General features: G+C 43.6%; 44 protein-coding genes and 2 pseudogenes. 18 read left to right on the forward strand and 28 right to left on the reverse strand.

Annotated features, from left to right (window positions below):
- Window positions 1-914: 914 nt before the first annotated feature.
- From F6K57_RS16270 to F6K57_RS16280, 3 genes are all read left to right on the forward strand, one after another.
- Window positions 915-1,811 carry a transposase gene (locus tag F6K57_RS16270; protein ID WP_293069245.1) on the forward strand — a complete coding sequence of 299 codons (897 nt, stop codon included), beginning with the start codon at window positions 915-917 and terminating at the stop codon, window positions 1,809-1,811.
- A 46-nt stretch (window positions 1,812-1,857) separates the two neighbouring features.
- Window positions 1,858-2,577, forward strand: a complete 720-nt coding sequence (locus F6K57_RS16275) for a transposase (RefSeq protein WP_293069246.1) — start codon at window positions 1,858-1,860, stop codon at window positions 2,575-2,577.
- A 155-nt stretch (window positions 2,578-2,732) separates the two neighbouring features.
- Entirely contained in the window at window positions 2,733-2,855 is a 123-nt protein-coding gene (locus F6K57_RS16280) for a hypothetical protein (RefSeq protein WP_293062760.1), read from the forward strand.
- Between the two features lie 79 nt (window positions 2,856-2,934).
- Here the strand turns inward: F6K57_RS16280 and F6K57_RS16285 are convergent, their stop codons facing one another.
- Both F6K57_RS16285 and F6K57_RS16290 read right to left on the reverse strand, forming a co-directional pair.
- Window positions 2,935-3,999, reverse strand: a complete 1,065-nt coding sequence (locus tag F6K57_RS16285; protein ID WP_293069247.1) for an IS630 family transposase — start codon at window positions 3,997-3,999, stop codon at window positions 2,935-2,937.
- Between the two features lie 711 nt (window positions 4,000-4,710).
- Entirely contained in the window at window positions 4,711-5,493 is a 783-nt protein-coding gene (locus F6K57_RS16290) for a class I SAM-dependent methyltransferase (RefSeq protein WP_293069248.1), read from the reverse strand.
- Between the two features lie 109 nt (window positions 5,494-5,602).
- Here F6K57_RS16290 and F6K57_RS16295 point away from each other — a divergent pair, with 109 nt between their 5' ends.
- Together F6K57_RS16295 and F6K57_RS16300 are read left to right on the forward strand one after the other, a co-directional pair.
- On the forward strand, window positions 5,603-6,004 hold the full coding sequence (locus tag F6K57_RS16295; RefSeq protein WP_293046285.1) for a pre-16S rRNA-processing nuclease YqgF: 402 nt from the start codon (window positions 5,603-5,605) through the stop codon (window positions 6,002-6,004).
- Between the two features lie 107 nt (window positions 6,005-6,111).
- Window positions 6,112-6,297: a hypothetical protein gene (locus tag F6K57_RS16300; RefSeq protein ID WP_293069249.1), complete on the forward strand. Its 186-nt coding sequence runs from the start codon at window positions 6,112-6,114 to the stop codon at window positions 6,295-6,297.
- A gap of 6 nt (window positions 6,298-6,303) precedes the next feature.
- Here the strand turns inward: F6K57_RS16300 and F6K57_RS16305 are convergent, their stop codons facing one another.
- Together F6K57_RS16305 and F6K57_RS16310 are read right to left on the reverse strand one after the other, a co-directional pair.
- The gene (locus tag F6K57_RS16305) at window positions 6,304-6,567 is read right to left on the reverse strand and encodes a DUF3146 family protein (RefSeq protein ID WP_075896297.1); all 264 of its coding nucleotides are present in this window, start codon (window positions 6,565-6,567) and stop codon (window positions 6,304-6,306) included.
- 401 nt (window positions 6,568-6,968) lie between these two features.
- A complete protein-coding gene (locus F6K57_RS16310; protein WP_293069250.1) occupies window positions 6,969-7,091 on the reverse strand; it encodes a hypothetical protein in 123 nt (40 codons plus the stop codon).
- Window positions 7,092-7,384: 293 nt separating this feature from the next.
- On the opposite strand from F6K57_RS16310, the pseudogene F6K57_RS16315 reads away from it, so the two are divergent.
- Window positions 7,385-7,597 (forward strand): annotated as a pseudogene (locus F6K57_RS16315) (RNA-guided endonuclease TnpB family protein); the annotation flags it as partial.
- 767 nt (window positions 7,598-8,364) lie between these two features.
- Here the strand turns inward: F6K57_RS16315 and F6K57_RS16320 are convergent.
- Window positions 8,365-9,486, reverse strand: a complete 1,122-nt coding sequence (locus F6K57_RS16320) for an RNA polymerase sigma factor, RpoD/SigA family (protein ID WP_293047778.1) — start codon at window positions 9,484-9,486, stop codon at window positions 8,365-8,367.
- Window positions 9,487-9,955: 469 nt separating this feature from the next.
- Between F6K57_RS16320 and priA the strand changes: the two genes are divergently transcribed.
- From priA to F6K57_RS16345, 5 genes are all read left to right on the forward strand, one after another.
- A complete protein-coding gene (priA, locus tag F6K57_RS16325) occupies window positions 9,956-12,541 on the forward strand; it encodes a primosomal protein N' (protein ID WP_293069251.1) in 2,586 nt (861 codons plus the stop codon).
- A 395-nt stretch (window positions 12,542-12,936) separates the two neighbouring features.
- A complete protein-coding gene (locus F6K57_RS16330; RefSeq protein WP_293069252.1) occupies window positions 12,937-13,509 on the forward strand; it encodes a hypothetical protein in 573 nt (190 codons plus the stop codon).
- A 237-nt stretch (window positions 13,510-13,746) separates the two neighbouring features.
- Entirely contained in the window at window positions 13,747-14,367 is a 621-nt protein-coding gene (locus tag F6K57_RS16335) for a DUF6088 family protein (RefSeq protein ID WP_293069253.1), read from the forward strand.
- Window positions 14,367-15,410: a nucleotidyl transferase AbiEii/AbiGii toxin family protein gene (locus F6K57_RS16340; RefSeq protein WP_075895865.1), complete on the forward strand. Its 1,044-nt coding sequence runs from the start codon at window positions 14,367-14,369 to the stop codon at window positions 15,408-15,410. Before F6K57_RS16335 ends, F6K57_RS16340 begins: the two co-directional genes overlap by 1 nt.
- Before the next feature lie 241 nt (window positions 15,411-15,651).
- Entirely contained in the window at window positions 15,652-17,145 is a 1,494-nt protein-coding gene (locus tag F6K57_RS16345) for an SUMF1/EgtB/PvdO family nonheme iron enzyme (RefSeq protein WP_293069254.1), read from the forward strand.
- A gap of 80 nt (window positions 17,146-17,225) precedes the next feature.
- Here F6K57_RS16345 and F6K57_RS16350 read toward each other — a convergent pair whose 3' ends face one another.
- From F6K57_RS16350 to F6K57_RS16390, 9 genes and pseudogenes are all read right to left on the reverse strand, one after another.
- Window positions 17,226-18,116 (reverse strand): FtsK/SpoIIIE domain-containing protein, encoded by an 891-nt coding sequence (locus F6K57_RS16350; protein WP_293069255.1) that lies wholly within the window; start codon window positions 18,114-18,116, stop codon window positions 17,226-17,228.
- Window positions 18,098-19,384, reverse strand: a pseudogene (locus F6K57_RS16355) (transposase). The gene F6K57_RS16350 and the pseudogene F6K57_RS16355 overlap by 19 nt, the downstream one beginning before the upstream one ends.
- Window positions 19,385-19,513: 129 nt before the next feature.
- Window positions 19,514-21,346, reverse strand: a complete 1,833-nt coding sequence (locus F6K57_RS16360) for a DNA translocase FtsK (protein ID WP_293069256.1) — start codon at window positions 21,344-21,346, stop codon at window positions 19,514-19,516.
- Window positions 21,337-21,513 carry a hypothetical protein gene (locus F6K57_RS16365; protein WP_293069258.1) on the reverse strand — a complete coding sequence of 59 codons (177 nt, stop codon included), beginning with the start codon at window positions 21,511-21,513 and terminating at the stop codon, window positions 21,337-21,339. The genes F6K57_RS16360 and F6K57_RS16365 overlap by 10 nt, the downstream gene beginning before the upstream one ends.
- A gap of 214 nt (window positions 21,514-21,727) precedes the next feature.
- Window positions 21,728-23,743: an AAA family ATPase gene (locus F6K57_RS16370; protein ID WP_293069260.1), complete on the reverse strand. Its 2,016-nt coding sequence runs from the start codon at window positions 23,741-23,743 to the stop codon at window positions 21,728-21,730.
- A 108-nt stretch (window positions 23,744-23,851) separates the two neighbouring features.
- Window positions 23,852-24,733 (reverse strand): hypothetical protein, encoded by an 882-nt coding sequence (locus F6K57_RS16375; protein ID WP_293046396.1) that lies wholly within the window; start codon window positions 24,731-24,733, stop codon window positions 23,852-23,854.
- Between the two features lie 1,114 nt (window positions 24,734-25,847).
- On the reverse strand, window positions 25,848-26,495 hold the full coding sequence (locus tag F6K57_RS16380) for a response regulator transcription factor (protein ID WP_293022019.1): 648 nt from the start codon (window positions 26,493-26,495) through the stop codon (window positions 25,848-25,850).
- A gap of 267 nt (window positions 26,496-26,762) precedes the next feature.
- Complete coding sequence (locus F6K57_RS16385; protein ID WP_364303174.1) at window positions 26,763-27,371, reverse strand: sensor histidine kinase; 609 nt, start codon at window positions 27,369-27,371, stop codon at window positions 26,763-26,765.
- A gap of 3 nt (window positions 27,372-27,374) precedes the next feature.
- Window positions 27,375-28,001: a hypothetical protein gene (locus F6K57_RS16390; protein ID WP_293069262.1), complete on the reverse strand. Its 627-nt coding sequence runs from the start codon at window positions 27,999-28,001 to the stop codon at window positions 27,375-27,377.
- A 222-nt stretch (window positions 28,002-28,223) separates the two neighbouring features.
- On the opposite strand from F6K57_RS16390, the gene F6K57_RS16395 reads away from it, so the two are divergent.
- Window positions 28,224-28,628: a Spy/CpxP family protein refolding chaperone gene (locus F6K57_RS16395; protein WP_293022017.1), complete on the forward strand. Its 405-nt coding sequence runs from the start codon at window positions 28,224-28,226 to the stop codon at window positions 28,626-28,628.
- A gap of 165 nt (window positions 28,629-28,793) precedes the next feature.
- On the opposite strand, the gene F6K57_RS16400 is transcribed toward F6K57_RS16395, so the two are convergent.
- Window positions 28,794-29,105, reverse strand: a complete 312-nt coding sequence (locus tag F6K57_RS16400; protein WP_293042693.1) for a helix-turn-helix domain-containing protein — start codon at window positions 29,103-29,105, stop codon at window positions 28,794-28,796.
- Window positions 29,102-29,692 (reverse strand): hypothetical protein, encoded by a 591-nt coding sequence (locus F6K57_RS16405; protein WP_293069265.1) that lies wholly within the window; start codon window positions 29,690-29,692, stop codon window positions 29,102-29,104. Before F6K57_RS16405 ends, F6K57_RS16400 begins: the two co-directional genes overlap by 4 nt.
- A gap of 645 nt (window positions 29,693-30,337) precedes the next feature.
- Between F6K57_RS16405 and F6K57_RS16410 the strand changes: the two genes are divergently transcribed.
- Both F6K57_RS16410 and F6K57_RS16415 read left to right on the forward strand, forming a co-directional pair.
- Window positions 30,338-30,754, forward strand: coding sequence for a helix-turn-helix domain-containing protein (locus F6K57_RS16410; protein WP_070390764.1), 417 nt, complete (start codon window positions 30,338-30,340; stop codon window positions 30,752-30,754).
- Window positions 30,755-30,830: 76 nt separating this feature from the next.
- Window positions 30,831-31,544 (forward strand): DUF2259 domain-containing protein, encoded by a 714-nt coding sequence (locus F6K57_RS16415; protein WP_293042686.1) that lies wholly within the window; start codon window positions 30,831-30,833, stop codon window positions 31,542-31,544.
- Window positions 31,545-31,804: 260 nt separating this feature from the next.
- Here the strand turns inward: F6K57_RS16415 and F6K57_RS16420 are convergent, their stop codons facing one another.
- From F6K57_RS16420 to F6K57_RS16445, 6 genes are all read right to left on the reverse strand, one after another.
- Window positions 31,805-32,020 (reverse strand): hypothetical protein, encoded by a 216-nt coding sequence (locus tag F6K57_RS16420; RefSeq protein WP_293069268.1) that lies wholly within the window; start codon window positions 32,018-32,020, stop codon window positions 31,805-31,807.
- Entirely contained in the window at window positions 32,001-33,845 is a 1,845-nt protein-coding gene (locus F6K57_RS16425; protein ID WP_293069270.1) for a pentapeptide repeat-containing protein, read from the reverse strand. The genes F6K57_RS16420 and F6K57_RS16425 overlap by 20 nt, the downstream gene beginning before the upstream one ends.
- Window positions 33,846-33,882: 37 nt before the next feature.
- On the reverse strand, window positions 33,883-34,764 hold the full coding sequence (locus tag F6K57_RS16430; protein WP_293069272.1) for a TetR family transcriptional regulator: 882 nt from the start codon (window positions 34,762-34,764) through the stop codon (window positions 33,883-33,885).
- Between the two features lie 540 nt (window positions 34,765-35,304).
- A complete protein-coding gene (locus F6K57_RS16435; RefSeq protein WP_293069274.1) occupies window positions 35,305-36,288 on the reverse strand; it encodes an MraY family glycosyltransferase in 984 nt (327 codons plus the stop codon).
- 226 nt (window positions 36,289-36,514) lie between these two features.
- Window positions 36,515-36,751 carry a regulatory protein SipA gene (sipA, locus tag F6K57_RS16440; protein ID WP_008182949.1) on the reverse strand — a complete coding sequence of 79 codons (237 nt, stop codon included), beginning with the start codon at window positions 36,749-36,751 and terminating at the stop codon, window positions 36,515-36,517.
- 434 nt (window positions 36,752-37,185) lie between these two features.
- Window positions 37,186-38,244, reverse strand: coding sequence for a sirohydrochlorin chelatase (locus tag F6K57_RS16445; protein WP_293069276.1), 1,059 nt, complete (start codon window positions 38,242-38,244; stop codon window positions 37,186-37,188).
- 256 nt (window positions 38,245-38,500) lie between these two features.
- Between F6K57_RS16445 and F6K57_RS16450 the strand changes: the two genes are divergently transcribed.
- Together F6K57_RS16450 and F6K57_RS16455 are read left to right on the forward strand one after the other, a co-directional pair.
- Window positions 38,501-39,130, forward strand: a complete 630-nt coding sequence (locus F6K57_RS16450) for a Crp/Fnr family transcriptional regulator (protein ID WP_293069278.1) — start codon at window positions 38,501-38,503, stop codon at window positions 39,128-39,130.
- 199 nt (window positions 39,131-39,329) lie between these two features.
- Entirely contained in the window at window positions 39,330-39,941 is a 612-nt protein-coding gene (locus tag F6K57_RS16455; RefSeq protein WP_293022029.1) for an alpha/beta hydrolase, read from the forward strand.
- Window positions 39,942-40,019: 78 nt separating this feature from the next.
- Here F6K57_RS16455 and F6K57_RS16460 read toward each other — a convergent pair whose 3' ends face one another.
- Window positions 40,020-42,233: a DUF1565 domain-containing protein gene (locus tag F6K57_RS16460; RefSeq protein WP_293069280.1), complete on the reverse strand. Its 2,214-nt coding sequence runs from the start codon at window positions 42,231-42,233 to the stop codon at window positions 40,020-40,022.
- A 205-nt stretch (window positions 42,234-42,438) separates the two neighbouring features.
- On the opposite strand from F6K57_RS16460, the gene F6K57_RS16465 reads away from it, so the two are divergent.
- Entirely contained in the window at window positions 42,439-43,521 is a 1,083-nt protein-coding gene (locus F6K57_RS16465) for a thiamine phosphate synthase (protein ID WP_293039545.1), read from the forward strand.
- 86 nt (window positions 43,522-43,607) lie between these two features.
- Window positions 43,608-43,832: a sulfur carrier protein ThiS gene (gene thiS / locus F6K57_RS16470; protein WP_075895832.1), complete on the forward strand. Its 225-nt coding sequence runs from the start codon at window positions 43,608-43,610 to the stop codon at window positions 43,830-43,832.
- Between the two features lie 95 nt (window positions 43,833-43,927).
- Here the strand turns inward: thiS and F6K57_RS16475 are convergent, their stop codons facing one another.
- From F6K57_RS16475 to F6K57_RS16495, 5 genes are all read right to left on the reverse strand, one after another.
- A complete protein-coding gene (locus tag F6K57_RS16475) occupies window positions 43,928-45,115 on the reverse strand; it encodes a class I SAM-dependent methyltransferase (RefSeq protein ID WP_293069282.1) in 1,188 nt (395 codons plus the stop codon).
- Window positions 45,116-45,218: 103 nt separating this feature from the next.
- Window positions 45,219-46,427 carry an L-2-hydroxyglutarate oxidase gene (gene lhgO / locus F6K57_RS16480; RefSeq protein ID WP_293069284.1) on the reverse strand — a complete coding sequence of 403 codons (1,209 nt, stop codon included), beginning with the start codon at window positions 46,425-46,427 and terminating at the stop codon, window positions 45,219-45,221.
- Window positions 46,428-47,003: 576 nt separating this feature from the next.
- Window positions 47,004-48,233 (reverse strand): class I SAM-dependent methyltransferase, encoded by a 1,230-nt coding sequence (locus F6K57_RS16485; RefSeq protein WP_293069286.1) that lies wholly within the window; start codon window positions 48,231-48,233, stop codon window positions 47,004-47,006.
- Between the two features lie 43 nt (window positions 48,234-48,276).
- Window positions 48,277-49,506, reverse strand: a complete 1,230-nt coding sequence (locus F6K57_RS16490) for a class I SAM-dependent methyltransferase (protein WP_293069288.1) — start codon at window positions 49,504-49,506, stop codon at window positions 48,277-48,279.
- A 227-nt stretch (window positions 49,507-49,733) separates the two neighbouring features.
- A partial coding sequence (locus tag F6K57_RS16495) for an NAD-dependent epimerase/dehydratase family protein (protein WP_293069290.1) occupies window positions 49,734-50,437 on the reverse strand: 704 nt, incomplete at its 5' end.

A 50,437-nucleotide genomic window follows, 5' to 3' on the forward strand; every position in this document is an offset into this window, starting at 1 on the left:
CTATAGCTCGCAATTTTACACTCAATTTATACCGTGACCACATGTTTGACAACATGGCACAAGCTCAACGACTATGTTCTTTTGGTCTAGATACGCTTAAGCAACTTTTTAGAATGAAATAGCCCTGGGGTAGTGGCTATGTCTTACTAGCTGGCCAAGACAAAGTCAACCTAAAATATCGTGGTATTTCTTATGGCATTGCTGATTCTGGGTATGATTCCGGTGCTGATTCTGGGTATGATTCCGGTTCCGGTCGCCCCCCAATTTGGGAAGGAACAAAACTCTTAAAGTCCCCGGTAGTGAATCAGCAAAGTGTGGGATAAGCAAGGGAGTCATTCCAACTCCAAGGGGCGATCGCTAATCGCTAACAGGTGCATCTCATTAAAGCTAACTACTCAGAGCAAAAAGTAGAGCTTGTTGAGAAAGATGTAAATGGGAGCAGGTCAATTTTGTAAGAACACTTGAACTACAAACCCTTGAACTACAGTGTTTTCGGGGCTTCAGTACCAGTCATGAGTTTTTAGTACATTTGTTCTACGAATTTGACCTGCTCCCGATGTAAATCACAAGCCCCATCAAGTTAATGGTATATGTATATTGCAAGCCGTTGTAGACAGCGACCAGCAAAAATTAGGGCTTGAAAAGATTGAGATAAATTACAACCCCTTGAAGTATTAAGTAGATGGCAATCCAGGCGGATCGCGACCAATCGTCAGGTGGGCAGTGCCTACCAACGGGCTTTGTCAGCTGATTTGATCCGTATTAAGCACTGCCCACCTGACAGGAACTAGTCATAAACCAGTGATTAATCGTAGTAATAAACGTAACTTCTCAATTACCCCTGCACCCCCTGTGAAGGGATCTATGTTGGCAGTCCCCTTGCCAAAAGTACGTAAATCTGGTCTAACAGAGATATGACTGAAATTCCTGTGCTGGCCACTCTCGACGAAACAACCGACCTCCCAGAGGAGGAGCGTCTGCGCTTGTTTGTGCAACAGCAGCAAGCAATAATAGGGTTGTTGGCGGAGCAAAATCAAGCATTAGAGAAACAGGTAAAACAGTTAACCGAACGCATCAGTCAATTAGAAGAAGAGTTACGGCAGAAAAAGAAACTGAGCAAGAAGCCCCAGTTAAAAGCGAGTAAACTAAACCAAGGCATTGAGTCTCAGCAACAGAGTAGCAAACGACCTGGTTCAGCCAAACGCAGTAAAAAACAAGGGTTCGTGGTCAATGAAGAACGCAAAATAGAGCTAGAGGAGTTGCCAGAGGGAGCAAGATTCAATGGGTATCGGGAATATGACGTCCAAGAACTATGTATAAAGCGCAACAATATTCGATTTTTGTTGGCAGAGTACGTTTTAGAGGATGGGAGTGTTATTTGTGCCCAGTTGCCGCCAGAGTATAGCTTGACGGGTCATTATGGTCCGGAGTTGGTGGGTTATATATTGCATGAACACTACCAAAATCGAGTGCCGCAACCGTTGATATATCAACAGCTAAAGGATTGGGGAATCGATATTTCAGTCGGCCAAGTCAATCGAATATTAACCGAAAAACTAGAGGAGTTTCATCAGGAACAAGCCTCAGTGTTAGAAACAGGCTTGGGCTACTCAAACTACATTCACACGGATGATACCGGAGCCCGCCAGGGAGGTAAGAATGGGTATTGCACAGTGATTGGCAATGAGTGGTTTAGTTACTTTGCTAGTACTCTGAGCAAGAGTCGGAGCAACTTTTTGGAGCAACTCCACGGCAATAAACCAAGCTATGTACGTGGGGGAGTGTTCCCGCAAGTATTTACAGAGCTATAAATTAGGGAAAAAGCAATGGAAGGTCTTGGAGTTTGACTCCAAAGTCTTGGCCAATAGCACCCAAGCCTGGAATCAATATTTGGATTCTATCGGTATAGTCACGCCTTTGGCGGTTCGGTTGGTCACAGAAGCTGCCCTGCTGGGAGGTTTGATTGAGGGGGGAGTTAGTCAGAAGTTGGTGATTCTTTCCGATGGTGCAGGCCAGTTTAATCTCCTGGTCCATGCCTTGTGCTGGGTTCATGCTGAACGAGCCATCCGGAAATTAGAGGGGAGCACTGCTGTGTTTCGCCAGAACATTGAAGAAGTCCAAACCCTCTTGTGGGACTATTACCAAGAGCTAAAAACCTACCCAAAGACTCCCAGTGACCAGTACAAGAAGTACTTATGGGCTCGCTTTGATGAGGTTTTTGGTCGGTGCTATTTGCAACACCCCACCCTCAATAACACCTTGATGGGATTTAGGAAAAACAAGAAACAGCTTCTGAGGGTTCTTGATGATCCGGATATTCCACTCCACAACAATGCAGCCGAGTCTGACATCCGAGAATTTGTCACCCGTCGAAAAATTAGTGGTGGCACTCGCAATGATGTTGGACGAAAAGCCAGAGATACGATGGTAGGTTTGAAAAAGACTTGTCGCAAGCTAGGGGTTTGCTTCTGGGACTATCTATTGTCTCGGTTACGAGGTGACCACAGCATTCCCTCTTTACCAGAACTGATTAAACACAAATCCATGGAGCACTTACAGGTTGGTAACCCAGTCTGAAGCATTCCCAATTCAACTTGTAATCAGCACTTATTGAGAACTTGCTAATAAACCAGTGATTAATCGTAGGGTGGGCAGTGCCTACCAACGGGCTTTGTCAGCTGATCTGATCGGTATTAAGCACTGCCCACCTGACATGAACTAGTAATAAACCAGTGATTAATCGTAAGGTGGGCAGTGCCTACCAAGGTGCTTTGTCAGCTGATTTGATCTGTATTAAGCACTGCCCACCCTACATGAACTTCTCTGTTCCCTGTTCCCTGTTCCCTATTCCCTAAAACCCAAAAATTTGTACCTGACCGAATTGAAAACCGCTGTCAATTCATCCTAATATCATGTCGGTTTAAATGCACATAATTAAGCGACCTCGTCCGTGAGGAGCCAGTCATAGAAGGTTAACCCCCGAATCAACTCTTGTTGTTGGAGTAGCCTCTGACAGCGTTGATAGACCAACTCCTCAACTTCAGCCATCGAGTCAAAGGCTTGATTTACTAATGGCTCATTCACTAACGGCCATAATCGTTCAGCAGGTTGCAACTCTGGAGAATAAGGAGGCAGGTGCAGTAAGTGAATGCCTTCGGGTACCTTCAGCTTGTCAGTAGTATGCCAACCCGCTTGGTCGAGAGGTAAAATCACCCGCTTATTTTTGCCAAGTTTGAAGTGCTCAGCAAAGTCCTTGAGCACCCGATTAAACAACTCGGTGTTGACATAGGGTAAAAGCCACCAGTAGGTTTCTCCGCTGTGAGGTTGGACAAATGCATATAACCATAGCCACTCTCGCTTCCAGTTAACCCGAGCAATGGCTGTTTCCCCCAACTCGACCCAGACTCGTCGCATCACCGGTTGTAAGCCAATGCGGTGCTCATCTTGACACCAAATTTCGACGTCGGCGTCGTGATATTGCATCTGTACTCGATTCACCTCGTCCCTCAACTTTTTTTTCCAAACTTCTTGCTCGTGTTCATCACTGTGTTGATGCTGAGGGCGAGGAACTCGCAGCCGAAACTCCATCTGTTTGAGATATTTCCACCCCTGCTGCCGACTCACAGGCTTTCCCAGAACCTGACTCAGGTAGTCCGCCACTTTGCGTCCATTCCACAATCCACCATCGGGGGCTACCCCTCGAATCGCTTGCAGCAGATGGGCTTGTTGAACATCATCAAGTTTGGGTAAGGCACCTCGATTATGGCGCCGTAAATCCCCTAATGCCTCATTACCCAAGTGGTTGTAACTGCGAACCAACTCATAAATCCAGCTACGGCTGTAACCTGTTACAGCCGCCACCTCGTCGCTCTTGTTGCCTTTGGCTAATAACCAAAGGATTTGGTAATGTGAGCGTTCCGTTACCGTTTTGGCTTGGCGATAACCTTGCTCCAATTCATCAATAGTTAGGTGGGGGCTAATAGTAAGGCGTTTAGGCATTAGTAAAACATAGTAGATGCTACCTTCTATATTATGTGCATTTAAGCTGACATGATATAAGGATTAGAAGGGTAATTAAAAGGCGATCGCTTACAGCTCGTAGCGATCGCCTTTTGGTATTTGTTACTAAAGTTTGACAAAGTTTATAACAATCAATACTTTGAGGTTAATAATTTGTATTTTGGGCAGATGATCAAGGAATTTTTGCTTTGCTGAATTGAAGTATGAATGCGCGATCATTTGATTTTGATAAAGCCCTCTAAATCCACCAAATTTGGGGGGCTAGGAGGGCAAAATCATACCATCATTAAGCAACGCCAATAATCTCATGGCTGGACAATAGGGTAAGCGATTACCCTATTGTGTGAATCCACAGGTGTATTAAAATAAATCAGTTTCCTTTGAAAAAAACTCCTATAGAAAAAGATTTCGAGGAAATGAATTCGAGGTAAAACCTCTTCTAGCACTTCAAAACAAAATATCCCAACTTATCAACTATGTATACTATGATCGCCATCATAATTTCCTGGTGTGGGATATGGGGGTTACTTTGGGACATACCTATTCAACCTTTTTGGCGATCACTAATGACAATCTTTCTAGGCTTATTCCTACTCTATATTGATGATTTGAAATTGGACGAACTAAACTAGACTAACTAAGTAGTAGGACACAATTAGAAATGCTATACTGAGAATTATTAATCACAACTCAGCACTCAGGTTGAGCTAGGTAAACCTTGGTACGATACGTCAAGTAAACTAAACCTTTGTGATCACACCAACTGTTGTACAATTCCTGCAAATCAGAGATAAGTTTCTGGTGAGCTAATCCTTCCCGTGGGATATAGGAGACACTCTTAGCACGACCAATCAGACCATCTTTATCTAAGGCTTGCTGATAAGAAAAGGTGTAGGAACAGACCTTAGGAAACAATGGACTAGCGAGCAAGGGGTCTACCGAACACATACGGGACTCAGCCGGATGATGATTGGAGGCGATTTGCACTAGATGAGTATAGCCTTGGGTAAAATCATCTTGACGGTTGCGGTCATTCCAGACCACAGCTAATTGTCCAGTAGGCTTCAGGATACGGCGAAACTCTAGCAAACTTGGCTCTGGATCAAACCAATGGAAGGATTGAAAGCAAGCCACTAAGTCAATGGATGCATCAGGTAAGTTGGTCTGTTGAGCAGTTCCATCCCGGAATTCAACCAATGGATGGCTGGTAGCAGCTTGTCTCATCTGAGTATTGGGTTCGATGGCAATAACTCGAACTCCCCGTTGAGCTAGTAGCCGAGAGGAAATTCCTGTTCCTGCACCAATATCCGCAGCTACCAGTTGCCCTCTGTTCTCAAGTCCTTCCAGAATCTTGTCGATAGCTGCAGCTGGGTAACTGGGTCGGTATTTCGCATAATCTGCCACCAGTTCAGAAAATCGACTCTCTGGGTTCATCTGGTGTAATGGTGTTGTCTCAAGGTTCGTTTCGGTCATGATTAATACCAATCAGGATTTAGGCAATCACTGTACTTGTAGGGTAGGGTACTAGTTGTGTGGCCAGATTAGCAATTTTGACAAAGATTTACATAATCCGTGCATTGAGATGATTTTAGGCTTCGATCCAGGACGAGATAAATGTGGTGTAGCAGTAATGGAAAAAGAGGGTCAGCTGCTAACCCATGAGGTAGTCGCTTCAGGAAATGCGATCGCAAAACTCCAGCAACTGTGTCAACAATTCCCCATTGAAACCATTGTGATGGGAGACCAAACTACTGCCAAGAGATGGAAACGGAAAATCCAGGAGGAATTACCAGCATCAGTACCTATTGTCCTGGTAGATGAGCGCTACAGTAGTTTAGAAGCTCGCCCACGCTACTGGCAAATGTATCCTCCCAAAGGGTTCCAACGCCTTATCCCCCAAGGAATGCGCCAACCTCCTCGACCCATTGATGATATTGTGGCAATTTTGTTAATCGAGCGCTATATAATCAAAAGCAAAAGCTAAAAGGCATATCGTCTTCTTTCTTTGGGAATTACCTATTGAAAGCATGCTCAAGCCTCTTCTAATTTTCCCCTATTATCCCTTCTGAGACTATAGCATTTCTCATAGTAATGAGGTACAAATTTTTCCCATTCTCTACTCCCTACTCCCTACTCCCTACTCCCTACTCCCTACTCCCTACTCCCTACTCCCTACTCCCTACTCCCTACTCCCTACTCCCTACTCCCTATTCCCTACTCCCTACTCCCTACTCCCTACTCCCTACTCCCCAGAACAAAAGTACCTCAACGACTTGATAAATGCTATAGCTCAGCTCGAATGGTAAAAGCATAGTTTCCTCCTGGTTCGAGCTGGTAATCCCACTGTTCTAAAAATCGGCCAAGGGGTTCCTGAATCAAGGCACGGCCCAAAGAGGGGGTGACTAACAGCTGACTGACCCGAAAATGCCACTTAAACTCCCATTCATAGTCTGCGGCTTGGACTTCCCCTTCAATCTTGCCCTGTTGCCAGCAGTGCCGCGTAATTCTGACGTAGGCAGTGGTTTCAGGCAAACCCTTTGCACTCACAATGGTAAAAAATCCTAATCTGCTTTAAAGACATAGGTTAGCAGACCTGTTGGCAGATAAGTCAATAGGGATCAACCCGAATGTGATAGCAGTGTGGGTGGTTGATGACCAAGGAACCCAGGGGGTGCATGTCAGTTTTGTTAATCCCTGATTCAGATCCCCCGTTTCCCTTAATAAGGGGGACTTTTCAATCTAATTCCCCCCTTTTTTAAGGGCAGGGCTGTTTCAAAGAAAAATAAGTTAACGAGAAAAGGAGATAGGGGGATAGGGGGATAGGGGGATAGGGAAATAGCTCAAAATTTTCCGAAAAATCCCCAAATTTAGTCATTAAAATCTGACTAATTAGCCGGCTTCAATCAACTCAAATGACTAACAATTCGTGATTCGGCTTTTGAGTATGGTTAGATAAATTTGGCCAAAATCACGACTATTCGCGCTCCTTTTCTCCCCATCTCCCCATCTCCCCATCTCCCCATCTCCCCATCTCCCCATCTCCCCATCTCCCCATCTCCCCATCTCCCCATCTATTTTTGGCCAGAATGAAACAGCCCTACTTTTTTAAGGGGGGTTAGGGGGGATCTATGTACCTAATTACAAAGTTGACATGCTCCCAACCCAGGTGCTGATGGATGCTTTTTACGAGAAATTAACAAAAGCCGAAAGCCCCCTCTTTTTAAAGCGGGGATGAAGGCGAAATAGCTACTTTAGTCGCCGTTAATAAAAATATTATACCAAAGTCCGAAAATCTGATCTTATTTGATTTAGAATAAGATCAGGATATGAAAAGGTCTAAAGCGCTCCGCGTGACCTACGGTCAATGATTGTTTTAGAGTTCAAAGCATACGGCAAACAAAAACAATATTTTGCGATAGATGAAGCCATTTGCACGGCTCAATTTATTCGTAACAAATGTCTTCGCTATTGGATGGACAATAAGGGAGTCAATAAGGCTAATTTAAGCGCACTTTGTGCAATTTTAGCTAAGGATTTTCCGTTTGCTAATGAATTAAACTCTATGGCTCGACAAGCTGAAGGGGTGACGAAATAGCCTGAACAGCTTTAAATGTAAAGTTTTCACCATTTTGTGGTAAAAAAAAGATAGGTCTATTTTTTTCAACAAGACCTACCTATTGACAATCTTGCCTACATCCAAAACCACTTAAAAAGTCAACTTAATAGAGCCGAATACCTGTTCCGATACTTTTTAGCTACCAAAATCTACTTTGCAGATTTTAGCCCACTAATGCAAGCTGCTCTCGCAGCCAGGGGGTATCTCCCAAGGCCAAGATAGGTTTTGTTCCGCTCTTGGCGCATAAATCTGTGTTTAATAGAAAACGCAACCACTATCATGGTTTGCTTTGGTTTTCGGCTTCAATTCAAGGAACCAGAATGTTTTCTTTGACACTAGATTCATAATCAAAGTCTAACATATTTTTGGAGATACTGCAAGATATTTGTATAAAATCGTCAACAGTGGCTAGCCTTCTAATTCTGCTTAGTCTCCTACAGACAATTAAGGCTCTTCCGTACTTGTTATGCTAAATCAACACTTTGGCCAACGGCCTCAGTCCCTGCTCCCTTTCAAGCAAAAGACTATGTCCTAAACCATGCTTCCCTTGCTATAGTTTAATGCAACCTCGTTGAATTGACACTCCCCGCGTCTAATGACCGGGGAGTGTCTAATTGACCAGAGATTATTTAGCCAGAGATTATTTGGTAACTAATTAACCGGAATTACCTGATTTCGACATCACCAAATTTATCCAGCAGTCACGAGCTGACCTAAGACCTGCTGCACTAGGTCAACCAGTCTCTAAGCCGTCGAGCCACTTGCGGACGGCGTAGCTTACGCATGGCCTTGCTTTGAATCTGACGCACCCGTTCCCGAGAGAGATTGAACATGCCTCCTACTTCTTCTAGGGTGTAGGGTTCACTGCTGGCTAAACCATAGCGTAGAGAAATCACATCTTTTTCCCGCTCAGTCAGGACATCACTGAGAACTTCCCAAATCTCCTGGCGCATCATGGATTCATTCATCTTATCTTCGGGCAATCGTAGATCATTGTCTTCGAGCAAATCCATCAGTTCTGTGTCTTCCCCTTTACCAACTCTGTGATTCAAAGAAAGGGAGCGCCTACGCAATTCTAGTAACTGACGCAAATGGGAGAGGGAAATTTCTAGGGCTTGAGCAAGTTCTATTTCATTAGGATTGCGCTGGAGTTGCTGTTTAAGTTCCCGCTGAGCTTTTTTAAGTTTATTGAGCTTTTCTACAATGTGGATTGGTAGACGAATAGTTCGGGCATCATTGGCAATAGTACGAGTAATCGCTTGACGAATCCACCAATAAGCATAGGTAGAAAACTTGTAACCCTTATCTGGGTCAAACTTTTCTGCTGCTCGGTTTAAGCCCAACGCACCTTCTTGAATCAAATCTAGAAATGGTACACCCCGATTAATATATCGTTTAGCAATTGAAACCACTAACCGCAAGTTCGAGCGAATCATCTTGCGTTTTGCCACACGACCGCGATATAAATTCCCCTCCAACTGACGTTCTGTCATCTCGACCGCTGCAGCTACCTCAGCCTTGGTTGGTTTACGGTCTAACTTTTCGTGTAAGCTGTTGCGGAGTTGGTCGATTTCTACTAGGAACTTAACCCGACGGGCTAAATCTACTTCTTCGTCTGGCTTGAGCAATGGGTAACGAGCCATTTCCTTGAAGAATGCACCCACTGTGTCATCAGAGCCGCTTTTCCGGAAATTATGGGAAGTAGAGACCACTAGTTCATCGTCTTCGGTGAATTCGACCGCTACACGCTGTAAATCTGTTTCCTCTGGCTCAATGTGGTCAGTAACATAAAAATCCTTCTCTTCCGTAGACGGCATTGTATGAGTGTGGTTTAATTCTGTAATATTCATAGGGATGTGTGAGTTGCAAGTGTATTTTAAGTTTGTTAAAACCCTTGCCTTGAGGGATTGAGGCTGTCTGTTGCTGAAAATTGGCCGTTAATGAAAAGTCTATTATCAAAAATTGGTGTTGCTGGTTTCACAAAGAAGTTAATACTCTAGACAGAGCAGCCAAAACACGCTCCATACCCTCAAAGCTCAGTGACCCAACCTGCTTCAAGTAGTTGATGTGTGATTGACGTGATTATAAATTAATGGTTTTAAGCTTACCAGAAGCAGTTTGGCTAATTGTATCTGTAATTACGAAATGTTTAATTACATATATTTTAGTTAAACTCTAGGGTGACGGCAGGAGAGATAATTCTCTTCCCATTGCTTTTATTATTGATTTTGACTCTGGAAACAGAATCTCACATATTTTAGAATTTTCCTATCTATCAATAGTGATAGAATAGGAGCCTTCCCAAACTAAAGCTGCCCTATGTCTAATCCTCCTTTAGGTCTACTGTTAGCTGAGCCTAGAGCACTTTACTTTTCTGGTGGTGGCCAAGAAAAGTGGGTTGAAGTCCTAGTAGATTGTCCAGGAGTCCAAGGTATATATACTTATCGTAATGCATTGGATGTTTCAATCAATCCTGGAGATGTTCTGAGTGTGTCATTCGGGACTCAACAGCTAGGAGCGATCGCTATTCGGATTGTAGACTCTCCACCCCCAAACTTACCACTGGAGAAAATTAAGGACGTAGAGGAGGTGATCAGTCCCGGTTTCTTTCCAAGTTCCTACTGCCAACTGTTAGAGCGGGTGGCTCAGTACTACTGCACTCCTCTAATCCAAGTGATTCGGTCTGCTTTACCTCCAGGACTGTTAGGGCGATCGCAGCGTCGAATTCGCCTCAATTCCTCGGTCTTGCCTAAAGAGGCTCATGTCTTTGTCAATAATTCAGCAGCAAGTAAGATTTTGGAGATTCTCCAGGCTAAACCCAATGGGGATTACAGCTGGCAATACCTCCAACGTCAGGTAAAGGGGGCTAAAGCAGGATTACGTCACCTGCTCAAGCGAGGTTGGGTAGAAAGTTATCTGGAAGCTCCTAAGCCAACTCGTCCTAAGCTCAAGAAAGCTGTGACTCTGGTGGGTAATCTCAATCGGCCTGATCTGACTCGACGGCAACGGGAAGTATTGGAGGTGCTACGCCGTCGTGGAGGAGATTTGTGGTTGAGTGAACTATCACAAATTTGTAATGTTAGTTCGTCAACTATAAATTCTTTGGAAGATAAGGGATATGTGGTGATTGAGCCTAGGGAAGTATTGCGCAGTGCGACTTCACCAACCATGGCTACAGATGCCCCCAAAAACTTGACAAATGCCCAATCCCATGCATTAGACCTGATTAATAATCTCGATGGCTTTGCCCAAGTGCTGTTGCATGGGGTGACTGGGTCTGGGAAAACGGAGGTCTATCTACAAGCGATCGCACCAATCCTAGCGCAAGGGAAATCCGCTTTGGTGTTGGTGCCGGAAATTGGCTTAACTCCTCAAATTACTGACCGTTTCCGGGCTCGCTTTGGTGATAAAGTTCGGGTTTACCACAGTGCCTTGAATAAAGGGGAGCGCTATGATACCTGGCGACAGATGATCCCAGGTGAGCCACAAGTGGTGATTGGCACTCGTTCTGCTGTTTTTGCCCCTTTGCCCCAGTTGGGATTAATTGTTTTAGATGAAGAACACGACTCCAGCTTCAAGCAAGACCAACCTATTCCTACCTACCACGCTCGCACCGTTGCTCAGTGGCGAGCAGAATTAGAAAATTGTCCCCTGATTTTAGGTTCAGCTACTCCTTCGGTAGAAAGCTGGGTCAGTATTAAGGTGATGGGGGGAGCGAGAGATGGTCAGATCGGTAGTGAAATTAATCCCCTGACCTCTTCAGCTCCTGAGGTTCAACCCTTCACCTGTTCACCTCCTCAGCATCCAGAACTTAGCACTCATTACTTATCCCTACCGGAACGGATTCAATCCAGACCCCTGCCACCGGTGGAAATTGTGGATATGAGGCAGGAGTTACAAGCTGGGAATCGGTCGATTTTTAGCCGTTCTCTCCAAGACAGCTTGAGACGACTAAAGGAACAAGAGAAACAGGGGATTTTATTTATCCCCCGCAGGGGACACAGTACGTTTGTGTCTTGTCGTAGTTGTGGTCATGTGCTGGAGTGCCCTAACTGTGATGTTTCCTTGTCCTATCACTATACCCATGAAGGGGCTACTCAAGTATTGCGGTGCCACTATTGTAATTTCGGACAACTCCATCCCCGTAGTTGTCCAGAATGTAGTTCTCCCTACCTGAAATTTTTCGGTAGTGGTACTCAGCGGGTTGTTCAAGATTTGGCGAAGCTGTTTCCAGAGTTGCGAATTATCCGATTTGACAGTGATACCACTCGTACCAAGAATGCTCATCGCACTTTGTTAACTCAATTCGCTAATCGGGAAGCTGACTTGTTGGTGGGAACCCAAATGCTGACCAAAGGATTAGATTTGGCTCAGGTCACACTGGTGGGAGTGGTAGCAGCAGATGGACTACTGTATTTGTCAGACTATAGAGCATCCGAGCGGGCATTCCAAACCTTAACTCAGGTGGCAGGTCGTGCCGGTCGTGGGGATGACCCTGGTCAGGTAATTATTCAAACTTATTCCCCAGACCATCCTGTGATTCAGGCTGTCAAAACTCATAATTATCAGTCGTTTATCTCGGACGAATTGGAACAACGGGCAGCACTGAACTATCCCCCTTATGGTGATTTGATTCTGTTGCGCATAAGTGGATTGGATGCTGTGGCGGTAGAGAAGGTAGCGGAGGATTTAGCCGACAGCTTAGATACTCCTGAAGCCGAGTACGATATCCTAGGACCAGCACCAGCTAGTGTGATCCGGGTTGCTCGTCGCTATCGATGGCAGATTTTGCTTAAGTTTCCTCCTACTGTGCCCGCAAAGTTACTGAATTGGCGGGAATTACAGGATATGTGTCCTCCAGATATTAGCTTGACTATTGATGTTAATCCGTTGAATATAAGCTGAAAGGTATAAGTTAGTTGAAGGTTTAAAGTAGGTTGAAGGTTGAAGGTTTAAAGGTTGAAGGTTGAAGGTTGGTTGAAGGCTTAAGGTTGGTTGAAGGTTGAAAGTTAGGAGTTGAAAGTTGAAAGTTGAAAGTTATAGGGAACCTAAATAAATTGTGATAATTTCGATTCCCGATTACCGATTCCCGATTCCCGATTCCCGATTCCCAATTCCCAATTCTTAATTCTTAATTCTTAATTCTTAATTCCCGATTCCCGATTCCCAATTCCCGATTCCCGATTCCCGATTCCCGATTCCCAATTCCCAATTCTTAATTCTTAATTCTCAATTCTTAATTCCCTACTCCCTACTCCCTACTCCCTACTCCCTACTCCCTACTCCCTACTCCCTAATTTGTGAATACTCCTGCTCACGCCATCGTCAATCTCCTGATTTTAGGAAAAAAAAGAAAGCCGGAAAATAATTTACCAATTGTGTTCGGTGCGATCTTACCGGATTTGCCAATGGTAATTTTTTACGGATATGAGAAACTCCTCAGAGGAATTCCTGAAAACGTAATCTGGTCTGAATCCTATTATAACCAAAGCTGGCAAGTATTTTTCGATATTTTCAATTCTTTTCCACTAATACTAATAGGTGGCTTGTTAGCCTACTATTTTCGTCAAACCTTTCTGATTGCTATGTTTGCTAGCATGGCTCTTCATGGGTTAGGAGATCTTCCTCTCCATGCTGATGATGCCCACCGTCACTTTTTTCCATTGTCAAATTGGCGCTTTGAAAGCCCTGTGTCTTATTGGGATTCTCGTCATTATGGTCATATTTTTACTCCCCTAGAAGTGTTGGCTGTGATAGTGGGATGCTTTGTATTGTGGAGACGCCATACTTCGATGACCGCTCGGATTATTATTGCGATTGTACTTACTGTTTATTTTGGTTATGGAGTTTATGCTGTCTTAGTTTGGGGTTAATAGTTAAGCTATCAGTTATCAGCGGCGTTGCTGAATCAAGGGTTGGTTTTCGATTAATCTGACAGTTTTATCGAAGGGTCATAGAACCTATCCTGACAGTTCTACTCACCTTCGTTACCTCAACATCCTGACTTTGGGCAATTGATACAGGGTTAGCTGCCTTGAAAAAGTCAGAAATATTGGCTATACTTCTGACATAATATATTTCGTGAACTTTATATTCATAGCTTTCGTAAGATGCAGGGTATAGCAAAAAAAATCCAGAACAGAGTTCGTGGTCATGGTCGCGGTGGTTGGGTCTGCACACCCAAAGATTTTGTAGATCTCGGCAGTCGTGATGCTGTAGATAAAGCGCTATCTCGTCTGGTGAAACAAGGATTTTTGCGCCGCGTTGGTCGCGGTTTATATGACTATCCACGCACCAGCAATATCTTGAAGCGTCCTGCCCCACCCAACATTGATGCCGTTGTGGAAGCTCTGGCACGTCGGGATGGTATATCAATCATGCCAGATGGCATTGTTGCAGCCCACCAGCTAGGTCTGACCAATGCCGTTCCCGCCCAGAACAGCTACATAACGAATGGTTCGAGCCGAACTTTACAAGTTGGTGGGCGTACCATCAAACTACGTCATGTCTCTCAACGGTTAATGGCATGGGCTAACCGTCCTGGTGCGCCTGTGGTTAGGGCCTTATATTGGCTGGGCGAAAATATCGCTGCTGATAAAGATGTGGTTAATACCCTACACAATCGGTTGTCTTCAGACATCAAACAAGATCTCGCAGAAGGTATTAAGCTGTTACCAACGTGGATGACACCCGTTGTACGTCAAGTTAGTGAGGGTGAAGGTGTCTCCTAGTGAATCCAGCATTTGAAGAATTTCTCAATTTACCAGCACAAGACCGTAACGATGTTTTTGAGTCAACAGCCGATTCCCTCAATACCAGGTCATCCTATATAGAAAAGGATTTTTGGGTGTGCCTGGTGCTGGATATCCTTTATAATGGCTTACCCCAGGAACACCCCAGACTATTGTTTAAAGGCGGCACTTCCCTTTCCAAGGTTTATCAACTCATTAGTAGATTTTCCGAGGATGTAGATTTGGTGGTATTCAGGAGCGATCTGGGTTTTGCCGGGGATAACGACCCCTCTGCTCTTGGAATCTCTAGCAAGCGGCGAAAAAAACTAGCGTCCGAACTAAAACAAGCTGCTTCAAGGTATATCTGTGGCAAGCTTAAAGATGACTTATCACAAGTTGCTGGGGTAATTTCGCCTGAGAGTCGCATTGTACTCGATGAAGACGATCCAGATAATTCAACCCTGCTGTTTCAGTATCCGAGCTTATTTCCATCCGATAGCATTGCTTACGTTCAACCCCGTGTCAAACTAGAAGCAGGCGCACGGTCAGCGCTCATTCCCAATCAAAATCATACTATTACCCCCTATCTATCCGAGATACTTGAAGAATGGAATTTTTCCGTAGCAAATGTAACGACCATCGACCCTCAAAGAACTTTTTGGGATAAAATCATGATATTACATGGTTGGTCTTGTGGTTATCGAGACGAACAACGCCTGCCCAATGATCGCCAGAGACTGTCACGTCATTATTATGATGTAGCAATAATTTCCCGTCAGGAAGCTGGTAAGACAGCCATTGCCAATCATCAATTAAGAGAAGATGTACGCCAGTACACCAAAAAACTGTTTAATCGAAGCTGGATGAAATTAGACGAAGCGATTCCCGGCTCTCTAAAACTCTTACCGAAAGGAGAATTACTAAAAGCTCTCATTACTGATTATCAGGCAATGCAGGGCATGATGTTAGGTACTGCTCCACCCTTTGATGAAATCATAGAAGCAATTTCAGCCTTAGAAATAGAAGTTAATCAGGTATCGTGAGAACACTTTGAACTTTTGTCTTTTATAATGACAAGTTTTGACCACCCACCAAGAATTCTATTTTTATATGGTGCCCTCTCCTGTTCCCTGCTCCATGCTCCCTAACCCCTAAGCCACCACCAGCTGGGAAATACCAGTAAATAAAGTAAAATTTACGGAATTCAGTATAATCACAGTGTAGATACTGAATTAGAGTCAAAGTATCAAATTCTATTTTTCACAGGTCTTGAACTAACCATCAATGAATGCTGGACATACCCCTGGTTATCTCCTCAAAAAAATAAACGAAGCACTGTGTAATGCTTTCCCTAATAAAACTAAATTAGAAATGATGGTGCTTTATGAATTAAATATAAATCTGAACGAGATTGCTAGCGGTGGTAATTTAAAGGAAACCGTTCACAAATTAATAGAGCATTGTCAGGGTTACAATCAGTTAGAAGAATTAATTCATGGAGCACTTGAAAACAATCCAAATAATGTTCATTTAAACGCAATCCAGGAAAAGTTTAAAATTACGACTAGTTTAGTCAATATATTGGGGCCTTTAGAAAAAACCGTTATCAAACAAATGCAACAGGCTTACAGAGATTGTTGTCCCAATTTGAGAGATAAAATTCCTGGCACTTTTTATGATATTCTCAAAAAGTTGGATGATATACATCAACCAACTGATGATGAAAAAAGGATTGTAAAATTTGTCGATCGTTTATTAGTAAATGGAAAGATTCCCACCTCAGAGGCTCAGCAACTAAAGCAATGGTTAGAAAACAATGCCAATAACGTTTCTAATTTATTATCTCACCAACAAAACTTCAATTCACAACCTGATCTGATTGTCAAGCCAAATTCGAGGGAAGAAAGTTTAAAGCGAGTCAAACCCGAAGGTTTAAAGCAGTTTTCCTTTGAAGTAGTAACAGTTAACCGTAGAGGAAGAATAATCAAGCGAGAATCCCAGCAAGCGGGTTATTTCACTCAAGATCTGGGGAATGGAGTAGACCTAGATATGGTGTATATCCCACCAGGAAGCTTCTTAATGGGTTCCCCTGAAAGTGAGAAGGGGAGTTATCACAGCGAAAGACCTCAACACCAAGTAAGCATTCAACCCTTCTTCCTGGGGAAATATCCGGTAACCCAGGCGCAATGGCGAGCCGTAGCCAACCTGCCAAAAATTAAGCGGGACTTAAAGCCAGACCCTTCGAGATTTAAAGGAAAGAATCGACCAGTAGAGCGAGTAAACTGGTACGATGCGGTGGAATTTTGTGATCGCCTCTGTGAATATACAGCAACGGAATACAGATTACCCACTGAAGCGGAATGGGAATACGCCTGTAGAGCTGGAACTACTACACCATTCCATTATGGAGAGACCATAACCAGTAGATTCGCTAATTATAACGCTTCAAATACTTATGCAGAGGAAGCACAAGGGGAATATCGAGGAAAAACCACCGACGTAGGAAGTTTTCCCCCCAACGGCTTTGGCTTATACGATATGCACGGCAATGTTTGGGAGTGGTGTGCGGATCCTTGGCATGGTAATTACGAAGGAGCTCCTAGAGATGGAAGTATCTGGAGTCAATTTGATAATAATACTGATTATTATACTTTGCGGGGCGGCTCCTGCCTCGTTCCTAGGGATTGCCGTTCTGCCTCCCGCCTCATCTGTAGCGCGCGCGATCTCATCTACTACATTGTCGGTTTTCGTGTGGCTAGGGGTGTTGGGAGAACTTAGCCCTTTTTCCTTTTTGTATTTTTATACTTTTATACTTTATTTCCGCCGTATGAGATGGATTTGATAACTATATTTTAAAATCAAGGCAATATAATCCTCTCAGCAAACAAACTCTGCAATCGCTCTAACTTACCACCCTTTTGATACAATAAATCCCCCTTACCTAACAAATAAGCTGCTTCAGTATTACTGCCACCAAAAATAATCTTTGAATCCGCTTCAGAGGCTGTGCGTAAAGCAATTCGCCCAGGTAAATTAGACCGAATAATCGGAGTAACAACGTTAGCATCTGGCCGTTGAGTAGCAACAATCAAATGAATCCCAGCTGCTCTAGCTTTTGCTCCTAAACGCTTAATACTTAATTCTAAGTCTTTGCGGATTTCTTTTTCTGCCATGAAGTCAGCATATTCATCAAATATACAGACTATCCGAGGTAATGGTAAAATTTGTTTATTAATCAATTGCTGATTATAAGCATCCAGGTGAGGACACTTGGCTTGTTCAAATTTCCGGTAACGCTGCTCCATTTTGTCAACTAATTGCTCCATCAATTCGATAGCGCGATCGCTATCTTTAACGATTGGTGACAGCAACCATGGCATGTCCTCAAATTCTGGGAAAGTGACACGCTTGGGATCAACGAGAGCAATTTTGAGCTGTTGAGGAGAATGCTGATAGAGTAGGGATAGCAGAAGCGATCGCAAAAATTCGCTCTTGCCACTTCCCGTTGTGCCCCCTACCAAAAAGTGACAGGTATTGGGATCAGATAAATCCGCTTCTACCAATTTCCCCTCTAAATTTACTCCAATCCCAATCATTGGAGGATTACTTGAGTTTTGCGTAAGGCTAATATAGTCATCAAATCTAGCTACTTCTCTATCCTCATCCTTCCGTGGTAAATCCACACTGACATACCCAGCTTCGGGAGTAATCAGGGGAGGATTCTCCAGACCTAACTGTACTTTTGACACTCCCCGGTCATTAGACGCGGGGATTCTTGCTTCGTAGACTCGACTTGCTCAGCCTGGTCGGAACCAAGAAGAGTAGAGGCCAAATCTCCACAAGCGTTTCGGGGAACCCGTTCACGTAGCGTGGCCTACGGCCTCCGCTACGCGAACGGGTCAATGACCCAGGTTCCGGTATGCCCTACCGTACCCAAGGCTCTTTGGAGGATATTTATAGCGGCATTGTGGTCTCTATCTAGCTGACAACCACACTTACAGGTGTGAGTTCTAGTTGATAGAGACTTCTTTACAACCTCACCGCAATTGGAACAATTTTGACTTGTATAAGCAGGGTTCACTGCAACCGTTGCCCTGCTAAACTTAGTCCCAAAGTACTCCAACCATTTCCTAAACTGGTACCAACCTGCATCATTAATAGACTTGGAAAGACAGTGGTTTTTAACCATATTACGAACCCTCAAATCTTCGTAAGCGACCAGGTCGTTAGACCGGATTACGCAGCGCGCCAGTCTCTTGGCGTGCTCTTCACGTTGCCTACTTATTTTGAGGTGCTTCTTACCTAGTTTCTTAATGGCTTTTTTACGGTTGGATGAGCCTTTCTTTTTTCGGGAAACCCGACGTTGATAAAACTTTAAGCGTTTTTCTCCTATTCTATAAAACCTGGGGTTCGGCTCAGTATTGCCATTGGAATCTGTATAGAAGTCCTTTAGCCCTACATCTAGTCCTAGGTTTTTGCTATTAGGTTTCAAAGTCTCATTATTGTCAGCCTGAACACAAAACTGAACATAATACCCATCAGCCCGCCGGACTATGCGAACCCGCTTAATCTGCTTCTTATCAAATCTCCACAAGTCCCAAGTACCCTTGAGCTTGAGTTTCCCTATCCCTTTCTTGTCACTGAAGGTTATTGACTTTTTGTCAGGGGACAACTTCCAACCGGACTGTTTGTACTCAACTGAGCGGCAATGCTTTTGAAACTTAGGAAAACCCTTTTTTCCAGGTACTTTTTTCTTGCAGTTGTCGTAGAAACGGGCGATGGATGACCAGGCTCTCTCAGCACTGGACTGACGAGCTGTGGAGTTCAAATCATTGGCAAAGGGGAACTGTTTGGCTAAGACCTTGCAGTATTTACTGAGGTCATACTTTCCAATCCCCTTGTTATCAATCCAGAGCCTGATACAGCTGTTACGGATGAATTTGACCGTCCGAATAGCTTCATCAATGGCTGAGTATTGGTGTTTTTTGCCGTAGGCTTTGAACTCTAGGACAATCATCTGGTATCGACCTCTCCCGCTCTTGTTTTATTCTAGCACGACCAGCGACAAATTTTGGAAGTTTCTAGAATATTTTCCTCACGGCGGCTAAAGCCGCTGCGTTCACGAAGTGTCGCCTACGGCGAGCCTTCATCCCCGGTCTAAAGACACGGGGATGAAGGCTTTGGGGGATTTTTGTACATCCTTGGATCGATTCTGTATTGATATGACTTTTACCCCACGATTGGGTTTTAGCTTGATCCGGACAAATGCTGGAGCAACTGTTGCGTTGACATAATTTACACTAATTTTAAAGTCTTCTAGAGTACTCACCAATTTTTGCCCGGTCTGATCAGCATCAAGAGTTTGGCGGGATGGTGCCTTGACTGGCTTTTGTTCAATATCAGGAGTTGGTCGGGATGGTGCCTTGACGGGCTTTTGCTCAGTTTTCACCTCCTCAAAAAAGGTTTGGCAGGTCTGCTGTTGGGGACAAATGTTGCATAGGTGAGGCTGTCGTGTTGGTGGTGGTGGCTCCAGGTTGCCCTTACCCATTGCTGGAGTGCAATAGTTTTTTATAGTTTCCCCATCTCCCTCCTCTTCGACCTGGGCAGGTTTCCAACTCAGCCATTGGCGCATCTGTTGTAATTTATGGGGAATGAGCTGATGCACTGTATCCTCTAGCTCTTCCCGGGAATAGTAGTATTTTTGGAATTCCGGTAAAACACAATAAACTCCTGCATCTATTGCTACTCCTTTTTTTTGGTGGAGCATGTAACTATAGAGGGCTACTTGAGCTAGGTTAGCGGATGGATCTACGGGTTGATAGGTTTTATAGTCTACAACACAATAGCGATCGCGCTCACAGTCGAAGATTAAGCTATCGAATTTTCCATTAACTCGTTGCTTGGTACCATCAGGAAAGGTGAAGTTGTAACTCAGGTCTATTTCTTGAGCAACGAAGGTTTTACTAATTACTTCCTCTGGCTGACAATAGCCTCGATTAGTAACTAGCAGTTGAGTCCAATGGGGGATTAGTGATTTTAATCCTTGCCACAGTTGAAGTAAGATCGAGGCTATATCTGGATTGGTATTGATGTTGGGGAAAACAACTAGCTCATACAGTAGCGCTTGCATCTTAGAGCTAATTTGGCTTTGGTCTAGCTGACTTGCTGTGGGGGAAAATAAGGCTTGAAATCGGGAATCTTGCTGGAGTTTGTCAGTACACTGTTGACATAGCTTATGGAATACTTTCCCAATACCTGGTGAGTTGGATGGTGGTATAAATAGGGTTTTTCCACCAAAGTGATGACTCAAATAAAATAAACGAGGACATTCAATGGCTACCCTAACTTGGGTAACACTGAAGCAAGGGGATTCCGATTGTTGCGTCCGTGATTGTCTTTTGACCATCTGCTCTGGATTCCAGCTATTTTTATCACTAATTTCTAGTAAACGGCGATGGACATGGGCTAGATAGACTGTGTCCATTTTTGCATACTTTAGCTGTTTTTGGCTGAGCGGACGTTTGCCCCAATCACTGCTTTGCTCTTCTGTATCGACATTAGCGAAATTGCATAGTTCTATCGCTAGGGTTTTTAGTTTATGGTTTGATACCTGTAATGGATTGGGTAGTTTCTTGTTGGTCAGCTTTCTAGCTATTTGATAGGTACAGGTGATATTCTTAGCTTGCTCTTTCCCCCCTAGATAGCGTAAATCAAAGCTAGCGTTGTGAAAGACTTTTTCAATGTTAGGATTGACTATAATATGGTTGACAAAGTATTGCACTACTTCCGGTTTGTCTAATACATCTAAGATGTAAGCTTTGTCACCATTTATATCTGTCGAATCAGCCAATACCTGAATCAGAGATAATCTGGGATTAGGGGTATTCCAGTCAGCCACTTCTGTATCTAACCACAGAATTTTGGCGGCTGATAAATTAAGGATTAACTCTCGGATCTGGGCTGGTTGATTCAGGTACATTGGCGCTTGTTATCCGAATTGTTACTATGGTAGAATGATACAGCAGTTTTCAATCGGGTTAGGTACAAATTCTTGGGTTTTAGGGAACAGGGAACAGGGAACAGGGAACAGGGAACAGAGCTTGTAGCTTGTAGGGTGGGCAAAAACAGTTTGCTTGTTTTGAGCATTCTAGATTATATTACTTTGCCCACCCTACTGTGATGTAGTTCATTAGCTTGTAGGGTGGGCAAAAACAGTTTGCTTGTTTTGAGCATTCTAGATTATATTACTTTGCCCACCCTACTTGAATTGGCCTGATTGCTGATTGCTGATTGCTGATAGCTGATAGCTGATAGCTGATAGCTGTTCGCGTAGCGTGCGCGTAGCGCTTATGCTGATTGCTTAAGGTACCAAATATACTGATTGTGTTTCTGGGGAACCATCCACAGGGATAAGTTTTAGTTCATTTTCCTGACAAAGTTCCTTAATCTGTTGTTTAATTTCTATTTCTTTGAGCCGATTAAATTGACGGTGAGTAGTTTCAATTAAAACCTTAAGACCAATTAATTGGTCTTGTTTGAGCACATTTAACACAAATTCTTTAACCGGATTAAGGGGGACTTTATTATCTGCTATCGAAAAAATATTCAAATCCTTTAGTAAAGGACAATCCTGCAAAATTCCCGATTTTAGGATTAGATCCTTTAACTCTTCCAGTGTTATTGTTTTATCAGCAAGAACTAAGTCTTGGGAACAAGCCCCATTAACTAAGGTATGATAAGTGGCTAAGTAATGGACAGAGGAGATATCGTCTAATTTGAGGTGATGATGGTCATAACCATTAAATAGTTGGCTGTAGAGCTTGTACCCTTTAGTATCACGTTTTATGCTAATTTTTGTATGGCGAATTAGGTATAAGGTTTGGCAGCGATTGCTTTTTATAGCGTTATCACAGGCATTCATCAGATGATAGAAACTGCGACCATTACTAGTTTCTCCCCAGACTACTCCGATCCGTCCCTGGGATGATGGCAGCTGGTAACTTAGGGAATAACTGGCAAAGGTTTTGCTACTGGACAAAAATTTTGGTTTAATCCCCCTAACCTCCAGAGCTTCTAATGCCTCTGTTAACATCCCAATCAATTCCGATTCATCAATATCTTGGATGCGGATAATTGTCGTCTGGTCAGTTTTTTTAAATTCCTTCTGCCATTTCAATTTCAATGAGGCTAGGATTTTTTCTTCTATTGGTATTGATTCGCCAGCGGTATCATTTTCGGGAGTTGAGTCAGTGGTTGATAACTCTGAGTTAACTCCCTGAGTTTTATACCTTTGAATTAGCTGATTTCCTAGTTTCAAGGTCTGGCGGGGAGTGGTTTTGCCACCAGGAAATTCTTGTTCTAAGTCTTGCCGAGTTAAAGGGTAAATCGGTGAGGTGGATTTTGGTTCAGCTTGCTGATGTAACGGATAGAGTATGCTTGCCCAGAGGGATTCCGCTTGCTCTAGGGTAATGTTTTTGAGCAGAATTTTAGGATTAAGTCTAGCGATATCAGCCTGTTGAATTTTTTTATGATTCCTTCTCCAGGTATTAGTGACTATGCTAATAATAATCAACAAGTTATTGGGAAAGCGAGTATTAAGGGTAGAGTTGACATTAAACAGCGCTTGTAGATCCAGAGAACCATCGGGCAAACGAGGAATATTATCCAATTGATCAAAACACAGCACAATCGGCTTGGTGGATGACGAAATTCTCCCGAAGTTGATTAAGATGTTCTGAGCATCGTCTTCGTTATCTATAGACCCTCTGACCCCAAGGGTTTTCAGGTCCTCTTCATCTAAATCTTCTCCCCTTAACCATTGATAAGCTAGGTGATACAGTTCTGGATTAGTGAGGTCATAGAGCACTCCAAAAAACTCTTTACTGCGATGAATTCCCCCTGGATAGCTAGCTCTGAGGTCAGCAATAAACCGTTTTCGCTCATTCAGCAGCCAACCGGTTTTTTTAAAGGCCGGGAGACTCTTTAGCCACAGCAGCAACTGAGACTCTTGTTCTCCTTCTGGGACTTTTAGCATACTGTCAACAGTTTCCCTAAGGATATAGCGCCAGATGCGATCGCTATTTGCCCAAGGACCGATATAAGCAAAGAATGCTTGTTGATTGAGCTGCTGTTTGAGCCGTTTTAATAGATAACTTTTCCCCGAACCCGAATCACCAGCCAGTAAGATAGTGCGGGGTCGATGGTCTTGAGTCACCGCACTGAGGGTGCTGGTTATCTGATTAATTTCATGTTGATGAATCGATTCGACATCCTTAAGGGCTGAATTTTCTGGATCTTCCCAAAAATTACCCGTAGCAAAGGTCACGGGGTCAAAGGGATTTAGGGCTTGTTTAATTATTTCCTGGATCGTTGCCATCTCTTTAATTCCATCTTCTATAGAGTGGACAAGGATAGAGGATTAACAAAAAGGCAGCCTCAGGTTATTGTATGATACTATCAATTATCCTATCTTTAGTATCATAATTTACTGCACCATAATGAAAAATAGCCTAGCCCCGGTATTTTGAGGAATACCAGCTTCAATTTGTTCCTCTGTATACATGTTAGCTTCTTGCAAAGCACTCATATCAATTTTATCCTCTGCTTGCAAGCTATACAGTGCTTTATCTAATTGTTCCCGAGACAAAGGCGGTTGTAACTTTTGGCGCAAATGAAACAGTGGCAAATAGTTTTCCGTACCCAGTTCCTGGTCTAAATTCTTGATAATTTGTAATATTTCTTCATGATTAGGGGGATTGACTAGAGCGGCAGTCGAATTTCCATCTGATTCTGAGATTGTACTGGTTGAGTTTGGCAGCTGTTTCCGCAGGAAATCGATGTAATCCGCTAACATGGTTTTAGACAGATTGATATTGCCACGACCAACGGGTTTATAATTATTTAATAGGTACTCAATACCGGTTTCAGTAATCCAGACATCTTTGAATTTAGTTTCTGCTACTGTGATATAACCCCGTTCTATCAAACCTTCCATGATTTCCTTGCGGGTCTTAGCAGGCTTAACGTTTGTTTTGGCGGGAGTAGTCGGTTCTGTTTCACAGGCTTTGATAATTTTGCGTTCTTTCGTGCTCATTGGTACTTCAGCCTGATCTTGGTTGAGGAGTTCCTTGCCTGCATCAGTGATCTGAATTTTGGTGATTTCTTGATTAGAGTCAATCAAATTGCGATCGCATAACTCCCGACAAATTCGATCTCGTTCCCCCGCTGAGGTTTTAGAATTGGGTTTCGCTTCGGTAATCAATGCCCGATAATCCGGTTTGCTCAGTAGCTTCAGTAAAAATTTTAGTTGGCTGACTTCCAGTTCAATAGCTTCCATGTTGATTGTCTTTACCTCACTTTTGTTCAAGATTAACCTAAATCTATTCCCTATAACCACTTAGTAGTCAAGGATTTTCGCAATAAATTCTACTTTCAGCCCTCAGCGGACGGGCTCTGGACCCTCAACTATCAGCCCTGAGCAGAATTCTTATTATATAAGCCTTTCGCTTTTTTCAATAGTATCTTGTAAGCATTCAGCTATCAGCATTCAGCTATCAGCTCTTAGCTCTCAGGTTATGCGCTACGCACACGCTTGGCCTTGGCCTATGGCCACGGTAAGCTCTTGGCCACGCTAGGGGAACAGTTTTTGAATAAAATAAGCTGACGGCTGACCACAGAAAGCTGACGGCTGACGGCTGACCGCTGAATGCTTACAGTATCTTTATTTCCGTCGTGCCGTACTAGGGTCAATCCTTACCGATATTTAGACTTATCTCAAGTCTGGTTGAATACCCATAATTAAGGAGGCGCGGGGAGGGTAGGGAGGCTGGGAGGTGTGGGGAGATAGGGAGATGGGGAGATGGGGAAATTTTTATTAAGGGTAATTATCGTGAGATCATATCAACTGAAAGTCGCTAGTACATGAGTATTCACGGAAAACTCTCAAAACGCTGATACCCGAAATGCTGATAGCTAAGCTACAGTCAATTTTATTACCCCTACTCCCTACTCCCTACTCCCTACTCCCTATTCCCCTAATAACGTCGAGTTTTCTGAACCCCGTAAACTAGTCCTGTACCAATCGATAACAAGATCAGTAGCCACAGGATACCACCAGGAATAAAGGTAAGAATACCAAAACCTCTGAGCAAGTAAACCATAACGGTGATAGCGAGAAGAGCGCCAAAAAAGTAGGCAATTATCAAAGTTTCAGATTGAGAATAGGAACTCATATATAGCAAAGGGAGTAGGGATTAGGGAGTAGGGAGTGGGGAGCAGTAATAATAAATATCTCCTATTTTTGATGTTATCAGAAATCAGCAAGATTGTTCATGAGATATTTATAAGTGCTACTTTAGGTGCGAGCTTTTGAATAAAACAGGTAAGCATTCGTTTAATCTCTGTTAGGTCTGCTGTCAGGAATTCATAAAGCTGACAGCTGACAGCTGACGGCTGACTGCTTACAAATGCTAGCTCAATAATCAATTATCACTAAAATACCCCAACATAGAGTTTGCTAAAATGGCTGCTTGAGTGCGATCGCGTACATTCAACCGACTCAAAATATGAGTAACGTGGTTTTTCACTGTCTTTTCAGAAATATACAACGTCTGAGCAATCTCTCGGTTGCTAGCACCGGTAGCAATTAGTCGTAAAATTTCCTGCTCTCTGGGAGTTAGTTCCTCCCAACCCGGAGGTGGACTCGGAGTTGGGTCTCGCATTTGAGTAGCGACTTTTTTGCCTATACCAGGGCCTAACTGAGTATAACCTTTTTGGACAGCTCGAATTGACTGGGCTAATTCTTCGGGAGGGGTATCCTTCAGCAAATATCCGGCTGCTCCGCACTGTATGGCTTGGGTAACGTACTGGTCATCATCAAAAGTAGTTAGTACTAATACCTTTGTATCTGGGAATTGCTGACAAATTTCCCGAGTTGCAGCCACGCCATCCATCACAGGCATCCGAATATCCATTAGTATAACATCTGGCTGTAAAGTTTTTACCAAACTAATTGCCGTTTGTCCATTCTCGGCTTCACCGACTACCTGTAAGTCTTCTTCTAACTTCAGCAAGGCTTTTAATCCACGCCGAATTAGACTCTGGTCATCTACTAGTAAAATACGAATCATCAAGGATGAATAATTATATAGTAGTTGTCAATTCTGTGAGGTACTTATTTTTAGGGATTAGGGAGTAGGGATTAGGGAGTAGGGATTAGGAAAAAAATTAGCAAAATTCATCTATAATTGCTAGATATAGCGTTTGTATTTGAGATGTAAACCTGTATGATATTTTTTGATTTTTAAATAAAAATCAGGACTCTTTACCCTGTTCCCTGTTCCCTGTTCCCTGTTCCCTTTGCGATATGGTTACATCTCAACTGAAAACGCTATAGCTTAAACCTTTGGTAAAGGAAAATGAGCGATAATTTTGCAGCCAGCTCCTGGTGCTGTTTCAATTTTAAAGGTTCCTCCTAAGGCTTGGGTGCGTTCTCGCATTCCTTGTAAACCAAAACCGCTTGTGTTCTGGTTTAGGGAAAATCCAATGCCATTGTCTTTAATAATTAATTGTAAATCTGTTGCTGTCTGAATTTGGATGTCTACTTCAGTAGGTTTAGCATATTTAAAGATATTTGTCAACCCTTCTTGGACAATACGGTAAACTGCGATTTTGATGTCGCCAGGGATTGAACGCTTTAGGTTAAGATGGTATGTAGGTGAGATAGCTGTGGACTTTTGGAAGTCGTCGATTAGGGATGCGATCGCATTTTCTAGAGATTGCTCTTGTAACGGATTTAAACGCAAGGAAGCAACGGATTGACGTACATCCTTCAGAGCAGTTTTCCCGAGTTGTTTCGCTTCTAAGATAAATTCTTTGGCTTCAGCAGGGTCAGATTGTAATAGTCTTAAAGCCGCTTCCAAGTGTAAATTGAATACAGTTAAAGAATGTCCTAAGGAGTCATGAATTTCCCGAGCAATACGGTTACGTTCTTGCAGCGTAGCAATATCTTAAATCCGAAGGGCATAGTCACGCAGTTGAGCATTAGCCTGTGCCAGGTCTTGCCGACTTTTTCGTTCTGAAAGTACAGTATCCACTAATAGCTGCAAAACGATTAAGACCAAGACAAATATCAAGACAGAACTCAACAAGATAAATAGTAATCGCTCCGGAATCAACCCTGTCGGTGGTTCTCTGAACACAGGAGGTGGTCTAAACCGAGGACGATGCCTCATAGCATGATGCTGAAATCGAACCATTTGCCTCATTAGGAATAATATAACCGCAAATCCAGTCATCACTAAGCGACCTTGGAACTCAAAGATAAAACAGTTGCGAACAACTAATATAATTAACATCAGTTGCAACAGCCGAATGTGTCCCACCATGGACGCTAATAGAATTACCCCAATTTCGGCGGCAGTGTAAAGTATCTTATAAATAGGCTGATTTGTTGGTAATCTCAATCCCATTAACCCAAATACTCCCAGGCAAACTAAATTGAGTAGTGGCGACCTAGGTAGCGGGGGAAAAGGAAGTTTTAGTAATTCCACCAAAGCGGTAATGATCAGCAGTATCCACTCCAGGTAGAGCAAAAATCGAATTGGGTGGTTAGTAATTTGAATAGGATGGCGCATTCACAATTGTTGTAAACAACCAATAACAAACAACCAACAACCTTAATCCATGTGTCAAAGGTAAAGCAAGACCCATTGGTCATATCTAGCCTAGGACTAAAGTCCTAGAGGAATTCAGGTCTTTTGCCTCATGTGGTTTCACCCTAGCCCTTTTTAGGATAGAGACATCAAACAGAAATCAGCTCACGTCAAAACAGTTAAAAATAAAAACAAGTGAACATCATGAACATCAAGCCCTTTTCTCTACTTGCAGGTATCGCAGCAATTACCCTCACTAGTTTTCCCATGGCAGTTAACGCCGAAGAAATGCCTCCATTTTTCTCCAAACTTAACATCACTGACCAGCAAAAAGAGCAGTTTGAAAACATCCGTAACAATACTGAAGCTAAAATTGAGGATATTCTCACTCCGGAGCAACAACGGCGGTTCCAAACTATAAAAACACTGCGCCGTCAACTCCGAGAAGCAAGGGAGGGTATGAATCTCTCTCAAGAGCAGCGAGACCAAATGCGCGAGATTCGCAAGTCAGCACGAGAAGAGATGAGGGGTATTCTCACCGAGGAACAGCGCCAACAAATTCGTCAAGAAATGCGCTCACGTCGAGGTAAGCGCGGATTTGGAAGGTGATTTTTCTAGGACTAGATTATCTCTTGGAATACAAATTACCAACTCTCTCGATCTAACTTGTTAATTGTCAATTGTTAATTTCAAAACCATTAACAATTGACAAGTTTTCTTGTAAGCATTCAGCTATCAGCCGTGAGCCTTTGGCTCACGCTTCGCGAACAGCCGTCAGCACTGATCCTGCTCTGGCGGACAAAGCAAGTTCCGCAGTTCTTCGGGAATCTCCTCAAAATGCTCCAACAAAAAATCCATCAGAGCCAGATGACGCAAGTCCGATGGTTGAGGCCGCAGATAATTACGACCCCGGCTAAACCAGCGCCCCACTGTCGCCACCGAACGGGAGCAAATCATGGCCATCATTGAGTGAGTGACTGGCCATTTGCTGTAGAATTGCCTTGGTGTCATCCCGAGTTGACAGGAGCTGTATTGTTTAATTAGCTCTTGCTTGGCCTGAGTTAAAGAAGAATCAGGTTTGCTCATGATGCTACCTCCAGCGCTAAAGAAACCAAATTGTTTTCCCAGGCTATATCTGTTACTGTCCAAAGGGCACTTGGAGATTCAGAATCCAGCACAATCAGATAGCACCACATCCAGCAACAACAATGATTTGCCCAGCTGTAGAATTTGCCAATAACGATACCGAAGTCAGTATCACTGTCAGCTAGGGGTTTCCAATAGATCCGTTCGCCAATATCAAAACAGGAAGCACGAGCATGATCCCTAAACTCTTCTGGCAGTGCTGTTGACTTTGGCAACTGCTTGAGTGTTAGAGTAACTAGGTCACTGAGGATGTCTCCTTGGTGATGTTGAAAACCATGGAAATAGGGAGCTAGCCAGCTAGGGTTGAGACTGGTAGTGAGTTGCTGAATTAGTACTGCAGCAATGGCATCAGCTTCAATGGGCTGGATCGGGAGCCGGGTATGGAAGCCAGTTTCACTGCAATCCCTGAGCTTCGCGAGTAATTCAGTGATGCCAAAATCCCTAAGAGCTTGCTGATATCCATCGACCTGGGCTTTGGCACAGCTTTGGTTGTGTGTCTGTGGATCTTTGTTTAGATTATTTGTCATTATATAAATGGCCTTCTTGATTGCAAGAGCCAGTGGCAGACCTTGCCGGGCAAAGCTATGGGTCTGCCATCTCGCTCCCGGTTGGTTACGGCTCGTCTCGGTGGACTTGCTGTATCAACCTATTTATGATATTATGATAAGTTTAACCATTTGTCAAGTGGTTGGATAAATTTACTATAGCGCCACCCATTTAAATTATCGGTGCGCCAATGCAATAGTTTTTTGGAAACTTGGAACTAGGGTAATGGCTGGAATGCGAGCACTGCTACGACCTAGTCATTAATAGGATTAGCCAAACCTATCGCTAACCACTGAACTTATTGCTGCGCTAATGCAATAGTTTTTTGGAAACCTGGAACTGAGGTGAGTTCAAATCATGCGATCGCACTATATAGCACTACGCATTAAGCTTAGGACATTCCTAAACTCAGCAAACTTAGTCATAGCTTACTTCTGACTTCTGACTTCTAACTTCTGACTTGCGCGTAGCGCTATACAGAATTTTTTCCCTATTCCCAGATCCGCTGTTCCCTCCTCACCCAATTGAAAACACACCTAGTAATTAATACTTAAAATGTCATCCCTTGCATCTTCCCCAAAATTCTGTTAAAATAACAGTATCGTTAACGCAATGGTTAACTAGCCATGATGATTTCCACCGCACAAGCCGCCGATTTACTAGGTGTTTCCGCCACTCGCGTTCGTTACCTTCTGAGCAAAGGCAGAGTTAAAGGAGCCTATAAAGTGGGTAGAACTTGGGTGATTCCTCTGTTTGATGGCATGCCAGTAGTCACTCCCGGCACTCGCGGTCCAAAGCGGAACTGGTCAAAGCGCAGAGAGTACACTAAAGCTGTGATTCATGTTAACCAGAGGGTAATTCGCAACAATCTCAAGACAGGGGAGCGCAACCCTGTGATTACCGTCAAACGAGGCTCTAAAAACACTTATGGTCATACCGTGGAAGTCAATGGACCATGTCGAGTCATGTATCGCCCCGATGATCCCCTTAAATGTGGAGCAAGGGTGTGGATTGAGACTATCTCTGATTTTAAAGTAATTTGATCTATACAAACATCATCACTGCTATTCTAAAGACTAATGGAAAGACCAGGGAAGTCGAAAGAGTATAGGTGATCGTATGAAACGCTTTTATTTATATTCAAGTTTGTTGGTTGCTAGCTTCTTTCTACTATTGCTTGGGGAGGAGGGATTAGCACTTATTGTCAAAACCAATCGTCGATTGTCAGGTTTTTCCGTAGATAGCCGCAACTATATTTATCTCGAAAGTGCTAGAAACCATGTCACAAAGGTTCCTACCGCCAAAATCCAAATTTTCGATGTAGCCACTAACGCTTGTGTCAAGAAGGGTTGTCTAGAAACTAACTATAACTACTCGGATTCCAATCTCACTCCTAAAGACGCTGAAGAGAGTTTACTCAGGAAAACCCAAAGAATAAGACAGAGCTTAGGACTCAATCAACTAAAAGTAGGACTAAAACTGCCAATTATTGAGCGTTCCATTCAACCCAATGGCACTGAAACCGTTAAGGTTTTGGTGGATAAAGAAAAAGACCCACTAGAGATTCGTTTAGAACAAATTTATATTCCCTCAGTTTTGTCTGGAGGAATGTCTAATATAGACCGGGCTTCAATGCAGCTAGTCATTAATTACAATTATCGCCAACTCACCCTAGGTAAACTAAACAATTACCGTGAAGCTATCAGGAAATATTCGATCAGAGAAGTTCGCTTATCCCCCAATAGACAGCACATAGTTGTACTGATCAATCTCCACCAAGCCACCTATAACGCTGACTTTCAGACAACCTTCATTCAGAGTTTTCCCATCTAAACTACTTTAGCCAATAGCCATGCATGCCTTTTGCCTTGCTGTGTAAGCATTCAGCTATCAGCTATCAGCTATCAGCTATCAGCTAATGCGCTACGCGCACGCGTGCGCGTTCAGCTTATGGGCTATGCACATGCTTATTGATGAGGAAAGCATTTGAATAAAACAGGTAAGCATTAGAATAATGCTGAGTTAAGTCGGCTGACGGCACCTCAAGTAGCGTGAGCTTTTAGCTCACGGCTGACGGCTGAATGCTTGCCTTGCTATGATGCATTTTTAATGGACAACAGCTTATACCAAGTTGCGCTCAAACGTACAACTTTCTCTTCCCCCAATCTCCCAATTTCCCCATCTCCCCATCTCCCCATCTCCCCATCTCCCCATCTCCCCATCTCCCCATCTCCCCATCTCCCCATCTCCCTATCCAACCAATCTACTATCTTTGAATGCAACTCGGTATTAGTTGTGAAGCGTGCCATCAGGCATAATTGCCCCACTGATAAAGCTATTGCTCAAATCAACATCACTCAGGTCTACGCCAGTCAGTTTAGCATCCTTAAGTTGTGCCCCATGGAGATTAGCACCACTTAGGGTTGCCTTGGTTAAGTCAGCACCAATTAAATTTGCCCCTAACAGATAAGCACCTGTCAAATTAGCCCCTGCCAAGTTTGCCTGACTGAGGTTTGCCCCCCAAAGGTCAGCTTGACTGAGATTAGCCCCACTTAGATCAGCTTGACTTAGGTCAACTCCTCCTAAATTGGCTCCACTCAAATCTCGCCCTGACAGGGAAGCAAGAGGCACAATGCAATATGCTCCCAACTTCCTAGGGTCAAACCCTTCCGGAAATTGAGTAGTGTTGTTATAAAGCGATCGCTCAAATTTAGCATCTTCGAGATTAGCACTGCGCAGATCGGCACCAAGCAAATTGACCTTACTAAAGTTAGCTCCCCCCAGATCAGTCCCACTGAACTCTTGATCTGAAAATGATACACCGGGGGCAATTAAGTACGCTCCGTGTTGGCTGGGGTCAAACCCTTCCGGAAATCGAGTGGCTTCGTCGTAGAGTGCTCCAAGCAAATTGACCCCCTCCAGGTTAACCGAGAAAAGATCTGCCCCGAACAGGCTAACTTTACTCAAATCTGCCATACTCAAGTCAGCTCCTCTGAGGTCAGCTCCCTGAAGATTTAGCCCACACAGAGACACATCGGGAGCAATTAGATATGCGCCATGGGCTGTGGGGTCAAAATCTTCAGGAAATTTAGTCTCTTGGTTATAAATTGCTCCTTTGAGGTTAACCCCTTCGAGATTAGTGGCGGACAGATCTACTCCAAACAAGTGAACTCTGCTTAAATCTGCTCCCCTGAAATCCGCGCCACTAACTAAGCTTAACCATAAGTCCGCTCCCCGCAAATCCGCTTCCTGTAGATCGGCTTCTCGTAGATCCGCTTCCCAGAATTGAACTCCTCTTAAATTGGCTTTCCTTAAATTAGCTCTGAGCAAAGATATACCGAAAAAGTGACCCTGACTTAGGTCAACTTGGGATAAGTCTGCTTCACTTAAATCCACGCCACTGAGGTTTGACTGACTCAGGTTAGCCTTTGCTAGAGATACACCAGGAGCAATTAAATGTCCTCCTGCCTTCACTGGGTCAAAATCTTCAGGAAACTGAGTGCTTTCGTCGTAGAGTATAGCGCTCAGGGTTGCATTTAGAAGCTTAGCATCCTTCAGGTTTGCCCCCATCAGATTGGAGCGGCTCAAATTAGCTCCTGTTAGGTCAACATCCTGCAACTCAGTCCTAATTAAGCAAGCTTGATTAAGATTAGCTTGTTTGAGATCAGCACCTTTGAGGTTAGTTTTCCAGAGGTCAGCTCTGGTCAAATTCGCACCCTTTAAATTGGTATCACTGAGATCTACCCCACTCAAGTTAGCTTCCGTTAGTAAAGCCTCCGGCGCAATTAAATAAGCTCCTGCCTTGGCAGGGTCGAAATTGGGGGGAAACTTAGTGGAAAAATTGTATAGTGTAGTATCGAAGTTAGTTAAGTGTAGAATAGCATCGCTCAAGTCTGCCTCACCCAGATTAGCACCACATAAAACAGCTTGACTTAAGTTGGCTTCTCTCAAATTAGCTCCCCAGAGATCAGCGCTACTGAGATTAGTCCCAGTAAGAATTGCCTGACTGAGGTCGGCTCGCCATAAAATTACCCGTTCCAGGTTTACCTGGCTGAGGTTGACTTGACTTAAGTCAGCTCCACTAAAATCTCTTTCCCCAAGGGAATATTGTGACTGAATTTCATCAGTATTCATGTATCGTTCGTTAGTTTTAATTTAAAAATCATCAAAATTAATTATTAGATAATACCTCCGGTTCCCAATTCCAAATTACATACCCTTTATCGATATGAGTAATTACTATTTTATCGAGCTGATCAGCTACCTTAGACAAAATAGCGATAAGTTGTTCTTGAGTTTTTTCTAATCGTAAAAAACTGTAGTATTGACCATCAACGTTAATGGCTAATAAGCGTCTGCTTAAATGAGGTACGTTAATCCAGCAGATTTGGTAATCCTGACGGGATTTAATAATATGACTGGAGGATAATTCCAAATCCTGAAGGAGAGCAAGAGCAGGAACAGGGGAAGACCTCAGTTGAACTGAATTATTGTTTTGGGATTCAGGGTAAAACTTAAGTTGGTTGACATTTACAGCCATCCCTGTAGTTTGAGCTATTCTATTGCGTTTAAACTCAATAACATTATTGCTATCAACAACACCATGGGGTTGTTGAACAGCAAACGATTGAGTGTTAGGAGGAGTTAGTCCTCGATACCGAAGCAAATCATCCTTCTGGGTAAGAGCTATTGCAGAAACATCCGGTTGGTATTCTGGTTCCGATTCGCCTTGGTTGAGGGATTCGATCTCCTGGAGGAGTTGTCTCTTTTTTTCTCTGACTGATGCTTGGTATTTTTGCCATTGCCTTCCCACTTCAACAGTGCCAAGACCAGCTAACACACTCACTAGGATGGCAACGCCAAGATAAGGAATTGCTAAATCCTTATGGTCTTCATGGAAGATGGGTTGAACTTCGAGGCTGAAAAACGGTTTGACTCCAACTTCTATTGGTTTTGATTTGTTGAAAACAAACGGTAAGGTCAAACTGGAAAATATAGTGCTGGAGATAACTACAGCTGGTAATAAGATATTAATTAAGGGATAATTGGTCATCGGTCATCTTCAACCGCTGCAAGCAAGAAATTGGGTAAAGCGATGCAGCATAGCTATTGGGGTAAATCCCCATGAGCAACTGCATCAGGAGATGAAGCTTGAATCTCCAACAAATGGAGCTTGACTCAAGCTTGACTATGGTGATCGGTTAAATTCCGGTAGTCTTGCTGCTTACTGAAGAGGGCGGCTATGTTGCTAGCAAATCGCCTCAAAGCAGGTGATTAAATCGGGATATAATAATAAGTTGGTTATTATATCATTTAATACAAATTATGGTATATGGGGTCAGACCCACCATTAATTTTAGCAGCGGTCTCTTATAATATGTCAATTTAATTGACAATTTAATATATCTTAATATTTTAAGTCCAGAGCAAGAGTACTCAGCTTACGCCCTACACACACTGCTCTTGCCAGCACTGACCAGGGCATTGCTGACTATCGTTTGGGATATCAAGTAGAGTTGGGTCAGTTACCAATTACCCATGACCCATGACCAATTACCTATTACCCTTAATCATTCCACAATTGGGGAACGCTTTATTTTGCTCTAATTCTTTGCAAAACAGTAATGCCTAACAGCAAAATGATACCCCCTGTCGTGGCATAAATCACCCGAGGAGTCATCTCTTGCAGTTTCATGGCTAGCCAGTTAGACACTAAGGTAATGCCCCAAAGGATAAGGGCGACATAGCGCTGGGAGAAACCAAAGGCTAGCAAGCGGTGATGTAGGTGGTCCTTACCTGGGGTAGTTAAAGGGTTTTTACCATTGATCAACCGCCGCACAAATACCTGAGTAGTATCTAGGACTGGCAATAGCAAAAATACTACTGGGGGGACTAGGGCAAATACCGTAGTCACTTTTAAAGACCCTAAAATGCTGCTGGCAGCTAGTACATAGCCGAAGAAGTACGCACCTGCATCTCCCATAATAATGTGGGAAGGATGGAAGTTATGGCGCAAAAATCCCAGAGCTGACCCCCCTAGAGCTGCCAGCAGCAACGTTGCTGCCGCACGACTGGGAAACTGAGCTGAAACCGCTAACAGGCTCATAGCAGTAATAAAGCTGACGCCTGCTGCTAAACCATCCATCCCATCCATAAGGTTAATGGCATTAGTAATACCCACAACCCATAGAACCGTAAGTAACATGGAGAGTTGGACATCAATCGGAGTCCCGAAGGTAGCTTTAATCCCGGCACCACTAGCCACTAACAACAGGGCAGCAATAATTTGAACCGACAAGCGTACATAGGCAGGCAAACCAAATTGATCATCAATAAAGCCTACCAGTACCAGAACCGAGCCCCCCAGGAGAATAGTCAGCACTTGAGCTAACACCCCTTCGATGACAATCGGTCTCAGGAGGGTAGCTAGTACCAGTGCAGCTACCACTCCGGTATAGATAGCTAAGCCTCCTGCATTGGGTAAGGGTTCTTGGTTAAGCCGTCGCGCATTGGGTTGGTCAGCCCAACCAACCTCCAGGGCAAATGAGCGTAAAGTTGGCATCAAGCATCTAGTCACTGCCCATGCCAATCCGAAAGTTAATATGACTGCCAGCCAGCCACTTCCCCTAGGGTTGGCAATTCCGAGGGACTGTAGGAAGCTGTACACATCTATCTCCCAAGTCACGTCCACACTGCAAAATTGTAATCGCTATGGATAATATTAAGCTCATCTTGTAAATAAGGTACATGGGTAGAAGCACATCAGCAGGAAAAAGCGATTAGCACTTAGGGGTTAGGAGGCTTTAGGGGTTTGGATTTTCCTCCTGAACTAACTCAATGTACTGACTATCGATCAGAAATGCTCCTCTAGAAAAGCGAACGCCCCAGTATCCTCCTGGACGTCGGTCGAGGATTACTCCCTCTTCCCCAACTTTAATCACATCAGGAGGTCGCAGCATTGGCATTGGTTCAGCAGTTTTGACGTAGCGTGGTAATGTAATTACTCTTACGCGATCGCCAACGTTAAAGTCTTGAGACATTGGTCAGTCAAAAAAGGTTATGGGCTTGGAGGTTGAAGGTTATGGGGTTGAAGGTTGTTCGCGAAGCGTGGCCAATAGGCCAAGGTTAACAGGTTGAAGGTTATGGGGTTTAAGGTTATGGGGTTTAAGGTTGTTCGCGAAGCGTGGCCAATAGGCCAAGGTTATGGGGTTTAAGGTTGTTCGCGAAGCGTGGCCAATAGGCCAAGGTTATGGGCTTGGAGGTTGAAGGTTGAAGGTTATGGGGTTGTTCGCCTTTGGCGTTCAGTGTAGGGTAGGTTCTTGGGTTGAATGTTGTTCTTGCCCAGGGGTCCCTTGTAGTATAGGTTGGAAGTTGTCTGGATTAACCTTAAACCTTCAACCTTCAACCTTCAACCTTCAACCTGTTAACCTTCAACCTGTTAACCTTCAACCTGTTAACCTTCAACCGGCCAACCCTAGGGTGCTTGCCAAATACGCTGGTGGTATTTTTCCAAATCTTGATAGGGATCTGGGGTATTGTGATTAGGCTGGTGAGAGTGGTGCTGGTGATGGTCATGCCCGTGGTGATGGTGGTGGGAGTGTCCGTTGTGAGCACCATTATCAATGGCTGCTAACCGGAACTTACACATCTCACAATTCATCTGCACTTGCCCCAACTGTGCCTCGATTTCTCGGTCCCTGAGCACAGATAGCAGCTGAGGCTGAATTCCCATTTCTGGTAAACAGGTCAAGGGAATCTCTGGATAAAGTTTCTGCTGCTGAGCTGTGATATCAAAAATCTTTTTTACTAAAGCCCCGGTAAATAGGAAGTAAGGAAGTACTATAATATGCTTAGGTTGGTATAGTCGGGCGCGACGGAAGCCTTCTTCTAACCGAGGATGGGTAATGCCAATAAAGCAGGTTTCCACAGTTTTATAGCCACTGCCTTCCCAGAGCATGCGAGCCATTTTGTAAACATCACCATTAGCATCAGGGTCACTAGACCCACGACCAACAAATAGAAGTACTGTGTCCTTTCTTAAGGCTAGAGGTTGTTTTGTTGAAGGTTCTAGATTGGACGCTTCCCCCTTCAACTGGCTAACGGCTAACTCTGGTTGGGGTTGGTCAAGTTTGGCAAGCCGTTGCCGCCATAAATCCAGAATTCCAGTAGTAATTCCAAAATGACGCCCGTAGTGAAACTTGACTTGGGGATATTTTGCCCTGGCCCGGTCTAACTCGTTAGTAACATCAAATTTATTGTGGCGAGCTGCAAACAGTAAAATCGGTAATACAGTTAGTTCCGTATAACCCTGCTGAACACAACTCTCTACTCCCTCTTGAATAGTTGGACCAGTCAGTTCTAAAAAACAAGGTACTACTGGTCGAGAATGGTTCAAGGTTTGATAGCTGTGGGCAAAATCTAGGAAAGTCTGACGCCCATCGGGGTCTCTAGTGCCGTGACCAACCATTAATAACGGGCGTTTTAGCGGTAGGGGAGATAGGGACAATGACTCATCTGTGACATCGATCTTCATACTTCATCCTTGATCATTCATAGGTCATACTTCTAGGTAATACTTACATAGTTAACTAACTTATTAAATACTTAATTTCCTCAAGGGCATTTTACTGGTAGGGAAGGTAAGGACAATAACTCAGGGGTAGCATCGATCTTGCTCCTGAATACTTCTATTATTAATACCTCATTTGTATAATGGCTTAATCTCTTGATTACCGACCCTTTACCTTATTGCCTTAAGGTAGGGAAAGTATCCACGCCTTGTTGCCCCTATGCACCAATTTTCGAGAGCAATTCTAGAGAGAAAGCAGCAAGAGCCAAAGGTTAAACGCCGATTGCATTTCTACGCTAGGGGTGAGCAGATCCCTCTAGTAGCACAGGGTGTTTGGGAGGTAGACGAGGGCCGAGTCCAGCTGAGTACCCTTTCCCCAGAAGGGGAGGAGATATGGTTGGGTTGGGCAGAGTCTTCTGCATTCTTTGGTAATTGGTTTTCTGTCCTGTCAAGTTATCAGGCAATCGCCCTAACTGATGTCCGTCTCAAATGGTATTCTTTAGCTGAAATCAACAATTCTCCCTATATAGCTCAGACTATATTACCCCAACTAGTGCGTCGGATGCGACAGACAGAGATCCTGTTAGCAATCTCGGGTCAGCGCCGGGTTGAGGTACGCTTACAACATTTACTATTGCTATTAAAACGGGAAGTTGGTGAGCCAGTACCAGAAGGGATTCGGATTGGCATGCGTCTTACTCATCAGGATTTAGCCAATGCAATTGGAACGACGCGGGTTACAGTTACCCGACTGCTCACCAAGTTCAAGAATGAGGGAGCCATTACTGTTGATAGCGTTCGCCACATTATCCTAAAGCACGACAGCTTTACAAATGTGGCAGATTGGTGATACGATTCTCAGACTAACAGATATCTTGGGCTGAAACCAGAAAAGCGCGCCATAAAGTAAGTTAGCTATTCGGCTTATATTTTAGTTGCAGCCCCGATTAATTCCCCAAACCCACTCCCTAGGGGAGAGCGTCAATGTTCGCTAGTTCAGCCCATCTATCTGGAATGCTGATCACTTGTGTTCTTCAGGAGTAAGAGGCCTGTCTCTCGAAGCGATTTCAATTCCACCAGCAAACGGTCAACGACCAGCACGATTGGTCGTAGCGTTACACGGTTGGGGTGCTAATGCTCAAGCTGTGGCATCTCTAGTGCCATCGTTAAACTTGCCCAACACCCAATTTTTAATTCCCGATGCTCCTTTTAGTCACCCTCAGGTAACTGGTGGCAGAATGTGGTACGACTTGGCAAGAGACGACTATCGGGGATTAGAAGAAAGCGAAGAGCGCTTGAGCTACTGGCTCAATTCTCTCCAAGGTTTTACAGGTATTCCCCTGTCCTCCACAATTTTGTGTGGCTTTTCTCAAGGTGGGGCAATGGCTCTAGATGTAGGGTTAACCTTACCCCTGGCAGGTTTAGCCTCCTTGAGTGGCTATATGCATCGAACCCCTCAAAAGGTTGATTCATCGTTGCAGTCCATTTTAATTGTGCATGGTAGACAAGATACGGTTGTTCCTTTAAGTGCTGCTCACCGGTTACGAGATTATTTGCTCAACTTGGGAGCAGCAGTGCAGTACAGAGAATTAGATATGGGTCATGAGATTTCATCAGAGCTTTTAGAATTGCTCCGGGAATTTATTTTATTCAATAGATAGTCAAAAGAGATGGTCAATATCCTAACTTCTCTGGAATCCCTTTAAAATAGAAATAAAATTATTCCCTCCTTGGTCTGATCAGTAATTCAGAGGCACAATAGTGGTGCTCAAACCATAACTACTGAGTAATTTAAGAACCCGATCAATATTTTCGAGGGTTGTGAACAATCCCGCTTGCATCACAGTTCTTCCTTCAAAGGAGGTCAGGAAAGAATCGGGAATTAGCGATCGCATTAAATTTTGTTGCTGCTCACTCTCAGCATTTACCAAAATCCGGTAACCCCGACTGGGTAGAGCTGAAGTCGGATTATTCCCTTGAGGTCCCCTTTGTTCAGAGTTTGATTGGGTACTTGTAGAAAACACTGGAATTGAGCTACCTGAATTAGAGCTAGCACTAGTATTTCGATTACTAGTATTTTGATTAACCGGTGTACTGATCTGACTAGACATTGACACCATAACGTCCAGGTCCTCAGTCGAGGGTTCTTCTGGTGTCGGTTTTGACCTGTCACTTGACGCATCAATCACTTCCTGTGACGGTGAAGCCGGAGTAAAACTGCTAGAATCCTCTCCTGGTTTGGGTGGTGATGTTGGTTCCTCAAAAGATGACTGCTCCTGATTTTGAATAACTTTCAGAGTCAGGGGTGTCAGGGGTTCAGAATGTGAACGTTGAGTGCTAGCATCAGAAGGCTGTTGAGTTTGAGAGGTTTCCTGACTTTCAGTTTGAGACCTTGCTGCTGGTCTAGAAGATTCAGTACTTGCAGAATTATTTAGTCCTGCGTCTTTGCCGATGTTATCAGTCGAGGTAGATGGCTGAGGCTCCAAACTTGATGGAACAGGAAATGAAGCTGCTGAGACCTCAGCAGATGTCGATTCCTTTGTCGGTTCCTTCTCGGCAGGCGGTTGGGATGGGACGACTTGGCTGGGGGTGGTGGGATTCTCCTGAGAATTAGGCGTAGTCTTCTGTGAGTGATTAGAGTTTTCTGCCATGACAACGGCTTGGTTGTCAGAAGCATCAGGTGTACTAGCTGGTTTACTAACAGCTGGTTTACTAACAGCTGGTGTTTCAACCTCCGACTCTTGAATGATATCCTTTTCAGTCTCCCCTGAATTAACCTCACTGTTAGTTTCCTCTTCTAGCTGATTACCAAAAGCAATCAGAGTAGGCTCAGACTCCTGATTGTTAATGTCAAACCGCCTATTACCTCGAAATATATTGTTTGATTTATTGTTTAATGTATTGTTTGTTGATTCTGTTGAATTTCCCCAATCCGGATTAGCTCCGACCTTGAGGACTAATCCATCCAGTTGGGAATTTTCAATCAGGTTATTCTGGAAAAATGGTTGAGCATTGGTTTCAACCACTACCCCATTTTTATTGCCAGTGATGCGATTATTAACGATATGGGGTGCAACGTTTTCGGCAATCAGAATTCCTAAGTCATTATTTTCAAATACATTGTCATCCACTTGAGTGTTTGAGGTTCCGTAAATGCTGAGCCCATTTCCTTTATTCTTGTAGAAGTAGTTACTGCGAATTGTTGGTGTACTATTTCCCTCCACAGCAATCCCGCTTTTGCTATTCCCAGTTAAGGTATTGTCTTCCACTAAAACCGAACCGACTTCCAGCCACAAACCATAACCTTCTGGATTAGTATTGTTAAGGGTTACGCCAGAAATAATCGTTTGGTCAGCACCTACGATTAGGACATCGTGACTAGCAGCCGTGGCACTAACAAAGGTACCACCGCCGCGAATCACCACATCGTGACCTCTAGTGCGGGGGTTGCCCTGTAGCTTGATACCGGGTTTCAGAAGTAGGGGGAAGGTTTCACCCATTTCACTGCTGTAGATACCCCTAGAGAGTACAATCACAGTATTGGTCTGGGCAGCTTGTAGCGCCTGAGTGATAGTTTTCAACGGTGAATCCTGGGTGCCATCACCACTACTGTCGTTTCCGGTAACTGGGTTTACAAACAAAAATTTGCTTTCTATGGTATAATCCATTTTGATTCCCCGATCATCCTGAGTTGATTGGGCTAAAGCTGTGGTTCCTCCTAATCCTAGTGGCACCATTTTTGAAGGGATAACTTGGCTGAAGATGCTAAAGGTTAATCCCAGCAAAATCGTTGTTACTGGTAACCCAAGATCAAAGGGTCTAGGCTGATGTTGGTGATGTTGGTGATGGCAGTGGGAATGATTGGCCTTGGGCCACGCTACGGGATTGGCCTTGGGCCACGCTAAGCGAAGGTAAATAGTTAATTCTATAGTGTTAATTATGATCAAACTCATGGCTGTTCTCCTTTAGTCCAATGTTCATGGAATTTGACATAAAAGTTGAGTTGAATGTCAAGCTTGATCGTATCCATAAACTAGGATAGTTGTAATCTATTTGTAATCATTTATCACTTGAAATGTGTCCGTTGCTAAAGGTTACTGACCACAGAAACAAGCTTTCCATCCACTGTTAGGATAGATAATAATGGAGTAGTTAGTAATGGAAGAGCAAGACAGCGGCATTATGGTTCAAAAAGCGGCGATTTGCCGAATTTTGGATGCAAATTTAGACCGAGCTAGAGAAGGCTTGCGAATTATTGAGGAGTGGTGCCGCTTTGGTCTCAACAGCGCCCAGATGGCTGGGGAGTGCAAGGAAATGCGCCAGGAATTAGCCCGTTGGCACAGCTCGGAAATCAGGATCTTCCGAGATACCTCAGGGGATCCAGGGACTGGACTAACTCATCCCCAGGAAGAACGACGTTCCAGCATTCAGCAGCTTTTACAGGCTAATTTGTGTCGGGTGCAAGAAGCACTACGGGTGTTGGAAGAATATGGTAAACTATACGACGCTCAGATGGGGATCGCCTTTAAGCAGATGCGCTATCGGGTTTACAGCCTAGAAAGCAATTTACTGGGATATCAGCGTCATCAGTTGCTAGAGCGATCGCATCTCTACTTGATTACATCCTTATCAGACCAGTGGTTTGCCAAGGTAGAGGCTGCCCTCCAAGGTGGACTAACCTTGGTACAGTACCGGGAAAAACAAGCAGATGATGGGGACAAACTAGCTGATGCTCAGAAATTGTGCCAGCTGTGCCATCACTATGGTGCTTTGTTTATTATGAATGACCGGGTGGATTTAGCTCTGGCAGTGGAGGCTGATGGGGTTCATATCGGACAACAAGATGTACCAATTTCCTTAGCACGGCAGCTACTGGGCTCCCAGCGTATTATTGGTTGCTCGACTACTAACCCTGATGAACTACACCGGGCAATTGCTGAAGGCGCAGATTATATCGGTGTTGGACCGGTTTATGAAACCCCTACTAAACCCAATAAGCAAGCAGCTGGTTTGGATTATGTCAAGTATGCTAAAGAGCATGCTACAATTCCATGGTTTGCAATTGGGGGAATTGATCCAAACAATTTAAACTATGTCTTGGATGCAGGAGCTCAACGAGTGGCGGTTGTGCGGGGGATCATGGAGGCGGAACAACCGACTCTAGTTACTCAATATTTTCTGTCCCAGCTCAAACGAGAGCACACTCTTCGATCTCTTGAAGCTGGGGTTTCTAAACCCTAATGTCCTAAAACTAGATAATAGTTAGACATGTTAGGTAATAAGTAATAGTGACTAATTTTGAATAGCTTGCTGGTAAATATTAGCTGATGATATCTAACAACACAACTCAAATTACCCTTGAAGTTAATGGTGAATCCCGGACCTGCTCTTGTGACACTAAACTACCCCAGCTATTAGAACAGCTAGGCTTAAATCCGCGCCTGGTGGCGGTAGAATACAATGGTGAAATTCTCCATCGGCAGTTTTGGAACCAGACTCAAATGCAGGAGGGAGACCAGCTGGAAATTGTCACAATTGTTGGCGGCGGTTGACTTTAAAGGAGATATTTTAAAATCTCCCCATCAATCTTCTTGATCATGGGTATTCAACTGGACTTGATATCACCAAAGCCAAGGTTAAAACACAGTCAAACACAAATTAGCTCAGGAGTTAAACCTAGATTGTTGCATAACTGTCGAATCTCTTCTTCATAGATAGGGTTCATCACAATAACCAGATCAGGTTGGTAATCCTGGAGAAATTCTGGTGGAACAATTTCCTGTCCTGTTCCAGCAACGTACTTCCCCTGTTTGCGGGGATTGAGATCTACGATGTCATCAATCACATCTTGGCACTTGAGCAGATTCAAAAAAGTAACCCCTTTTGAGCCAGCACCCCATGCTACGGCTTTTTTATCAGTTTGAGCGATGGTTGTCAGTTTGTGCTGCCAGCTTTCTAACTTCTCCTGAAACCTAGCGGTAAAGCTGGCAATATCGCGAGTCAATACCTCGATTTCATCCGGTTTTCCATAGCTGTTCGGGATTTCCCCATGCACTGGCTTTGCTTCCAGGCACAGGAACTGACCACCAAACGCCTCCTTGATTTCACTAACTTGAAACCCAGCATTGACAAAAGCTTGCCCTAGAGAAGTGGGGGCGAAATAGCAGCAGTGTTCATAGATAATGTCCCACACTGCTAAATGGCGAAAGGTATCTAAGGCGTTGGGGACTTCAAACAAAACAATGGTATTAAGGCGAGAACCGATCGCCTGTCGTAGTGGCTTGAGCAAATCTGCGGGATTGGAAATGTGCTCTAGGGTGTGCCGACAACAAATTAGATCGGCTTGATACTCTTGGTAAAGCTGTGAATAGAAATCTTGAACAAACTTGACTTGAGTCTGGAGTTGTTGATGCTCTGACCTAGGAACATAGCTGGGGTCAAAACCTACTCCTCGGTTATTACCTAGTTCACACAGACTTATCAGAAAATCCCCTTTGCCACAACCAATTTCAATAATGTCTTTATTGTAGAGATGGTGGCGCTTCACTAATCCAGCGGCAAGGGATTGGGCATAGTCCTGAAATCGGGCAGAGTAATGTAAGGAGTTTTCATAGTCCTGGGAATAACCTAATTTAGTAGGGTCAAACGCTAGGTTGCTAATAAAACCACAGCTAGGACAGAACCCTAGTTTGATATCTCCCTTGGAACAGTTTTGAGCAGTTTGACGCGATCGCCACAGGAGATTACAGTACACTGGCACCGCCAACATTTCAAAAAACACCTCTAAATCGGCAGAGGCACATACAGGACAGTTGTGGTTAGATAAGGTGTTCATTTCAAGTTTTCACTCCATGAGACTAGTACAGGGAAAGTACAAATAATCAGCTATCAGCTGACGGCTGATAGCTGACGGCTGATAGCTTTTAAGGAAACTTGGGTCAGATCACCCTTTCGAGAGTTTTCAGTGTCGGGATCTCACTAGCGATCGCATTACCAATCTCCAAAGAAGCCGTAGCACCAGGAGAGGGAGCGTTACACACATGCATTGCTTTAGGACTATTGACAATTAAAAAATCATCCACCAACTTGCCATCATTTTTTAAGGCTTGAGCTCTGACCCCAGCATGGGTGGGAACTAAGTCATCTGCTTGGATTTCAGGAATCAGCCGTTGCAAACTCTTAACAAAGGCAGCTTTACTGAAGGAGCGGATGATTTCCTGAATTCCTGCGTCTCCATGTTTGACAGCTAGTTTCCAGAAACCGGGATAGGTCATGACCTCCACAAAATCTCGCAGGTCAAAATCAGTCTTTCGATAACCTTCCCGCTTGAAACTGAGTACAGCATTGGGTCCAGCATGGACACTGCCATCAATCATGCGGGTGAAATGAACCCCTAGGAAAGGAAAATTTGGATTAGGAACTGGATAAATTAAGTGCTTGACTAGGTAGCGTTTCTCTGGCTTGAGTTCATAGTACTCACCCCGGAAAGGAACGATTTTAGCTGGAGGCTCAGCATCACCCAACTTAGCAATGCGATCGCTATGTAGTCCAGCACAGTTGATCACAAAGCGAGTGGGATAGTTACCATTGTTGGTTTCCAGCACTAGACCATCCCCAGTTTCCAGGATCTTTTCAACCTTACTATTGAGACGTAAATCCCCTCCCTGGACACGAACCAGTTCAACGTATTTTTCACAGACCTGCTTGTAGTTTACAATCCCAGTCGAATAAACTCGAATTCCAGCTAAACAACGGACATGGGGTTCAATTTCCTTAACCTCTTCACCAGTAATCTTGGCAATCTCTATACCATTTTCCAAACCCCTTTGGTAAAGAGTATCCAGTAATGGTAGTTCTTCTGGTTCAGTTGCTACAATTACTTTGCCACAGATGTCATAATCAATGCCATGCTTTTGGCAGAATGCCACCATCGAGCGATTTCCTTCGTAACAAAATCTAGCCTTGAAACTCCCTGGTTTGTAGTATATTCCAGAATGAATCACACCACTGTTATTGCCAGTTTGGTGAGCCGCCCAACTGCTCTCTTTTTCCAGTACCATAATTTTGGCATCTGGATAACGTTGACCCAATGCCATGGCTGTGGATAAGCCAATGATTCCTCCTCCAATAATCGCCAAGTCGTACATGGTTATTTTTATTACTGAAACTATTAATTTTAACTTTAAATGTTGAATGTTGAATGTTGAATGTTGAATGTTCAAAGTTGAATGTTGAATGTTGAATATTAAAAGTTAACCGTATCCCTGAGAAAGGTATAATAATGGAGAATATAGTGTTTTTTTGTATGGTGAGGTACATTTTGAAGCTAAAAATGTTTTCATTGAGACTTATGGTCTACCTCCTTATTGGAGGATAAACCGCTATAAACAATTAATTAATCATCAAAAAAAATTGGTAAGCCTATTCACTTACCATACTTTTTTTTACCATAAAACTTATTGGTATATTTGCAATTTTGGCCTGAAGGGGCGACCAAATAATAAACAATGACAAATGACAAATACTCTTTCCCCCGCAAGAATCCAATCCTTCGGTTATTGCTAAACTTTGCTGGGTGCTTTCTGATGGAAAAATTTTTTCCAAGTCTGTGCAGAAAAAACATAGTTCCCAAGTACACCTAAACAACTCCAGTAAACAATTTATGAGTCATAAGTCTTTAATTTTTGACTCATGACTCATAACTCATAACTCATGACTGATATTTATAGAGATATTACCTCTGTAGTTACTCCCATCTTATCCAACATTTGCTGAATTTCATGACAATATATCGAATTCATGACAATCACCTGATCAGGTCTGTATTCCTTTAAAAACTCTGGTGCCATAATTTGTTTACCAACGCCAGGGATAAATTTCCCATGACGATGGGGATTAATGTCTACCACGTATTCAATTTTGTCTGTGGTATCAAGAGTGGTTAGAAAAGCCACACATTTGGAACCCGAACCCCAAACTACAACACGCTTGCCTTGAGCATGCATCTGCTCTAAGTGCTGCTTCCAATTCTCCAGCTTCTTGCTAATCTCGTTGGTGAAGTGTTTGACATGCTGGGTCACTTCCTCCAGACTCTCTTCCAGAGGATGTACTTTGTCAGATGGGATGGTGACAGGTCGGGTTTCAATTAACAGATATTGTTCACCATAAGCTCGATACAGGTCAGTCACTTCAAAACCACAGTTGCGGAATAATCGCGCTAGGGATCCAGGGGTGAAATAGGAGCAGTGTTCGTAGTAAATGTCTTCAAAAGCTAAGTCTTTGAGTACTCGTATGGTATCTGGGATCTCAAAGACCACAACAGTATTGAGGCGATCGCCAATGGAGCGGCGCACGGTACTAATAAACTCAGCGGTAGGATAAATATGCTCTAGGGTATGGCGACAACAGATAAAATCACCTACATACTCAGCATAGCGCTCTGAGTAATAGTCTTTAATAAAGGTGACCCGGTCAGCGGCTTCACTTTGAACTCGTCCTACTACAGCAGATGGGTCAATACCAACACCACGATTATTACCTAATTCGCACAGCAGCAAGAGAAAATCTCCTTTGCTACAACCAATCTCTATAATGTCTTTGTCATGAAGGTCGTATTTGTCGATCAGATGATTGGCTAGATCAAGGGCAAACTGATTGAAGGTTGGAGAAAAACTCTGTTGGTCTTCATAATTGGGGGCGTAAGCTGACCACCTGGGGTCAAAGGAAACATTAGTGATAAAGCCGCAGTCTTCACAAAACCCCAAAACCACATCACCGCAAGGGAAGTCTAGAGCTGCTTCCTGGGTTGACATCATTAAGCAACTGTGAACTGGTACGTTGTGTACTTCATAAAATAGGGACAATCCTTGGTGTCCACAGTTGGGACAAATATGTTCTGATAATGAAATCGGTTGTGTGTGAGCAAAATTTTTGGACAATGCTTGTTGTATCATTTTGAGTAACTTTACTCTCTTGCTTGACCGTAAACCATACACTCTAAACAATCTTTGGTTGTGGAATCGGAATAATAAATTTACCTCCTTGTTGTCGATACTCTTCCTGTTGCTGCAAAATCTCATCAGCAAAATTCCAAGCTAGCAGCAAGACATAATCTGGTTTATCCTCTAATAGTTTTGATGGTGGGAAAATCGGTAAATGATTAATGCCCATGTAGCGACCATGTTTGAACGGATTTAAATCGACTACATAATCTACCAAGGTTTTATTAATTCCAAAATAACTTAGCAGAGTAGTTGCTTTAGCTGCTGCTCCATAGGCTGCCACCTTTTTACCCTGTTTCTTCAAATCCCAGAGGATATCTAGTAAAGAAAGCTTAATTTCCTGAACACGGTTAGCAAAATCACGATAGTAATCAATGCGGTCAACTCCCCGCGCTACTTCTTCTGCTAATAGAGATTTTACGGATTCCTTAACCTGTTCCTTAGGCTCCACAAAGAGCCGTAACGAACCTCCATGGATTGGAGTACGTTGGATGTCATTTAGGAATAAACCATGTTTCCTAAACAACCGATCCAAAGCAGTTACTGAAAAATAACATAAGTGCTGATGGTAGATAGTGTCAAATTCACAGTGATCTACCAAGTCAACCACATAGGGGACTTCAATCACTGCTACACCAGTCTCTTTCAGCAGAACCCCAATTCCTGCTACAAAGCCATTCAGATCTGGCACATGAGCCAAGACATTGTTAGCAAGAAAAACATCAGCTTTCCGTCCTTCAGAGTGTAGCTCTATTGCCAAATCTTTGGTAAAGAATGTACAAAGAGTAGGAATACCTGCTTTTTGGGCAGCTTCCGCAGGTCCAGAGGCTGGGTCAATTCCCAGCACCGGAATTCCTTTTTCAACAAAGTTCTTGAGCATATAGCCATCATTACTAGCTGCTTCAATCACTAGACTGTTGCTGTTGAGTTGTCTTGACTCAATGATGGCTTTGGCACTATCTCCAAAGTGTTTTAGCAACGATTTTGATACAGAAGAAAAATAGGGGTAGTCTCGACAAAATAGGATTTCCGGGGGGACACTTTCGGTGATTTGGACTAAACCACTGCTAGGAGAAAACGCCAGATCCAATGGAGCAGTATATTCAGGTTTATCTAACTGGTTTTTAGTAAGTAATCCATCAGCTAATGGGGTGTAACCGAAGGAAATAATTAACTCTAAGTCATCAGTGCTGTTAGCACGGCAAATAGGCATTGAATTAGACATTATTATTTTAAAAAAAATATGACTGTTAATTGTTAACTGTAAACTGTTGGCAATTAACGGTTAATCAGCAACAAAAAAATATTCATAACAATAGCAAAGTAAACTTTTTATTAAAGTCAACTAATTCTCCAGGGTGACTGCAACAAATTTTTCCGCCCTTTTGGTAATTGGTAATTGGTAATTAGAGTAGGATTACCGATTACCGATTACCGATTACCCAACAACTCCTAAACACTCATGGGTTGTATTTTAGGAGATGTAGGTAGCTGGGTACGCCAACGCAGGGTTTGATCTAATCTTCCAGTGCTAAGTAATTGTTTGATGTGAGCAATACGCTGATACCTTGGTCCTTCAAACTCTTCCAAGGTTAAGCCTACAGTTTGATAAGCCTGGTAGAGTTCTTGAGCTCCCCGACGGGCATTCCATTGGGGTTTGAATTCGGGTAATGTCTGAATGATCCTACTACAATCAACGCGATAACAGCGCTTATCCGGTCCAGCATCTTTAGCGTATTCAATTTCGCAGCCTGGGACTGTTTCTTTGACAATTTCGGCTAACTCTCGAATGCGATAGTTGTCCTCATTCCGTCCCACATTAAACGCTTGATTGTGTACCACCTCACGAGGTGCTTCCAACACTGCAATAAAAGCTTGAGAAATATCTTCAATATGGACAATGGGACGCCAAGGGGTGCCATCGCTCTTGATATACACTTGACCCGTGGTAAATGCCCAAGCCACCAAGTTATTGAGTACTAAATCAAAGCGCAAACGCGGCGAAACACCGTAAGCCGTAGCATTCCGCAGAAAGGTAGGACTAAAGTTATCGTCCGCTAACTGAGTAACATCTTGCTCGACACGAACTTTAGAAATGCCGTAAGGAGTGACAGGGTTGAAGGATGATTCCTCAGTCAACCAGTCATCACCACCAG

It is taken from the genome of Moorena sp. SIO4A5 (genome assembly GCF_010672005.1).
In the GTDB taxonomy this organism is placed as follows: Bacteria; Cyanobacteriota; Cyanobacteriia; order Cyanobacteriales; family Coleofasciculaceae; genus Moorena.

Excerpts from the sequence above, each read along its gene's own strand:
- F6K57_RS16345 (WP_293069254.1), top strand. The coding sequence starts at position 15,652 with ATGAATGCTGGACATACCCCTGGTTATCTCCTCAAAAAAATAAACGAA.
- thiS (WP_075895832.1), top strand. The coding sequence starts at position 43,608 with ATGATATCTAACAACACAACTCAAATTACCCTTGAAGTTAATGGTGAA.
- F6K57_RS16395 (WP_293022017.1), top strand. The coding sequence starts at position 28,224 with ATGAACATCAAGCCCTTTTCTCTACTTGCAGGTATCGCAGCAATTACC.
- F6K57_RS16450 (WP_293069278.1), top strand. The coding sequence starts at position 38,501 with ATGCACCAATTTTCGAGAGCAATTCTAGAGAGAAAGCAGCAAGAGCCA.
- F6K57_RS16360 (WP_293069256.1), bottom strand. The coding sequence starts at position 21,346 with ATGTACCTGAATCAACCAGCCCAGATCCGAGAGTTAATCCTTAATTTA.
- sipA (WP_008182949.1), bottom strand. The coding sequence starts at position 36,751 with ATGTCTCAAGACTTTAACGTTGGCGATCGCGTAAGAGTAATTACATTA.
- F6K57_RS16400 (WP_293042693.1), bottom strand. The coding sequence starts at position 29,105 with ATGAGCAAACCTGATTCTTCTTTAACTCAGGCCAAGCAAGAGCTAATT.
- F6K57_RS16425 (WP_293069270.1), bottom strand. The coding sequence starts at position 33,845 with ATGAATACTGATGAAATTCAGTCACAATATTCCCTTGGGGAAAGAGAT.
- F6K57_RS16300 (WP_293069249.1), top strand. The coding sequence starts at position 6,112 with ATGAGGTACAAATTTTTCCCATTCTCTACTCCCTACTCCCTACTCCCT.
- F6K57_RS16320 (WP_293047778.1), bottom strand. The coding sequence starts at position 9,486 with ATGAATATTACAGAATTAAACCACACTCATACAATGCCGTCTACGGAA.
- priA (WP_293069251.1), top strand. The coding sequence starts at position 9,956 with ATGTCTAATCCTCCTTTAGGTCTACTGTTAGCTGAGCCTAGAGCACTT.
- lhgO (WP_293069284.1), bottom strand. The coding sequence starts at position 46,427 with ATGTACGACTTGGCGATTATTGGAGGAGGAATCATTGGCTTATCCACA.
- F6K57_RS16430 (WP_293069272.1), bottom strand. The coding sequence starts at position 34,764 with ATGACCAATTATCCCTTAATTAATATCTTATTACCAGCTGTAGTTATC.
- F6K57_RS16295 (WP_293046285.1), top strand. The coding sequence starts at position 5,603 with ATGATTTTAGGCTTCGATCCAGGACGAGATAAATGTGGTGTAGCAGTA.
- F6K57_RS16285 (WP_293069247.1), bottom strand. The coding sequence starts at position 3,999 with ATGCCTAAACGCCTTACTATTAGCCCCCACCTAACTATTGATGAATTG.
- F6K57_RS16410 (WP_070390764.1), top strand. The coding sequence starts at position 30,338 with ATGATGATTTCCACCGCACAAGCCGCCGATTTACTAGGTGTTTCCGCC.
- F6K57_RS16420 (WP_293069268.1), bottom strand. The coding sequence starts at position 32,020 with ATGGCACGCTTCACAACTAATACCGAGTTGCATTCAAAGATAGTAGAT.
- F6K57_RS16490 (WP_293069288.1), bottom strand. The coding sequence starts at position 49,506 with ATGTCTAATTCAATGCCTATTTGCCGTGCTAACAGCACTGATGACTTA.
- F6K57_RS16335 (WP_293069253.1), top strand. The coding sequence starts at position 13,747 with ATGCAGGGTATAGCAAAAAAAATCCAGAACAGAGTTCGTGGTCATGGT.
- F6K57_RS16405 (WP_293069265.1), bottom strand. The coding sequence starts at position 29,692 with ATGACAAATAATCTAAACAAAGATCCACAGACACACAACCAAAGCTGT.
- F6K57_RS16270 (WP_293069245.1), top strand. The coding sequence starts at position 915 with ATGACTGAAATTCCTGTGCTGGCCACTCTCGACGAAACAACCGACCTC.
- F6K57_RS16445 (WP_293069276.1), bottom strand. The coding sequence starts at position 38,244 with ATGAAGATCGATGTCACAGATGAGTCATTGTCCCTATCTCCCCTACCG.
- F6K57_RS16465 (WP_293039545.1), top strand. The coding sequence starts at position 42,439 with ATGGAAGAGCAAGACAGCGGCATTATGGTTCAAAAAGCGGCGATTTGC.
- F6K57_RS16390 (WP_293069262.1), bottom strand. The coding sequence starts at position 28,001 with ATGCGCCATCCTATTCAAATTACTAACCACCCAATTCGATTTTTGCTC.
- F6K57_RS16310 (WP_293069250.1), bottom strand. The coding sequence starts at position 7,091 with ATGGGGAGATGGGGAGATGGGGAGATGGGGAGATGGGGAGATGGGGAG.
- F6K57_RS16365 (WP_293069258.1), bottom strand. The coding sequence starts at position 21,513 with ATGCTCAAAACAAGCAAACTGTTTTTGCCCACCCTACAAGCTACAAGC.
- F6K57_RS16460 (WP_293069280.1), bottom strand. The coding sequence starts at position 42,233 with ATGAGTTTGATCATAATTAACACTATAGAATTAACTATTTACCTTCGC.
- F6K57_RS16475 (WP_293069282.1), bottom strand. The coding sequence starts at position 45,115 with ATGAACACCTTATCTAACCACAACTGTCCTGTATGTGCCTCTGCCGAT.
- F6K57_RS16290 (WP_293069248.1), bottom strand. The coding sequence starts at position 5,493 with ATGACCGAAACGAACCTTGAGACAACACCATTACACCAGATGAACCCA.
- F6K57_RS16370 (WP_293069260.1), bottom strand. The coding sequence starts at position 23,743 with ATGGCAACGATCCAGGAAATAATTAAACAAGCCCTAAATCCCTTTGAC.
- F6K57_RS16485 (WP_293069286.1), bottom strand. The coding sequence starts at position 48,233 with ATGATACAACAAGCATTGTCCAAAAATTTTGCTCACACACAACCGATT.
- F6K57_RS16415 (WP_293042686.1), top strand. The coding sequence starts at position 30,831 with ATGAAACGCTTTTATTTATATTCAAGTTTGTTGGTTGCTAGCTTCTTT.
- F6K57_RS16380 (WP_293022019.1), bottom strand. The coding sequence starts at position 26,495 with ATGATTCGTATTTTACTAGTAGATGACCAGAGTCTAATTCGGCGTGGA.